At 71.0% G+C, this 54,651-nt stretch carries 63 protein-coding genes and 2 pseudogenes (2 of these 65 running past the window's edge); 12 read left to right on the plus strand and 53 right to left on the minus strand.

Annotated features, from left to right (window positions below):
* Positions 1–625: the 5' portion of an alanine racemase gene (gene alr, locus FHS37_RS07715; RefSeq protein ID WP_184818416.1), read on the minus strand. The gene continues 548 nt to the left of window position 1, outside the view; the window shows 625 of its 1,173 coding nt (coding positions 1–625); the start codon lies at positions 623–625; its stop codon lies beyond the left edge, outside the window.
* A gap of 222 nt (positions 626–847) precedes the next feature.
* Positions 848–2,287, minus strand: coding sequence for an NAD(P)H-hydrate dehydratase (locus FHS37_RS07720; RefSeq protein ID WP_184818419.1), 1,440 nt, complete (start codon positions 2,285–2,287; stop codon positions 848–850).
* Between the two features lie 186 nt (positions 2,288–2,473).
* On the opposite strand from FHS37_RS07720, the gene FHS37_RS07725 reads away from it, so the two are divergent.
* Complete coding sequence (locus FHS37_RS07725; RefSeq protein ID WP_184818421.1) at positions 2,474–3,670, plus strand: hypothetical protein; 1,197 nt, start codon at positions 2,474–2,476, stop codon at positions 3,668–3,670.
* A gap of 70 nt (positions 3,671–3,740) precedes the next feature.
* Here FHS37_RS07725 and FHS37_RS07730 read toward each other — a convergent pair whose 3' ends face one another.
* From FHS37_RS07730 to glmS, 4 genes are all read right to left on the minus strand, one after another.
* On the minus strand, positions 3,741–4,577 hold the full coding sequence (locus FHS37_RS07730) for an RNA polymerase sigma factor SigF (protein WP_184818824.1): 837 nt from the start codon (positions 4,575–4,577) through the stop codon (positions 3,741–3,743).
* Positions 4,578–4,671: 94 nt separating this feature from the next.
* The gene (locus FHS37_RS40455) at positions 4,672–4,794 is read right to left on the minus strand and encodes a hypothetical protein (protein ID WP_268254583.1); all 123 of its coding nucleotides are present in this window, start codon (positions 4,792–4,794) and stop codon (positions 4,672–4,674) included.
* Between the two features lie 5 nt (positions 4,795–4,799).
* A complete protein-coding gene (locus tag FHS37_RS07735) occupies positions 4,800–5,171 on the minus strand; it encodes a holo-ACP synthase (protein ID WP_159535323.1) in 372 nt (123 codons plus the stop codon).
* A 59-nt stretch (positions 5,172–5,230) separates the two neighbouring features.
* Positions 5,231–7,078 carry a glutamine--fructose-6-phosphate transaminase (isomerizing) gene (glmS, locus tag FHS37_RS07740; protein WP_184818422.1) on the minus strand — a complete coding sequence of 616 codons (1,848 nt, stop codon included), beginning with the start codon at positions 7,076–7,078 and terminating at the stop codon, positions 5,231–5,233.
* A gap of 144 nt (positions 7,079–7,222) precedes the next feature.
* Here glmS and FHS37_RS07745 point away from each other — a divergent pair, with 144 nt between their 5' ends.
* Positions 7,223–7,891 carry a formylglycine-generating enzyme family protein gene (locus FHS37_RS07745; protein WP_184818424.1) on the plus strand — a complete coding sequence of 223 codons (669 nt, stop codon included), beginning with the start codon at positions 7,223–7,225 and terminating at the stop codon, positions 7,889–7,891.
* 63 nt (positions 7,892–7,954) lie between these two features.
* Here FHS37_RS07745 and FHS37_RS07750 read toward each other — a convergent pair whose 3' ends face one another.
* Positions 7,955–8,746, minus strand: coding sequence for a hypothetical protein (locus tag FHS37_RS07750; RefSeq protein ID WP_184818426.1), 792 nt, complete (start codon positions 8,744–8,746; stop codon positions 7,955–7,957).
* Positions 8,747–9,175: 429 nt separating this feature from the next.
* On the opposite strand from FHS37_RS07750, the gene coaA reads away from it, so the two are divergent.
* Positions 9,176–10,144 (plus strand): type I pantothenate kinase, encoded by a 969-nt coding sequence (gene coaA / locus FHS37_RS07755; protein ID WP_184818428.1) that lies wholly within the window; start codon positions 9,176–9,178, stop codon positions 10,142–10,144.
* Between the two features lie 42 nt (positions 10,145–10,186).
* A complete protein-coding gene (locus tag FHS37_RS07760) occupies positions 10,187–11,134 on the plus strand; it encodes a DUF389 domain-containing protein (RefSeq protein WP_184818430.1) in 948 nt (315 codons plus the stop codon).
* Positions 11,135–11,177: 43 nt separating this feature from the next.
* Here the strand turns inward: FHS37_RS07760 and glmM are convergent, their stop codons facing one another.
* From glmM to FHS37_RS07780, 4 genes are all read right to left on the minus strand, one after another.
* Positions 11,178–12,536 carry a phosphoglucosamine mutase gene (gene glmM, locus FHS37_RS07765; RefSeq protein ID WP_184818432.1) on the minus strand — a complete coding sequence of 453 codons (1,359 nt, stop codon included), beginning with the start codon at positions 12,534–12,536 and terminating at the stop codon, positions 11,178–11,180.
* Between the two features lie 279 nt (positions 12,537–12,815).
* On the minus strand, positions 12,816–13,328 hold the full coding sequence (gene rpsI / locus FHS37_RS07770) for a 30S ribosomal protein S9 (RefSeq protein ID WP_184818434.1): 513 nt from the start codon (positions 13,326–13,328) through the stop codon (positions 12,816–12,818).
* Positions 13,329–13,370: 42 nt separating this feature from the next.
* Positions 13,371–13,814 carry a 50S ribosomal protein L13 gene (gene rplM, locus FHS37_RS07775; RefSeq protein ID WP_019526965.1) on the minus strand — a complete coding sequence of 148 codons (444 nt, stop codon included), beginning with the start codon at positions 13,812–13,814 and terminating at the stop codon, positions 13,371–13,373.
* Between the two features lie 232 nt (positions 13,815–14,046).
* Complete coding sequence (locus FHS37_RS07780; protein WP_184818436.1) at positions 14,047–15,264, minus strand: glycosyltransferase 87 family protein; 1,218 nt, start codon at positions 15,262–15,264, stop codon at positions 14,047–14,049.
* 74 nt (positions 15,265–15,338) lie between these two features.
* Between FHS37_RS07780 and FHS37_RS07785 the strand changes: the two genes are divergently transcribed.
* Complete coding sequence (locus FHS37_RS07785; protein ID WP_184818438.1) at positions 15,339–16,223, plus strand: hypothetical protein; 885 nt, start codon at positions 15,339–15,341, stop codon at positions 16,221–16,223.
* 11 nt (positions 16,224–16,234) lie between these two features.
* Here FHS37_RS07785 and FHS37_RS07790 read toward each other — a convergent pair whose 3' ends face one another.
* The gene (locus tag FHS37_RS07790; protein WP_184818440.1) at positions 16,235–17,608 is read right to left on the minus strand and encodes a cellulose binding domain-containing protein; all 1,374 of its coding nucleotides are present in this window, start codon (positions 17,606–17,608) and stop codon (positions 16,235–16,237) included.
* A gap of 394 nt (positions 17,609–18,002) precedes the next feature.
* On the opposite strand from FHS37_RS07790, the gene FHS37_RS07795 reads away from it, so the two are divergent.
* Together FHS37_RS07795 and FHS37_RS07800 are read left to right on the plus strand one after the other, a co-directional pair.
* Positions 18,003–19,196, plus strand: a complete 1,194-nt coding sequence (locus FHS37_RS07795) for a glycosyltransferase family 2 protein (protein ID WP_184818442.1) — start codon at positions 18,003–18,005, stop codon at positions 19,194–19,196.
* Between the two features lie 24 nt (positions 19,197–19,220).
* Positions 19,221–19,427 carry a hypothetical protein gene (locus FHS37_RS07800; RefSeq protein ID WP_184818443.1) on the plus strand — a complete coding sequence of 69 codons (207 nt, stop codon included), beginning with the start codon at positions 19,221–19,223 and terminating at the stop codon, positions 19,425–19,427.
* A 92-nt stretch (positions 19,428–19,519) separates the two neighbouring features.
* Here the strand turns inward: FHS37_RS07800 and FHS37_RS07805 are convergent, their stop codons facing one another.
* From FHS37_RS07805 to FHS37_RS07965, 33 genes are all read right to left on the minus strand, one after another.
* Positions 19,520–21,022: a polysaccharide deacetylase family protein gene (locus FHS37_RS07805; protein WP_229889785.1), complete on the minus strand. Its 1,503-nt coding sequence runs from the start codon at positions 21,020–21,022 to the stop codon at positions 19,520–19,522.
* Positions 21,023–21,249: 227 nt separating this feature from the next.
* Entirely contained in the window at positions 21,250–22,107 is an 858-nt protein-coding gene (truA, locus tag FHS37_RS07810; protein ID WP_184818446.1) for a tRNA pseudouridine(38-40) synthase TruA, read from the minus strand.
* 74 nt (positions 22,108–22,181) lie between these two features.
* Positions 22,182–22,718, minus strand: coding sequence for a 50S ribosomal protein L17 (gene rplQ / locus FHS37_RS07815; protein WP_184818447.1), 537 nt, complete (start codon positions 22,716–22,718; stop codon positions 22,182–22,184).
* Positions 22,719–22,916: 198 nt separating this feature from the next.
* Entirely contained in the window at positions 22,917–23,939 is a 1,023-nt protein-coding gene (locus FHS37_RS07820) for a DNA-directed RNA polymerase subunit alpha (protein ID WP_003966937.1), read from the minus strand.
* A 254-nt stretch (positions 23,940–24,193) separates the two neighbouring features.
* Positions 24,194–24,598, minus strand: coding sequence for a 30S ribosomal protein S11 (rpsK, locus tag FHS37_RS07825; protein WP_003956432.1), 405 nt, complete (start codon positions 24,596–24,598; stop codon positions 24,194–24,196).
* A 65-nt stretch (positions 24,599–24,663) separates the two neighbouring features.
* The gene (gene rpsM / locus FHS37_RS07830) at positions 24,664–25,044 is read right to left on the minus strand and encodes a 30S ribosomal protein S13 (RefSeq protein WP_184818448.1); all 381 of its coding nucleotides are present in this window, start codon (positions 25,042–25,044) and stop codon (positions 24,664–24,666) included.
* A 191-nt stretch (positions 25,045–25,235) separates the two neighbouring features.
* Positions 25,236–25,349 carry a 50S ribosomal protein L36 gene (gene rpmJ, locus FHS37_RS07835; protein ID WP_003974245.1) on the minus strand — a complete coding sequence of 38 codons (114 nt, stop codon included), beginning with the start codon at positions 25,347–25,349 and terminating at the stop codon, positions 25,236–25,238.
* Between the two features lie 60 nt (positions 25,350–25,409).
* On the minus strand, positions 25,410–25,631 hold the full coding sequence (infA, locus tag FHS37_RS07840) for a translation initiation factor IF-1 (RefSeq protein WP_003948620.1): 222 nt from the start codon (positions 25,629–25,631) through the stop codon (positions 25,410–25,412).
* A 161-nt stretch (positions 25,632–25,792) separates the two neighbouring features.
* Positions 25,793–26,629 (minus strand): type I methionyl aminopeptidase, encoded by an 837-nt coding sequence (map, locus tag FHS37_RS07845; RefSeq protein WP_184818449.1) that lies wholly within the window; start codon positions 26,627–26,629, stop codon positions 25,793–25,795.
* 123 nt (positions 26,630–26,752) lie between these two features.
* On the minus strand, positions 26,753–27,406 hold the full coding sequence (locus FHS37_RS07850) for an adenylate kinase (RefSeq protein ID WP_184818450.1): 654 nt from the start codon (positions 27,404–27,406) through the stop codon (positions 26,753–26,755).
* Positions 27,406–28,719, minus strand: coding sequence for a preprotein translocase subunit SecY (gene secY, locus FHS37_RS07855; RefSeq protein ID WP_184818451.1), 1,314 nt, complete (start codon positions 28,717–28,719; stop codon positions 27,406–27,408). Before secY ends, FHS37_RS07850 begins: the two co-directional genes overlap by 1 nt.
* Before the next feature lie 239 nt (positions 28,720–28,958).
* Positions 28,959–29,414 (minus strand): 50S ribosomal protein L15, encoded by a 456-nt coding sequence (rplO, locus tag FHS37_RS07860; protein WP_004984514.1) that lies wholly within the window; start codon positions 29,412–29,414, stop codon positions 28,959–28,961.
* A 2-nt stretch (positions 29,415–29,416) separates the two neighbouring features.
* Positions 29,417–29,599: a 50S ribosomal protein L30 gene (rpmD, locus tag FHS37_RS07865; protein ID WP_004984515.1), complete on the minus strand. Its 183-nt coding sequence runs from the start codon at positions 29,597–29,599 to the stop codon at positions 29,417–29,419.
* A 2-nt stretch (positions 29,600–29,601) separates the two neighbouring features.
* Complete coding sequence (gene rpsE / locus FHS37_RS07870) at positions 29,602–30,207, minus strand: 30S ribosomal protein S5 (RefSeq protein ID WP_004984517.1); 606 nt, start codon at positions 30,205–30,207, stop codon at positions 29,602–29,604.
* A gap of 41 nt (positions 30,208–30,248) precedes the next feature.
* A complete protein-coding gene (rplR, locus tag FHS37_RS07875; RefSeq protein WP_184818452.1) occupies positions 30,249–30,632 on the minus strand; it encodes a 50S ribosomal protein L18 in 384 nt (127 codons plus the stop codon).
* Between the two features lie 3 nt (positions 30,633–30,635).
* On the minus strand, positions 30,636–31,175 hold the full coding sequence (rplF, locus tag FHS37_RS07880) for a 50S ribosomal protein L6 (protein WP_184818454.1): 540 nt from the start codon (positions 31,173–31,175) through the stop codon (positions 30,636–30,638).
* A 24-nt stretch (positions 31,176–31,199) separates the two neighbouring features.
* On the minus strand, positions 31,200–31,598 hold the full coding sequence (rpsH, locus tag FHS37_RS07885; protein ID WP_055706474.1) for a 30S ribosomal protein S8: 399 nt from the start codon (positions 31,596–31,598) through the stop codon (positions 31,200–31,202).
* A 212-nt stretch (positions 31,599–31,810) separates the two neighbouring features.
* Complete coding sequence (locus FHS37_RS07890; protein ID WP_003948630.1) at positions 31,811–31,996, minus strand: type Z 30S ribosomal protein S14; 186 nt, start codon at positions 31,994–31,996, stop codon at positions 31,811–31,813.
* Positions 31,997–32,001: 5 nt separating this feature from the next.
* Entirely contained in the window at positions 32,002–32,559 is a 558-nt protein-coding gene (rplE, locus tag FHS37_RS07895; RefSeq protein WP_184818456.1) for a 50S ribosomal protein L5, read from the minus strand.
* Entirely contained in the window at positions 32,559–32,882 is a 324-nt protein-coding gene (gene rplX, locus FHS37_RS07900; RefSeq protein ID WP_004984523.1) for a 50S ribosomal protein L24, read from the minus strand. Before rplX ends, rplE begins: the two co-directional genes overlap by 1 nt.
* A 2-nt stretch (positions 32,883–32,884) precedes the next feature.
* The gene (gene rplN / locus FHS37_RS07905) at positions 32,885–33,253 is read right to left on the minus strand and encodes a 50S ribosomal protein L14 (protein ID WP_003998823.1); all 369 of its coding nucleotides are present in this window, start codon (positions 33,251–33,253) and stop codon (positions 32,885–32,887) included.
* A gap of 100 nt (positions 33,254–33,353) precedes the next feature.
* Positions 33,354–33,641 (minus strand): 30S ribosomal protein S17, encoded by a 288-nt coding sequence (gene rpsQ / locus FHS37_RS07910; protein WP_020941675.1) that lies wholly within the window; start codon positions 33,639–33,641, stop codon positions 33,354–33,356.
* Complete coding sequence (gene rpmC, locus FHS37_RS07915) at positions 33,638–33,862, minus strand: 50S ribosomal protein L29 (protein WP_007494763.1); 225 nt, start codon at positions 33,860–33,862, stop codon at positions 33,638–33,640. Before rpmC ends, rpsQ begins: the two co-directional genes overlap by 4 nt.
* Entirely contained in the window at positions 33,862–34,281 is a 420-nt protein-coding gene (gene rplP / locus FHS37_RS07920; RefSeq protein ID WP_009190136.1) for a 50S ribosomal protein L16, read from the minus strand. Before rplP ends, rpmC begins: the two co-directional genes overlap by 1 nt.
* Before the next feature lie 5 nt (positions 34,282–34,286).
* The gene (gene rpsC, locus FHS37_RS07925) at positions 34,287–35,111 is read right to left on the minus strand and encodes a 30S ribosomal protein S3 (protein ID WP_004984527.1); all 825 of its coding nucleotides are present in this window, start codon (positions 35,109–35,111) and stop codon (positions 34,287–34,289) included.
* Entirely contained in the window at positions 35,111–35,458 is a 348-nt protein-coding gene (gene rplV, locus FHS37_RS07930; protein ID WP_184818458.1) for a 50S ribosomal protein L22, read from the minus strand. The genes rpsC and rplV overlap by 1 nt, the downstream gene beginning before the upstream one ends.
* Positions 35,459–35,503: 45 nt before the next feature.
* Positions 35,504–35,785: a 30S ribosomal protein S19 gene (gene rpsS, locus FHS37_RS07935; RefSeq protein WP_006130777.1), complete on the minus strand. Its 282-nt coding sequence runs from the start codon at positions 35,783–35,785 to the stop codon at positions 35,504–35,506.
* Between the two features lie 12 nt (positions 35,786–35,797).
* Positions 35,798–36,634, minus strand: coding sequence for a 50S ribosomal protein L2 (rplB, locus tag FHS37_RS07940; protein ID WP_167991126.1), 837 nt, complete (start codon positions 36,632–36,634; stop codon positions 35,798–35,800).
* 38 nt (positions 36,635–36,672) lie between these two features.
* A complete protein-coding gene (gene rplW, locus FHS37_RS07945; protein ID WP_184818460.1) occupies positions 36,673–37,092 on the minus strand; it encodes a 50S ribosomal protein L23 in 420 nt (139 codons plus the stop codon).
* Entirely contained in the window at positions 37,092–37,751 is a 660-nt protein-coding gene (gene rplD, locus FHS37_RS07950; RefSeq protein WP_184818462.1) for a 50S ribosomal protein L4, read from the minus strand. Before rplD ends, rplW begins: the two co-directional genes overlap by 1 nt.
* A 4-nt stretch (positions 37,752–37,755) precedes the next feature.
* On the minus strand, positions 37,756–38,400 hold the full coding sequence (gene rplC / locus FHS37_RS07955; protein WP_010036739.1) for a 50S ribosomal protein L3: 645 nt from the start codon (positions 38,398–38,400) through the stop codon (positions 37,756–37,758).
* Between the two features lie 17 nt (positions 38,401–38,417).
* Positions 38,418–38,726: a 30S ribosomal protein S10 gene (rpsJ, locus tag FHS37_RS07960; RefSeq protein ID WP_003948644.1), complete on the minus strand. Its 309-nt coding sequence runs from the start codon at positions 38,724–38,726 to the stop codon at positions 38,418–38,420.
* Positions 38,727–39,333: 607 nt separating this feature from the next.
* Complete coding sequence (locus FHS37_RS07965) at positions 39,334–39,663, minus strand: cupin domain-containing protein (protein ID WP_184818464.1); 330 nt, start codon at positions 39,661–39,663, stop codon at positions 39,334–39,336.
* Between the two features lie 122 nt (positions 39,664–39,785).
* Between FHS37_RS07965 and FHS37_RS07970 the strand changes: the two genes are divergently transcribed.
* Positions 39,786–40,541: a YqjF family protein gene (locus FHS37_RS07970; protein ID WP_184818466.1), complete on the plus strand. Its 756-nt coding sequence runs from the start codon at positions 39,786–39,788 to the stop codon at positions 40,539–40,541.
* Positions 40,542–40,559: 18 nt separating this feature from the next.
* Here the strand turns inward: FHS37_RS07970 and gdhA are convergent, their stop codons facing one another.
* Positions 40,560–41,918 carry an NADP-specific glutamate dehydrogenase gene (gdhA, locus tag FHS37_RS07975; protein WP_184818468.1) on the minus strand — a complete coding sequence of 453 codons (1,359 nt, stop codon included), beginning with the start codon at positions 41,916–41,918 and terminating at the stop codon, positions 40,560–40,562.
* A 515-nt stretch (positions 41,919–42,433) separates the two neighbouring features.
* On the opposite strand from gdhA, the pseudogene FHS37_RS40970 reads away from it, so the two are divergent.
* A pseudogene (locus tag FHS37_RS40970) lies at positions 42,434–42,610 on the plus strand (SAM-dependent methyltransferase); the annotation flags it as partial.
* Between the two features lie 276 nt (positions 42,611–42,886).
* Here the strand turns inward: FHS37_RS40970 and FHS37_RS07985 are convergent.
* The 3 genes and pseudogenes from FHS37_RS07985 to FHS37_RS07995 all read right to left on the minus strand — a co-directional run bounded on the left by FHS37_RS07985 (position 42,887) and on the right by FHS37_RS07995 (position 46,061).
* Entirely contained in the window at positions 42,887–44,062 is a 1,176-nt protein-coding gene (locus FHS37_RS07985; RefSeq protein WP_184818470.1) for an endo-1,4-beta-xylanase, read from the minus strand.
* A gap of 97 nt (positions 44,063–44,159) precedes the next feature.
* A pseudogene (locus FHS37_RS40975) lies at positions 44,160–45,008 on the minus strand (LLM class flavin-dependent oxidoreductase).
* 36 nt (positions 45,009–45,044) lie between these two features.
* On the minus strand, positions 45,045–46,061 hold the full coding sequence (locus FHS37_RS07995; RefSeq protein WP_184818472.1) for an aldo/keto reductase: 1,017 nt from the start codon (positions 46,059–46,061) through the stop codon (positions 45,045–45,047).
* Between the two features lie 154 nt (positions 46,062–46,215).
* On the opposite strand from FHS37_RS07995, the gene FHS37_RS08000 reads away from it, so the two are divergent.
* The 3 genes from FHS37_RS08000 to FHS37_RS08010 all read left to right on the plus strand — a co-directional run bounded on the left by FHS37_RS08000 (position 46,216) and on the right by FHS37_RS08010 (position 49,433).
* Complete coding sequence (locus FHS37_RS08000) at positions 46,216–46,806, plus strand: TetR/AcrR family transcriptional regulator (RefSeq protein ID WP_184818475.1); 591 nt, start codon at positions 46,216–46,218, stop codon at positions 46,804–46,806.
* A gap of 109 nt (positions 46,807–46,915) precedes the next feature.
* Complete coding sequence (locus FHS37_RS08005; RefSeq protein WP_184818477.1) at positions 46,916–47,899, plus strand: LysR family transcriptional regulator; 984 nt, start codon at positions 46,916–46,918, stop codon at positions 47,897–47,899.
* Positions 47,900–48,044: 145 nt separating this feature from the next.
* Positions 48,045–49,433 carry an alpha-lytic protease prodomain-containing protein gene (locus FHS37_RS08010; protein ID WP_184818826.1) on the plus strand — a complete coding sequence of 463 codons (1,389 nt, stop codon included), beginning with the start codon at positions 48,045–48,047 and terminating at the stop codon, positions 49,431–49,433.
* 133 nt (positions 49,434–49,566) lie between these two features.
* Here the strand turns inward: FHS37_RS08010 and FHS37_RS08015 are convergent, their stop codons facing one another.
* The 4 genes in view from FHS37_RS08015 to FHS37_RS40460 are tightly spaced (at most 46 nt apart) and all read right to left on the minus strand, a layout consistent with a single transcriptional unit that may run on beyond the window.
* Positions 49,567–50,127: a YcxB family protein gene (locus tag FHS37_RS08015; RefSeq protein ID WP_184818479.1), complete on the minus strand. Its 561-nt coding sequence runs from the start codon at positions 50,125–50,127 to the stop codon at positions 49,567–49,569.
* Positions 50,127–50,678 carry a YcxB family protein gene (locus FHS37_RS08020; RefSeq protein WP_184818481.1) on the minus strand — a complete coding sequence of 184 codons (552 nt, stop codon included), beginning with the start codon at positions 50,676–50,678 and terminating at the stop codon, positions 50,127–50,129. Before FHS37_RS08020 ends, FHS37_RS08015 begins: the two co-directional genes overlap by 1 nt.
* A 46-nt stretch (positions 50,679–50,724) precedes the next feature.
* Positions 50,725–51,270 carry an SMI1/KNR4 family protein gene (locus FHS37_RS08025; RefSeq protein WP_184818483.1) on the minus strand — a complete coding sequence of 182 codons (546 nt, stop codon included), beginning with the start codon at positions 51,268–51,270 and terminating at the stop codon, positions 50,725–50,727.
* Positions 51,267–54,651, minus strand: the 3' end of a protein-coding gene (locus FHS37_RS40460) for a DNRLRE domain-containing protein (protein WP_184818485.1). It continues 5,678 nt past the right edge of the window; only the last 3,385 of its 9,063 coding nucleotides appear in the window; its start codon lies beyond the right edge, outside the window; its stop codon occupies positions 51,267–51,269. The genes FHS37_RS08025 and FHS37_RS40460 overlap by 4 nt, the downstream gene beginning before the upstream one ends.

The following is a 54,651-nucleotide window of genomic DNA, read 5'->3' on the forward strand; positions in this document are numbered from 1 at the left end:
CCCCCTGCGCCTCGGCGTACGCCACCATCTCCCGGAAGCGGGTGAGCTGGGCGGTGATGGAGGGATGCCCCGGCTCGTCGGCGCAGGCGAAGTGAGACCACAGGCCGGTGACGCGCAGCAGCCCCTCGGCCTCGGCGCGCAGCGCCCCGGCGACCAGTTCGGTCCAGTCGTCGGGCTGGCAGCCGCCGCGCCCGAGCCCGGTGTCGGCCTTGAGCTGCACCCGCGCGGCCCGTCCCGCGAGGCGGGCCGCCTGCCGGACCTCCTCGAGCGCCCACGTGCCGCTGACGGACACGTCGAGATCGGCCTCGATCGCCTCCCGCCACGGTCCGCCGGGCGTCCACAGCCAGCACATGATCCGCACGTCGGCGGGCACCCCGGCGTCGGGCGCGCGCAGCGCGAGCGCCTCCTGCGGAGTGGCCGTGCCCAGCCAGGTCGCCCCGGCCTCGACAGCCGCCCGCGCGCACGCGGCCGCCCCGTGCCCGTACCCGTCGGCCTTGACCACGGCCATGAGGGCGGCGCCGGGCGCCCGCTCCCGCAGGGTGCGCGCATTGGCCCGCACGGCGGCCAGATCGATCTCGGCGCGGGCCCGCAGGCGAGCGGTCCGCTGGGCAGCTGTCTCGTTCATCCCGCCCAGTGTCTCAGAGCGGTACGACGCCCCCGGTCCGCCGGGGGCGTGCCCGACGGCCGCGGCCCGTGCCGTCCCGACGGGACCGGAACCGGGCCCCCGCCCCTCCCTCCGGCCCCGCACCCCGGGGTCCCGCACACGTCCCACCGAGCCCCGCGGACCCACCACCGCCCCGCAAGGAGCCCCTCCCCGCCCCGCACGACGTCCCGTCGGCCCCGCGCCTCACCCCCGCACGACGTCCCGCCAGGCCGCCGCGATCTCCTCCGCCACGTCATGGGCCCCCGCCGGTGCCCCGTCCGCCGCGAAGCGGCCCGCCAGGCCGTGCAGGTACGCCGCCGCGCTCGCCGCGTCCACGGTCGACAGGCCCGCCGCCAGCAGTGACCCCGCGAGACCCGACAGCACGTCCCCGCTCCCCGCCGTGGCCAGCCACGACGTTCCGGTCGGGTTCACCCGCACGGGCCCGCCGCCCGCGTCGGCGACCAGCGTCGTCGAGCCCTTGAGCAGCACGGTCGCCCCGTACCGCGCCGCCAGCTCCCGCACCGCGGACAGCCGGCCGCCCTCGACCTCGCTCCGTTCGACGCCGAGCAGCGCGGCGGCCTCCCCGGCGTGCGGGGTCATCAGGGTCGGCGCCGTGCGCGCCCGTACCGCCGAGGCGTCCGCCAGCCGCAGCCCGTCCGCGTCGATCAGCACCGGTACGTCCGCCGCCAGCACCTCCGCGACGGTCGCCGCGTCGTCCCCGGCCCCCGGCCCGACCACCCAGGACTGCACCCGCCCCGCGTGCTCCGGCCCCCGGTCCGACACCAGCGTCTCGGGGAAGCGGGCGATCACGGCCTGCCCGGCGGGACCGACGTACCGCACGGCCCCCGCACCGCCGCGCAGCGCCCCCGCCACCGCGAGCACCGCGGCCCCCGGATAACGGGCGGACCCGGCCGCGATGCCGACGACGCCCCGCCGGTACTTGTCGCTCTCGGCGGCCGGCACCGGCAGCAGCCGGGCCACGTCCGCGTGCTGCAGCGCCTCCAGCTCGGGTTCGGCCGGCAGCTCCGGCCCGATCCCGATGTCGATCAGCCGCACCGACCCCGCGTGTTCCCGCGCCGGATCGATCAGCAGGCCCGGCTTGTGCGTCCCGAAGGTCACCGTGAGGTCGGCCCGGACCGCCGCCCCCCGCACCTCCCCGGTGTCGGCGTCGACCCCGCTCGGCAGGTCCACGGCGACCACCGCGGCCCGCGCCCGCCCGGCCGCGTCGGCGAGCGCTTCCGCCTCCGGCCGCAGCCCGCCCTTGCCGCCGATCCCGACGATGCCGTCGACGACGAGGTCGGCCCGCTCGATCAGCCCCCCGGCCGCCTCCGCGCCCACCGTCCGGCCGCCCGCCCGGCGCAGCGCCGCGAGCCCCCCGGCATGGGCGCGCTCCGGCGCGAGCAGCACCGCGTTCACCCCCGCGCCGCGCCGGGCCAGCCGGGCACCCGCGTACAGGGCGTCACCGCCGTTGTCCCCACTGCCGACCAGCAGGACGACCCGGCTGCCGTACACCCGCCCGAGCAGGTCCGCGCAGGCCGCGGCGAGCCCGGCGGCGGCGCGTTGCATCAGCGCCCCCTCCGGCAGCCGTGCCATCAGTTCCCGCTCCGCCGTCCTGACCGTCTCCACGCCGTACGCAGTCCGCATGCGTCCGAGTCTCCCGCACACGGCCGCCCGACTCCCGTACCGCCGGGGCCGGTCGCAAGCCGATCGCAAGCTTTCGCGAGTCGGCCGCGGCCATTGACGTCGCTGTCGTGTCCTTGCCAAACTCTCCGCCCCCCACAGGATGAATCGATTCAGTCGAATCGGTTCGACGACAGGAACAGAGGACCCATGGGACGCAGAGCCGCACTCCTCGCCGCAGCCGGCGCCACCGCGCTCCTCACCGCGGCCGGCACCATGACGGCCCCCGCCACCGCGGCCCCGGCGCGGACGGCCCCCGCCACCCAGGCCCCCGCCCAGGCCGCCACCCCGGCCGCCGCCTGCGGTGACGGCTCCTACCAGGCCGAGGCCGTGCGGAGCGGCAGCACCTGGACCGCCCGGCGCGGCGGCAGCACCGTGTACACCGGAACCGACATGCGCGCGGCCGTCCAGGCGGCGATCAACAGCCTGTCCCCCGGCCGCACCAGCAAGGAGCGGGTGGTGGTCCGCGGCTCGGGGACCGTCTCCGCGGGGTCGCGCATCTCGCTGCCCAGCTACACCGTGCTCGACGTCTGCGGCACCATCGACGTCACCGGCAGCGGCTCCGGCGACCAGGCCCCGGTCTACTCCCGCGGCACCCGGGACATCGAGGTCCAGCACCTCAACGTCACCGGCGCCCCGCTGTACGGCATCTTCCTGCGCAACGTGCAGAACGTGGTCCTCGGCCAGATCGACATGCGCCTGTCGCGCGGCCTCGGCGTCCGCATCGACAACCGCGGCGACACCAGTCAGTGGACGCGCAACGTGCGCATCGACGACGTCTACGTCTCCGGCGCGTCCAGCCACGCCGTCGAGACGTACGGCGTCGACGGCCTCACCGTCGGCACGGTGACGGCGCGCGACGTCGGCGAGTCGGGCCTGCTGCTCAACCAGACGATCAACGCCGCGGTCGCCAAGGTCGACGCGGAGGACGCGGGCACCGGCACCGGGTACGCCGCCTTCCGCATGGCCAACCGCAACGGGCGGATCGGCAGTTCCTACCCGACCAACATCCGCGTCGGCGAGGTCGTGGCGCGCGGCGGCGGACGCGGCGTGTTCTGCGTCTCGGAGAGCGGCGGCGCGACGATCGACCGGGTGACGCTCTCGCACACCGGCAACAACGCGATCCTGATCGAGAACTGCTCCAACGTGACCCTCGCCGCCCAGAGCGGCACGGTCACCGGCGGCGGCGAGATCCGCCTGGCGGCGCGCTCGGAGTTCCCGAACAACCGGGACATCACCGTCCAGAACCTCACGGTGACGGACTCGTCGATCCGGGAGAGCCCCTGCGGCGAGAACACGACGTTCCGCAACAACCGCCTGGTGAACAGCAGCCAGTCGGTCTGCTAGCGGGCACGGCACGCGTACGGGGTGCGGCTCGGTGAGCAGCACCCCGTACGCGTGCCGTACGGCCGTCGCCTCAGCTCGTGCTGAGCATCCCCGCCCGCAGCCGCTTCAGCGTGCGGGAGAGCAGGCGCGACACGTGCATCTGGGAGCAGCCGAGCCGCTCGCCGATCTCCGCCTGGGTCAGCTCCTCGACGAACCGCCAGTGGACGATCTTGCGTTCGCGCTCGTCCAGCTCGGCGATCATCGGGGCCAGGGCGTGGAAGTCCTCGACCAGTTCCAGGGCGGCGTCCTCGGTGCCGATGAAGTCCGCCAGCACGCTCTCGCCGTCCGGCTCGCTGCCGATGGCGGCGTCCAGCGAGGCGGAGTTGTAGCCGTTGGCGGCGATCCGCGCCTCGTTGACCTCCTCCTCGGTCAGGCTCATCAGCTGCGCGAGTTCCTTGACCGTGGGCGTGCGGCCCAGCCGGCTGCGCAGTTCCTCGGTGGCGCGGGCGAGCTGCACCCGGGCCTCCTGCAGCCGGCGCGGGACGTGCACGGACCAGGAGGTGTCCCGGAAGAACCGCTTCATCTCGCCGACGATGTAGGGGATCGCGAAGGAGGTGAACTCCACCTCGCGGGACAGCTCGAACCGGTCGATGGCCTTGATCAGACCGATCATGCCGACCTGGACGATGTCCTCCATCTCCTCCGGCCCGCGGCTGCGGAACCGGCCGGCCGCGAAGCGGACCAGGGACATGTTCATCTCGATCAGCGTGTTGCGCGCGTACTGGTACTCGGGCGTGCCCTCCTCCAGTACCGCCAGCTGCCGGAAGAACAGCCTGGACAGCTCACGAGCGTCCTTCGGCGCGACCTGTCCGGGCTCGGCGACCTCCGGCAGTTCGGTCACGGTCTGGGCCCGGTCGGTCCGCGCCATCGTCGACGTCACTGTTCGCCCTCCTGTTAGGTCGGCCCCGTTCGGGGCACCGGCTCCACCCGCTTACCCCGGTCCGCGCGAAACACTCCTCCCGTCACCGACGCCGGTTGCGCGCCAGCCGTACGAGGGCGGAGACCACGGTGAGCACGGCGGCGACGACGAGGAACACCTCGCCCCAGACGGGCAGGTCGACCCCGGTTCCGGGAAAGGACAGCAACGGTCTCACCCCTCCGCGATCACGACCGCCGAGGCCACGCCGGCGTCGTGGCTGAGCGACACGTGCCAGGACCGCACGCCCAGCTCGGCGGCCCGGGCCGCCACCGTCCCCTTCACCCGCAACCGCGGCTGCCCGCTGTCCTCGCACCACACCTCGGCGTCGGTCCAGTACAGCCCGCTGGGCGCGCCGAGCGCCTTGGCCAGGGCCTCCTTGGCGGCGAACCGCGCGGCCAGCGAGGCGACACCGCGGCGCTCCCCGCTGGGCAGCAGCAACTCGCTCTCCAGGAAGAGCCGCTGGGCCAACGCGGGCGTCCGCTCCAACGACGCCGCGAACCGCTCGATCTCGGCCACGTCGATCCCGACTCCGATGATGCTCATGCCGAGCACCCTACGGCGATCCGCACGGGACGGCGTTCACCGCAGGGCCTTCGCCGACCTCACTCCACCGTCACCGACTTCGCCAGGTTGCGCGGCTGGTCCACCTCGTTGCCCCGGGCCGTCGCCAGCTCGCACGCGAACACCTGCAGCGGCACCGTCGCCACCAGCGGCTGGAGCAGCGTCGGGGTGGCCGGGATGCGGATCAGGTGGTCGGCGTACTCGGCGACCGCCTCGTCCCCCTCCTCCGCGATGACGATCGTCCGCGCACCGCGCGCCCGGATCTCCTGGATGTTGGAGACGATCTTGTCGTGGAGGACGGACCGTCCCCGGGGCGACGGGACGACCACGACGACCGGCACGTCGTCCTCGATCAGGGCGATCGGCCCGTGCTTCAGCTCGCCGGCCGCGAAGCCCTCCGCGTGCATGTAGGCGAGCTCCTTCAGCTTCAGGGCCCCCTCCAACGCCACCGGGTAGCCCACGTGCCGTCCGAGGAACAGCACCGTGTCCTTGTCCGCGAGGGAACGGGCCAGCTCCCGCACCGGCTCCATCGTCTCCAGGACGCGCTCCACCGCACCGGGGACCGACGACAGGTCCCGCACCACCGCGCGGATCTCGTCGGCCCACTTGGTGCCCCGCACCTGGCCCAGGTACAGCGCGACCAGGTAGCAGGCGACCAGCTGGGTCAGGAACGCCTTGGTCGACGCGACCGCGACCTCCGGCCCGGCGTGCGTGTACAGCACCGCGTCGGACTCGCGCGGGATCGTCGAGCCGTTGGTGTTGCAGATCGCCAGGACCTTCGCGCCCTGCTCGCGGGCGTGCCGCACCGCCATCAGCGTGTCCATGGTCTCGCCGGACTGGGAGACGGCGATGACGAGGGTCTGCGGGTCGAGGATCGGGTCCCGGTAGCGGAACTCGCTCGCCAGCTCCACCTCGCACGGGATCCGCGTCCAGTGCTCGATGGCGTACTTGGCGATCAGGCCGGCGTGGAAGGCCGTGCCGCAGGCGACGATGACGACCTTGTCGGCCTCGCGCAGGACGCCCGCCGGGATCCTCACCTCGTCCAGCGTCAGCGAGCCCGTCCCGTCGACGCGCCCGAGCAGGGTGTCGGTGACCGCCTTGGGCTGCTCGGCGATCTCCTTGAGCATGAAGGAGGCGTAGCCGCCCTTCTCCGCGGCGGAGGCGTCCCAGTCCACGTGGTACTCGCGGACGTCGGCCGGACTGCCGTCGAAGCCGGTGACCGTCACCGCGTCCCGGCGCAGCTCGACCACCTGGTCCTGCCCCAGCTCGATCGCGGACCGCGTGTGCGCGATGAACGCGGCGACGTCCGAGGCGAGGAAGGCCTCGCCCTCCCCCACGCCCACCACGAGCGGCGAGTTGCGCCGCGCGCCGACGACGACGTCCGGCTCGTCGGCGTGCACGGCGACCAGGGTGAACGCGCCCTCCAGCCGCCGGCACACCAGCCGCATCGCCTCGGCGAGGTCGGCGCAGGAGGAGAACTCCTCGGCGAGCAGATGGGCGACGACCTCGGTGTCCGTCTCGGAGGCGAGGTCGTGGCCGCGCTCGGCCAACTCCTCGCGCAGGGCGGCGAAGTTCTCGATGATGCCGTTGTGGACGACGGCGACCCGGCCCGCGTTGTCGAGGTGCGGGTGGGCGTTGGCGTCCGTCGGGCCGCCGTGGGTGGCCCAACGGGTGTGGCCGATGCCGGTCGCACCGGTCGGCAGCGGCCGTTCGGCCAGCTCCTTCTCCAGGTTGACGAGTTTCCCGGCCCGCTTGGCCGTGGCCAGACCTCCGTCCGCCAGCACGGCGACACCCGCCGAGTCGTATCCCCGGTACTCCAGCCGCTTCAGGCCCGCCGTGACGACGTCCAGCGCCGACTGCGGCCCCACGTATCCCACGATTCCGCACATGCCCGGCAGCCTACGGTCCGTCAGCCGCCGGAAAGGGCCTCCGCCTGCCCGAAATCGGAAATTCCCACCGCCGTACGAACCCCCGGATCCGCTCCGCGGCCCTCGGGTAGGGTTCCGTTCGTGGACGCGGGCCGGGGAGACGAGATGGCCGCCGTCCCCGCGGGGCGGGTGGTCCTGTCGGACCGCCGGACGCGGCGCAGGTGGCCGGTCGACGTCGCGGCGTTCGCGCTGGCGGCGTTCCCGGTCACCCAGGCGCTGTACGCGGAGGTGGCGGGGCGGCGGCCGAGCACCGCGCGCGGTGACCGGTTGCCCGTCGAGGGCGTGTCGTGGTGGGACGCGGTCGCGTTCTGCAACGCCCTGTCCCGGCGGGAGGGGCTGACGCCCGCGTACCGCCTGCGGACCGGTGACGGGACGGCCGAGTGGGACGCCTCCGCCGACGGGTACCGGCTGCCGACCGAGGCGGAGTGGGAGCACGCCTGCCGCGCCGGGACCGAGGGCCCGCGGTACGGCGGACTCGACGAGATCGCCTGGTACCGGGGCAACTCCGACGGCCGCATCCGCCCCGTGGGCGGCAAGCGGCCCAACGCGTGGGGCCTGTACGACATGCTGGGCAACGCGTGGGACTGGTGCTGGGACCTCTACGACCCCGAGGTGTACGGCACCTACCGGGTGCTCCGCGGGGGCGGATGGTCCGACGAGCACTGGAGCTGCCGGGCCTCGGTGCGCCGCCGCAGCCACCCGACGTTCCGCATCGACGACGTCGGCTTCCGCGTCGCGCGCTCCGTGCGGGCCGACCGGACCGACCGGGTGTGACCGGGCCCGCGTCCCTCCACGAGGGGCGCGGGCCCGGGTCGTTCCGGCGTCGGCCGGCCCGGCTCAGCCGAGCTTGGCGAGCTGGGCGTCGGAGATCTTCACCGGGAAGTCGAAGTCCTCACCGGTGACGGCGGAGGCGAGGTTGACGGCGGCGAAGGAGACGACGGTGGCGCCCTTGCGGGCGACGACCACCTTCATGGGCGCCTCCAGGCCCTCCTCGGCGGACAGGAGCGCCGTGACCGCGAGCGCCTCGTCGGCACCGCCGGGCGCCTGGGTCTTCTCGGTCTTCAGGATCTCGAGCTTCTCGCCGCCGGCGGTGAACGTGAAGCCCCCGGCGCACTTGCCGACGGCGGCGTCCACGTCCTTGATGACCTGCTCGGCGCCGCCGTCCTCGTAGGAGGCGAGCGCGATCAGGATCTTCTCCGTGTCGAGACCGGCGAGCAGGGCCTCATCGGGGCTCGCGCCCCCGGCCGGCTTCTCCGGCTCGCCCGTCCAGGACCGCTTCACCGTCGCGGCCGGCGAGCCGGCGGGCACGGCCGACAGCGCGTACGCGAGCGGCTGGCAGGCCTCGTCCTCGGCCTTGACCTGGTCCGCGGCGAGGTCGTCCGCGGCGAGCAGCTTCGTCGCCACCTTGCCGTCCTCGACGTCCGCCTGCGCCAGCGCGGCCTTCTCCAGCTCGGCGGCGGTCAGCGCCTTGGCCGCCGGCGCGGCGGAGGCGGAGGCGGTCGAGTCGGCCTTGCCCTTGCCCTCGTCGCCCTTGCCCTCGTCGCCGGAGCCGCCACAGGCGGTGGCGAGGAGGGCGAGCGCGGCGGCGGAGGCGGCGAGCACGGTACGGCGGACGGCGGTGGGCTTCACTGTGGGTTCTCTTTTCGTTCTGCGGAGGACTCCGCAATGCTGTGCGCGCACTCTATGCACAGCCGCCTCACAAGTGATCACCAGATGATCGGCAGGTGACCACCTGGTATGCGACCGTGACGCCCGTGTGATCTCGCCCGGCGGCGGAACCCCGCCAAGTCAGGCCTGACCGGCCCTTCCCGCCCGCCCCGGAGAGCCGGCGCACCCGGCGCCGGTGAGCGCCGGCTCCCCGCACCGCGCGTGGACGGGTGCGCGGCGGCCGTGCGGCGCGAGCCTCCCGCACGGGGGATCGCCACGTGAACGAAGCCCGGGGTCCGTGCGGGCCCCCGCCCCGGGCCCGACCGGACGGGGTTCTCCACGTGACCCACCCCACCCGCCATTCCGTTCGTACTCCGTTAACAATGGACTGTGATCTCTCCGGTCTCCCCGATGCCCCGGAGCGCCCACCGGCAGCGGCCGGAGGCGACTCCCTACGTCGACCTCACCCGTGCCGAGTGGAGCGCGCTGCGCGACAAGACGCCGCTGCCGCTCACGGCCGACGAGGTGGAGCGGCTGCGCGGTCTCGGCGACGTCATCGACCTCGACGAGGTGCGGGACATCTACCTCCCGCTGTCCCGGCTGCTCAACCTCTACGTCGGCGCCACCGACGGGCTCCGGGGCGCGCTGAACACCTTCCTCGGTGAACAGGGCTCCCAGTCCGGCACCCCCTTCGTCATAGGGGTCGCCGGTTCCGTCGCCGTCGGCAAGTCCACGGTCGCCCGGCTGCTCCGGGCCCTGCTGTCGCGCTGGCCCGAGCACCCGCGCGTGGAGCTGGTCACGACGGACGGCTTCCTGCTCCCGACCAGGGAGCTCCAGGAGCGCGGCCTGATGTCGCGGAAGGGCTTCCCCGAGTCGTACGACCGCCGTGCGCTCACCCGTTTCGTCGCCGACATCAAGGCCGGCAAGGACGAGGTCACCGCCCCCGTCTACTCCCACCTCATCTACGACATCGTCCCCGGCGAGAAGCTCACCGTGCGCCGGCCGGACATCCTGATCGTCGAGGGGCTCAACGTCCTCCAGCCCGCCCTGCCCGGCAAGGACGGCCGCACCCGCGTCGGACTCGCCGACTACTTCGACTTCAGCGTGTACGTCGACGCCCGCACCGAGGACATCGAGCGCTGGTACCTCAACCGCTTCAAGCGGCTGCGCGAGACCGCCTTCCAGGACCCGTCCTCGTACTTCCGCAGGTACACCCAGGTCTCCGAGGAGGAGGCCCTCGACTACGCCCGCACGATGTGGCGCACCATCAACAAGCCCAACCTCGTGGAGAACATCGCCCCCACCCGGGGCCGGGCCACCCTCGTCCTGCGCAAGGGCCCGGACCACACGGTGCAGCGCCTCAGCCTGCGCAAGCTCTGACGCCCGGCCCCGCCCCGCGTCCCCCGCGGCTACGCTGCCGCCATGCTGCACCTGCGCCTGATCACGCCGGCGGACAGGACCGAAGACGTGGTCCGACTGATCGAGGGGACGATCGGCACCACGCATCTGTGCGTGCTGCCGGGCGCCGCACGCGATCCCGCCGGGGACGTCGTGCTGTGCGACGTGGCCCGGGAGGCGGGCGACGACCTGCTCAGCGGGTTGCAGCGGCTGGGGCTCGGGACGTCCGGTTCCATCTCCGTGGAGAACATCGACCTGTCGCTGTCCGAGCGGGCCGACCGGGCGGAGGCGGAGGCACCGGGCGAGAGCGCGGACGCGGTGCTGTGGGAGCACCTGACCGACGCCACCCACGAGGAGTCGACGCTGTCCGTCACCTACCTCGCGTTCATCACGCTCGCCACGATGATCGCGGCCTGCGGTGTGGTGCTGGACAACGCGATCCTCATCGTGGGCGCGATGGCGGTGGGTCCGGAGTTCGGCCCGCTGACCGGCATCTCCACCTCGGTCGTGCAGCGAAGGCCCCGTCTCGCGCTGCGCTCGGCGGTCGCCCTGCTCGTCGGTTTCGCGGTGGCGATGGCGGTGACGGTGGGCTTCAGCTTCTTCATGGACGCGGTCGGGCTGTTCACCGAGGAGCAGCTGGAGGGCGACCGCCCGCAGACCGGGTTCGTCTACGCCCCCGACTGGTTCTCCTTCGTGGTGGCGGTCCTGGCGGGCACGGCCGGCACGCTCTCGCTGACGTCCGCCAAGTCCGGCGCCCTGGTCGGCGTCGCCATCTCGGTGACGACGGTCCCGGCCGCCGCGAACGCCGCCGTGGCACTGAGCTACGGGGACACCGTCCAGACCTGGGGCTCGACCGAGCAGCTCCTGCTCAACCTGCTCGGCATCGTCCTCGCGGGCACCCTCACCCTGCTGGCCCAGAAGCACTTCTGGGCCAGGCAGCACGAGCGGCTGCGCAGGCGGGCGCGGGCCTGAGCCCCGCACTCCCGCGGCGTCCGCCCCCGTCCTCCCGCGGCGCCTATCCCAGCGCCGACTTCACCGCGTCCGCCAACCGCCCCGCCACCGAGCGGGCCTGGTCGATGTCCGCGGCCTCCACCATCACCCGCACCAGCGGTTCCGTGCCCGAGGGGCGGAGCAGTACGCGCCCGGTCTCCCCCAGTTCCCGCTCGGCCTCGGTGACGGCCGCCGTGAGTTCGGTGGAGGTCTTCACCCGGGACTTGTCCACGTCCGGCACGTTGACGAGCACCTGCGGCAGCCGCTCCATCACCGACGCCAGCTCCCGCAGCGGACGCCCGGTCGCGGCGACCCGCGCCGCGAGCAGCAGGCCGGTCAGCGTGCCGTCGCCCGTCGTGGCGTGGTCGAGGACGATGACGTGGCCGGACTGCTCGCCGCCGAGGGCGTAGCCCTTGTCCTTCATCTCCTCCAGCACGTACCGGTCGCCGACCGCGGTCTGCACGAGCCGGATGCCCTCGCGCTCCATGGCGAGCTTGAAGCCGAGGTTGGACATCACGGTCGCGACGACGGTGTCGGAGCGCAGTGCGGAGCGCTCCCGCATCGCCAGCGCGAGCACCGCGAGGATCTGGTCGCCGTCGACCTCCTCACCGGTGTGGTCCACGGCCAGGCACCGGTCGGCGTCGCCGTCGTGCGCGATGCCGAGGTCGGCCCCGTGCTCGACCACGGCGGCCTTCAACCGGTCCAGGTGGGTCGAGCCGCAGCCGTCGTTGATGTTGAGCCCGTCCGGTTCGGCGCCGATGGTGACGACCTCGGCCCCGGCGCGCGTGAACGCCTCCGGTGAGACTTTGGCGGCGGCGCCGTGCGCCTCGTCGAGGACGATCCTCAGACCGTCCAGCCGGTTCGGGAGGACGCCGACGAGGTGGGCGACGTACCGGTCGAGCCCCTCCTCGTAGTCCCGCACGCGGCCGACGCCGGCGCCGGTCGGCCGGTCCCACGGGGCCCCGGTGCGGTGCTCCTCGTACACGGTCTCGATCCGGTCCTCCAGCTCGTCGGCGAGCTTGTGGCCGCCGCGGGCGAAGAACTTGATGCCGTTGTCCGGCATGGCGTTGTGGCTGGCGGAGAGCATCACGCCGAGGTCGGCGCCGAGCGCGCCGGTGAGGTGGGCCACCGCGGGCGTCGGCAGGACGCCGACCCGCAGGACGTCCACGCCCGCGCTCGCCAGGCCCGCCACCACGGCGGCCTCCAGGAACTCCCCGGACGCACGCGGGTCACGCCCGACCACGGCGGTGGGACGATGCCCCGCGAACGTGCCCGCCTCGGCCAGTACGTGCGCGGCGGCGACGGACAGGCCGAGCGCCATCTCCGCCGTCAGGTCCGCGTTGGCGACACCGCGCACGCCGTCCGTGCCGAAGAGTCGTCCCACTTGTCCTCCTGAGGAAACATCAGTGTCGGAAGCCGTGCCGAGGCATTGGACCCGCACGCACGGTCGACGGTTGTGCCGCTGACGAGAGCTTGTGCCGTGTCCGACGGTCGGGATGCGTGTGCGGCTCCGCATCTCCGGGCGGGAATGCCCGCTCCTACGGTCACATTAGCCTTTGAGCGTCTTGTGCCGTTATACGCCCACGGCCATGAATAAACGAACGCCCCGGCGGCACAGTGGCGTGCCGTCGGGGCGTTCGGAGTACGCGCGAGCGCCCTGCGATTAGCGCTTGCTGTACTGCGGAGCCTTGCGGGCCTTCTTCAGACCGGCCTTCTTCCGCTCGACCGCGCGGTCGTCGCGGCGCAGGAAGCCGGCCTTCTTCAGCGGACCGCGGTTGTTGTCGACGTCGGCCTCGTTCAGCGCACGGGCGACACCGAGACGGAGCGCACCGGCCTGACCGGAGACACCGCCACCCGCGATGCGGGCGATGACGTCGTAACGGCCCTCGAGCTCGAGCACCTTGAAGGGCTCGTTGACCTCCTGCTGGTGCACCTTGTTCGGGAAGTAGTCCTCGAGGGTGCGACCGTTGATCTTCCACTTGCCGGTGCCCGGGACGATCCGGACGCGGGCGATGGCGTTCTTGCGGCGGCCCAGGCCGGCGGCCGGCTGCGGCTCGCCGAAGCGGGAGGCCAGGGACTCCGAGGTGTACTCGCCCTCGAGGGGGACCTCGGACTCGGTGGTGTAGCTGTCGATGTCAAGCTCTTCGAGCGGCTGCTCGGCAGTGGTCTCGGCCACGATTCTCCTCAGATTCTCTTCAGTCTTAGGGGGTGGCCGGACTTACTGCGCGACCTGGGTGATCTCGAACGGCACCGGCTGCTGGGCAGCGTGCGGGTGCTGGTCGCCCGAGTAGACCTTCAGCTTCGAGAGCATCTGACGGCCCAGGGTGTTCTTGGGGAGCATGCCCTTGACGGCCTTCTCGATGGCCTTCTCGGGGTTCTTCGCGAGCAGCTCGTCGTAGCGGACGGAGCGCAGACCGCCCGGGTAGCCCGAGTGGCGGTACGCCATCTTCTGGGTCCGCTTGTTGCCGGAGAGGTGCACCTTGTCGGCGTTGATGATGATGACGAAGTCACCGGTGTCGACGTGGGGCGCGTAGATCGGCTTGTGCTTGCCGCGCAGGATGGAGGCCGCGGTGGAGGCCAGACGACCCAGGACGACGTCCTGAGCGTCGATGACGTGCCACTGGCGCGTCACATCGCCGGGCTTGGGGCTGTACGTACGCACGGTTCGTAGCCTTCGCTTCTTCAGTGAATGGTCCTGACAAGGTCACCGAAGACGATCACGACAGCCCTGACCGCACCGCGGTGACGCAAACCGCGTGCTGGTCGCTGGTCATCGGCCCGGTGGACCGGTGTAAGGGCCCCTCACGTGAGAATGAGCAAGCCAATACACATAACGAACATGCAGGATACCCACGCTCGGCCGGACGGGTCAAAACGAGACCGCCGTCGGTGGGCTACGCCGATTCTACGACCGCACGCCGCTCTTCCGCGGCCGGACGCCCCTCTCCCGGCGCCCCGCGTGGGCCGTCCGGGTCACCCGCCCCCCGCACGCGGTGACGCCCGACCGTCACCGCCAGCGCGCACAGCGTGAACGCGTCCCGGAAGGCCCGGCGCCGCCCCGACTCCAGCCACGGCCACGTCACCCCCGGCAGCTGCGGCACCAGGGCGAGCCAGAACCAGGGCCGCCGGGCCACCGACCCGGCGTACGGCAGACCGGCGAGCAGCAGCGGCAGGACGACCAGGAGGTAGTGGTTGTAGGAGGGCCGCGAGACGAGGAACGCCGAGAGCATCAGCCCCGCGGACGTCTCCGCCAGCCGCAGCGGCACCGGCCCCGGCCCGTGCCAGCGCCGGTACGCGCACCCCGTCCCCACCGCGGCCGCGAGCAGCGCGAGCAGTCCGGCCGCCACCCCGGGCACGCCCAGCCGGGGCAGCACCGCCGCCGGCGAGGCCTCGTAGAGCCGGACGAAGGCGTCGTCGCCGCGCAGCAGGAACGGCAGGGTGCGGGTGAAGAAGCCCGCCGGGTCCGGCAGCAGCAGCGCCGCCGCGGCCGAGGCCGCCGACGGCACCACCAGCAGCACGGCCAGCGCCCGCCACCGGCGCGCGAAGAGGAACAGCAGCGCCATCGGCGCGAGCAGCGGCTTCAGCGCCACCGCCACCCCGACGACCGCGCCCGCCGCGACCCACCGGCCCCGGCTCGCCAGCAGCAGGCACAGCGGCAGCGCGAGCGCGGCCGTCACCGTCCAGTTGCCCAGCCGCACCAGCTGCCCGAACGGCGCGAAGCCGGCCGCGAGACCCAGCAGCCCGAGCGCGGCGAGCCTGCTGTGCAGCGGCACGCGGTGCAGCCTCAGGGCACAGGCCCAGCCCAGCGCGAGGGCGGCGGTCACCGCCGGCGGCACCAGCACGTCGAGCACGGGCCGCGGCAGCAGCGCCTGCGGGGCGGCGGCCGGGACGGCGCTCGGCAGATAGAGGAAGTGCGGATCGTCGTACGGCGAGCCACCGGCCAGCCAGGTCCGCGCGGCGTCCACGACGATCGCGTTGTCCATCCCCCCGTCCGAGGTCACGCGCACCGTGTGCACCGTCAATGCCCCCAGCAGCACCACGAGTCCCGCCCACAGGGGCCGGCCCGCGGGACGCACCAACCACCCGGAGATGTCGCTTTTGCCCGTCATCATGGGCGCAACGCTAGGGTCTGCGGGGCTCGTTGGGACGGACCAGCACGCCCCGTGCCCCGTCTAAGATGCGCCCCATGAGTTTTGGGCAGGGGGGACCTCAGCAGCAGTGGGATCCCTGGAAACCGAATTCCCAGCAGCCCTGGAACAGCGGCGGTGCGAGCCAGTCCCCCGACTGGGCCGCGCTCGCCGAGGCCTCCGAGGCCCGCAACAAGCGGCGCCGGCTGCTGCTCATGGGCGGTGCCGCAATCGCCACCGTCGCGATAGGCACGGCCGTCGCGGTGGCCGTCGTCTCGGCGAACGGCGACGAACAGGTCGCGGGCGGCCCGTCCTCCCGGCAGCCCGGGTCCTCCGACGTCCCGAGCGCCACGGGCACGGTGCCGTCGTTCGCCCCGACGAGCGCGCCGCCCCCGCTGGACCCCAGGGACTTCATCGCCAGCGCGAAGAAGGACAAGGCGCCGCTGAGCCCGGACATCCTCTTCCCGGGCACACAGCTGACCATGGGCGAGACGGTGTACAAGAAGGGCCCGACGGCCGACACCCGCAACTGCGCCTCGGCCGCGAAGGCCACCCTCCCCAAGGTCCTCACCGACAACGGCTGCACCCGCCTGATGCGCGTCACCTACACCAAGGACGGCGTGGCGGTGACGGTCGGCGTGGCCGTCTTCGACACCGAGGCCCAGGCGACCAGGGCCAGGCAGCAGGTCGACAAGAAGAGCATCGTCAAGTCGTTGGCGGGCGGCGGCGTCAAGGAGTTCTGCGACGGCGCGGTCTGCCGCTCGACCACCAACTCCTACGGTCGCTACGCCTACTTCACCCTGGCCGGCTTCACCGACGGCAAGGACGTGACGACGAAGGACGCGGCCGTCTTCACCACGGGCGACGACCTCCAGGAGTTCACGCTCCGGCAGATCCACCGCAGGGGCAAGGCCCAGGCCTCGGCGGCGGCCCAGGCGGGCTGACCGCCGTCCCGTCAGTCGCTCCCCGGGAGCGTGTTCACGTACCTCGTGCCCGCGGCGGCGAGGTCGGCCGCGGCCTTCGCCGCGTCGTCCGGGGAGACGACCTGGCCGGCCCCAAGGTACACCCAGTCGACCTTCATCGCCCAGGAACGCTCCCCCTTGAAGGGGAGGTCGATGAACCAGTTGCTGAAGTTGATGCTCATCGACTCGCGCGGGAGGTACGCCTTCCCGCTGGTGAACAGCACTTCACCGTCCACCGAGTAGGTGACCTTGCCGTCGGCCGCGGTCATGGCCAGGGTGTGCCAGCCGCCGAGCTTCAGCTGGTGGGGCCGGGTGACCCGGTCGCCCAGGTTGCTGCTGCGCCAGCTGGTGGTGTCGAGAATCGGGCCGTAGCGGCCCCAGCCGCCGTTCGGCATGTACTCGAAGTCGAGTTCGCTGTACTTCTTCGACTGGTGGTCCGGCGAGATGGCGAAGACGGACTGCGAGACGTGATCACCGTCCTGGCCGTTCACCGGTTCGTCGCTGAAGTGCACGCGGGCGACGAGGGTGCCTTCGCGGAACACCGGACGCGCGGTGTGGAACTCGGACTGCACCGTTCCCTTCGCGGTGCCGTCGGTACGGGCCTCCAGCCGCAGCGCCTGCCCGCCGTCCTCGTTCTCGCCGGCGGGAAACGTGACCCCCTTCGCCGACCACGAGTCCTCGACGCCCGGGCCGCCCGCGCCGCTGCGCACCTCCCAGCCGTTGGCGGTGAGCGCCGGATCCCCGGGGCCCGTGTAGGCGAAGTCGTCGAAGAGGACTCCGGCGGGCGGCCGCGCCGCTTCGGCGGGGGCCCCCGCGTTCGTCCGTCCCCCGGACCCCGTGGTCTCGCCGTGGGGCCCCTCGCCCCACACCTGGTCCCCGCCCAGATAGGCCGTGACCCGCTCGGACTCCTGGTAGGACGTCTTCGCCGCGTCGAACGAGTAGTCGTCCGACTGGTCCAGCTTCTCGTGGTCGACGCGGTACAGCTGGAGCCCGATCGCCTCGGTCGTCCCGCCGGGCTTCAGGGTGCGGGCCTCCCCGGCGAAGCCGATCTCCAGGTAGTGATCGGCTTTGGGGCCGGACTTCTGCGCGGCGGCCGTGCGCAGGGTGACCGTGGAGCAGTCGAGGGACGTCTGCACGCAGTTGGCCGCGAACCGGGCACCGTCGTCGGCGGTGTAGTGGTACCGGACGGTGACGTCGGCGAGGTCCACCGTCTTGCCGGACGTGTTGATGACTTCCAGCCAGGGCTTGGCGGCGTCCGTCACCGCCGGGCCTTCGGTGCGGTAGCGGACGGTCAGGGCCGTGGATTCCCCGTCCGACGGCCACCACCGGTAGGCGGCCGCACCGGCGGCGGCCAGGAGGACCACCACAGAGGCGATGACAAGGAAGCTTCGTCCCCTATCAGATGATTTCCTGCGACGGGTCACGAAATACCCCAGAGTCCACGGCCGGCTGTCGAGCGAATCTTAGGCACATGTTCACCGGACTCTCACGGCCGACCCCACCGCGTCGCGCACGTGACCTTATTCACTTCGACATTGCACAACCCCTGACGCGATTGCCTGAATTGAATGGATTCACGTGCCAATAACAGGCAGCCGGGAACTGGCACACTGTCCAACTTGCGCCGAATACCCCTGCTCATGACTACCTGTTCAAACTTCCAGGGGTCAGAGACGGTTGCTGTATCTTCACAAGCGCCTTCGCACTGCCCACACGGAGTGGGTCTGTTGCCTCAAGAGAAAACAGGGTGGGGGGATCGCCTTGTCCGTCATCGACACGGACCACGACTGGGCTGAAAGGCAGTCGGCGGCTCGCAGTCGTCACCGAAGAGGTCGTGGTGGGGGCGTCCACGCGGTCTCCACCGCGGCCACCCTGGTCTACGAGACCGTCGTCCTGGTTCCCGCGCGGAACGAGGAGGTCGGGGTCTTCACCTCGCTCGAGTCCCTGTCCCAGCAGTCCCGTCGACCCGACCTGATCGTCGTGGTGGTCAACAACTCCACCGACCGCACCGAGGACTACGCGCTCCAGTTCGCCGAGGACCCGAGCACGCCGCCGACCGTCGTGCTGAACTTCCCGGACAACCCCCACAAGAAGGCCGGCGCCCTCAACTACGGCCTGGACTGGCTCAGGCAGTCCGTCGGCGGCCGTCTCAACGGCCGTGTGGGCCACATCCTCGTCATGGACGCCGACACCGAACTGCACTCCCGGTTCATCGAGCGCGCCCGCAACGTCATCTCGTCCGACCCCGAGATCGGCGGTGTCAGCGCGGCCTGCCTCGGCCGCACCGACCTGTGGCGGAACCCCTGGCAGCGGTTCCTGCTCGGCATGCAGATCATCGAGTACGGCCGGGCGGCCAACTCGCGCTTCCGCAGGGACGTCCACACCATGTCGGGCGCCGGCTCCTTCTACCGCGCCGAGGCCCTGCAGGGCCTGATCGACTGGCGCGGCGAGGTGTTCTGGGAGGACCACCGCAACCTCGTCGAGGACTACGAGACCACGCTGGCGCTCAAGGAGTCCGGCTGGAAGGTCACGGCCAACCAGCTGTGCATCGCGTACACCGACCTCATGCCCACCCTGCGCGAGCTGATCCAGCAGCGCGAGCGGTGGAGCCGGGGCACCGTGGACGCACTGCGCCGCCGCGGCTGGACCAAGTTCACCTGGCACTCCATCATCACCATGATCCTGGGCCTGTTCGGCTTCGCGTACATCTTCGTCTGGGGCGCCCGCCAGCTCATCGCCGCGGCCCAGTACAGCCTGGACACGCACCCGCTGCTGTGGGCCCTGCTCGCCTTCTGGATCGTCTATCCCGCGCTGCGGGTGCGAAACCTGGGCTGGAAGGCGATGCTCGTCGAGGCCCTGCTCATCCCCGAGCTGGTCTACACCGTCGTACGGGCCTACTGGCTCGTGTCCTCCATTCTGAAGTCCTACGTGACTCGTGTGTCCGCCTGGAAGTAACAGACAGACAGGCGCAGGAGAAAGATGAACACCCTCAGAGGCCTCGGAGCCTGCGCGGTTCTCGCGGGCATCGCCTACACCGTCACGAAGGTCACCCAGGTCGATATCGTCGTCCTCGGCTTCACGTGCCTGGCCGTCACCGTCACCTTGGTGAGCTGGATGCTCTCCATCAAGCGGCGCCGCCATGACCGCCGGGCGGCCGGCAGCGGAAGGCGTGCGCGCCGCACCTGACCGCACGCCGCACACGCTCGAAGGCCGGGGGCGCCGCACAGGATCCTGTGCGGCGCCCCCGGCCTCGTCCTGCGGACGGCCCGGGGTCGCTGTCAGGCGTAGTACGCCATCGCCTCCTGCACCGTCAGCACCTCGATGCCCCGCTTGTCGATCTCGCGCATCAGGCGGGCGAGGCCCTTGGTGCTCAGTTCCGTGTTCTCCGTGGGAACACCCTCGACGATCCGGTGCAGACACAGGATGAGCCAGTCGCCGCTGCGCGCGCAGCGGTCCAGCGCGCCACCCGCCCCGATCACGTCGGCGAGCGTCTCACCGCTCGTCTCCTCTCCGTCGTTGATCCCGGTCAGCGCCTTGAGCCGGTACGGCATCGCCGGAGCGAAGCTCTCGGACGTCTCGGAGATGATGGAACGCGCGGTGGTGAAGTGCCGGGCGGCCAGCAGGTCGACGGGCACACCGTCACGGGTCTTCCCGAACGCCCCGTGCGGATAGGCGAAGTGCTCGCTGGTGAAGCCGTGCGCGACCAGCCACTCGCGCAGCTTGCGGAAGTCGTCGTCGACCTCCTCCGCGGCGAGTTTCGGGTAGCTCGCGTCATGTGCCTTGAGCGAGTAGGCGTGTCCGGCCATCTCCCAGCCGGACGAGTCCTGCAGGGAACGCATCTGTCCGATGCTCATGAAAGGCTCGGTGCCTATCGCGTCGGCGATGTTGTAGAGCGTTCCGGGCATTCCGTACCGGTCCATGACCGGACGGGCGAAATCGTGCACCGACTTGTGCGAGTCGTCGAAGGTGATCGAGACGACGCCCTTGGGGAAGACGTCCGTGGTGTCCGCCACCACCTCGACGGCCTGGAGGTGGTACGTGACCGGCCCCTTCCCGTCGTCGTACACGGCGAACGACATGTCGGTGAAGCCGGACCGGACCGACGGCTCACCGCGCGACGACAGCTTGTTCTCGCCGGACGCGCCGGTGACGTCCGCCCACTGCAGGTGGACGGTGACCCAGTCCCCCGACTGCACGTAGTTGGTGCCCTCGGCCGCGTGGTAGTGGAAGGTCCAGCTGAAGTAGTTCGCCAGTTCCCGGCTGCCCAGGTAGAACTCCATCCGCTTCAGATGGGCCACGTCCTCCACCCGGAAGACGAGACGGAGCATCTTCCCCTTGAGGTCCATCGAGTCCATGCCGGTACGGCGCACGAAGGACTGGACGCCGTCGCCGCGCGTGGTGACCCGCAACGAGCGGTCGCCCCGGGTGAAGACCTCGGTGTCGGAGTCGGAGGACGCGGTGCCCTCACCACCGGCCGACCACTCGTGCCCTTGCTGGAACTGCTCGCTCCAGGTCGCCCGCCGGTACCGCGGGCGGCGCCCGGTCGGGGCGTACGTCGGCGGGGTCAGGTTCTCGAGACGCCTGCCCCCGCCGAGATCGAGGGCTCCGGTGCCGCTCTCGTCCGACGCGGGCAGGATCAGGTCCCTGCCCGCCACGCCCGCGGCCACGCCGCCGGCCGTCAGCAGACCTCCGAGCCCCACCAGGCCGAGGACCGAACGCCGACCCACCTTCGCCCTGGAATCCCGTTCGGCGGACGCCGAGTGCTTTCTGGCTCTGCTCAAAGTGGCTCCCCGGCTCGCAGCGGATCCGGCCGCGCGCGACAGCATCGGACGGCCGCTCCCCATGGGCGCGTCCGGTGTGCAAGACAGGTGTCAGAACAGAAGTCGTGGCGGCCCGACGGCCTCGTCGTCCCCCATACACCCCACCGGCGGAAATTCCAGCGGATGATGCGGACGAGGCGTCGTCGCACAGCAGTCTAGCGGGGCACGCCCGCCCCGCACCGCGCCGTTCAGCAGCAACCGCTTCCTGGCAGCACCCTCTTGTTCCGCGCCTCGAGGCTGCGCGCCGCCAGCATCCCGTCCGCGGGGTAGCCGACTTCCTCGAGGGTCAGTCCGTGCGGCCGCACCACGTGGACGGCGGAATCCCGCACCCCCGCCGCGAGCACCTTCCCCGGCCACTCGGTTCCCCGGTGCCCGTCCCCCACGAACAGCAGCGCCCCGATCAACGAGCGCACCATGTTGTGGCAGAACGCATCGGCCCGGACCGTCGCCGTGATGATCCCGTCCCCGCCCCGCACCAGGCTCAGCTCCTGGAGGGTCCGGATGGTGGTGGCCCCCTCCCGCTTCTTGCAGTAGGCGGCGAAGTCGTGCTCCCCCAGCAGCCCCCGGGCCGCCTCGTTCATCGCGTCGACGTCGAGCGGCCAGTCGTGCCACAGCACGTGGCCGCGCAGCAGCGGGTCCACCCCGCCCGGGTTGTCGGTGACGCGGTAGGCGTAGCGCCGCCAGATCGCCGAGAACCGGGCGTTGAAACCGGCCGGCGCCTCCCGCAGGGCCCACACCCGCACGTCCTTCGGCAGCCGCCCGGCGAGCCGCTTCAGCAGCTTCCCCTTGTGCTCCGCCCACACCCCGGCGGGCAGGTCCACGTGCGCCACCTGGCCCCGGGCGTGCACCCCGGCGTCGGTGCGTCCGGCCACGGTCAGCTCGTACGTCGTCGTCCCGGACCGGGTCACGGTCCGCAGCGCGTCCTCGATCTCCCCCTGCACGGTCCGCCGGCCCCCGGCCTGCTTGGCCCAGCCGTGGAAGTCGGCGCCGTCGTAGGACAGGTCGAGACGGATGCGTACGAACCCGGGCTGTACTTCGTCACTCACGTACAGATCCTCTCAGGAACGCGGAAGCGGGCCCGCCCCGCAAAGGGCGGACCCGCTCAACGCGAAGCAGTGCCTCAGGCGTCCTTGGCGCTGTCCTCAGCCGCTTCCGCGGAGGACTCGGCCGGGGCCTCGGCGGCCTCGTCCTTGGTCTCCTCGGCCTTGGCCTCGGCGGACTCGTCCTTCTTGAGGGCGTCTTCCTTGACCGCGCGCTTGGTCGCGGCCTCGGCCTCGCCGACCGCCGACTGCTGCACCGTCAGCGCCTCGACCAGCTCGATGACGGCCATGGGCGCGTTGTCGCCACGGCGGTTACCGATCTTGGTGATGCGGGTGTAGCCACCCGGACGGTTCTCGTACCGCGGGCCGATCTCGGTGAAGAGCGTGTGGACGACGCCCTTGTCCGTGATGACCTGGAGCACCTGGCGGCGGTTGTGAAGGTCGCCCTTCTTCGCCTTGGTGATCAGGCGCTCGGCGTACGGGCGCAGGCGGCGGGCCTTCGCCTCGGTGGTGGTGATGCGGCCGTGCTCGAAGAGCGACTTCGCGAGGTTCGCGAGCATCAGCTTCTCGTGCGCGGCGCTGCCGCCCAGACGGGCACCCTTGGTGGGCTTCGGCATGATTCTTCTCCTGTGTGTCTGCCCCGGCCGTATCAGGTACCGGGGTCAGTATCCGAGCGGGCGGTCGCCCGTCGGAGATCCAGGCCCCCGAAGGGGCCTGGAAAGGGCGCGGGGCGGCATCGACACGTGGCTCCCGTCGCGTGGGCGCGACCAGCCACAACCGGCCCGCAGACGCAGTACGGCCTCCCCGCGGAGCGCTCAGTACTGCTCGGTCTCGACGAACCCGGCGTCCGCGTCGTCGTCGGCGCCGAAGGCGTCCGCGGCGGCGGTCGGGTCGAATCCGGGCGGGCTGTCCTTGAGGGCCAGGCCCATGCCGGCCAGCTTCGCCTTGACCTCGTCGATCGACTTCGCACCGAAGTTGCGGATGTCGAGGAGGTCGGCCTCCGAGCGGGCGACGAGCTCACCCACGGAGTGGATGCCCTCGCGCTTGAGGCAGTTGTAGGAGCGGACCGTGAGCTCCAGCTCCTCGATCGGCAGCGCCAGGTCGGCGGCGAGGGCGGCGTCCGTCGGGGACGGGCCCATGTCGATGCCCTCGGCGTCGATGTTGAGCTCGCGGGCCAGACCGAACAGCTCGACCAGGGTCTTGCCGGCCGACGCCATGGCGTCGCGCGGACGCATGGCCTGCTTGGTCTCGACGTCGACGATCAGCTTGTCGAAGTCGGTGCGCTGCTCGACACGGGTCGCCTCGACCTTGTAGGTGACCTTGAGGACCGGCGAGTAGATCGAGTCGACCGGGATCCGGCCGATCTCCTGGCCGACCTGCTTGTTCTGCACGGCGGAGACGTAGCCGCGACCGCGCTCGACGGTCAGCTCCATCTCCAGCTTGCCCTTGCCGTTGAGCGTGGCGAGGACGAGGTCGGGGTTGTGCACCTCGACACCGGCCGGGGGCGCGATGTCGGCGGCGGTGACCAGACCCGGGCCCTGCTTGCGCAGGTACATCACGACCGGCTCGTCGTGCTCCGAGGAGACGACCAGCTGCTTGATGTTGAGGATCAGGTCGGTGACGTCCTCCTTGACGCCCGGCACGGTGGTGAACTCGTGCAGGACGCCGTCGATGCGGATGCTGGTGACGGCGGCACCGGGGATCGACGACAGGAGGGTGCGGCGGAGGGAGTTGCCGAGGGTGTAGCCGAAGCCCGGCTCCAGCGGCTCGATCACGAACCGGGAGCGGAACTCGTCGACGACCTCTTCGGTCAACGAGGGACGCTGAGCGATCAGCATGTGTGGATCAGATCCTTCTTTCGTGGACGCCCGCTATTTGACGTCCGACGGAAACCGCACCCGAGGAAAAGTGCGGGTACTGCAAGGGTACGGGCGGTACGGCCCTTACGAGCCGTACCGCCCGGAACCCGAAGCCGAACGAAGCGGCCGTGCGTCAGACGCGGCGGCGCTTCGGCGGACGGCAGCCGTGCTGCGACATCGCGGGGGGCGACCCCCGCACCCCCAGCAGGGAGCCGTCCGGCCGAGCCGGTGCCTCAGACGCGACGGCGCTTCGGCGGACGGCAGCCGTTGTGCGGGGTCGGGGTGACGTCCTGGATGGAGCCGACCTCGAGGCCCGTGGCCTGCAGGGAGCGGATCGCGGTCTCACGACCGGAACCCGGGCCCTTGACGAACACGTCGACCTTGCGCATGCCGTGCTCCTGGGCGCGGCGGGCGGCCGACTCGGCGGCCATCTGCGCGGCGAACGGCGTGGACTTCCGGGAGCCCTTGAAGCCGACGTGGCCGGCGGAGGCCCAGGAGATCACGTTGCCGGACGGGTCCGTGATCGAGACGATCGTGTTGTTGAACGTGCTCTTGATGTGCGCGTGGCCGTGAGCGACGTTCTTCTTTTCCTTGCGGCGCACCTTCTTGGCAGCGCCCTGACGTCCCTTGGGGGGCATCTCTTAACTCCTACGGGAGGTGGTCGGTCCTACAGCGAAGACCGTGGACAGGCGTCCGCTGCGGACTACTTCTTGCCCGGCTTCTTCTTGCCGGCGATGGCGCGACGCGGGCCCTTGCGGGTACGCGCGTTGGTGCTGGTGCGCTGACCACGGACGGGCAGACCGCGACGGTGACGCAGACCCTGGTAGGTGCCGATCTCGACCTTGCGGCGGATGTCGGCCTGGATCTCGCGACGGAGGTCACCCTCGGTCTTGATGTTGTTGTCGACGTACTCGCGGATCGCGACGAGCTGCTCCTCGGAGAGGTCGCGAACGCGGGTGTTCGGGTCGATGCCGGTGGCGGCCAGCGTCTGCTGGGAAAGGGTCCGGCCGATGCCGAACACGTAGGTGAGGGCGATCTCCACGCGCTTGTCGCGCGGGATGTCAACACCGGAAACGCGTGCCATTCAATGGCTCCAGTTGATTGTCGGAGGTCTTCCACAGGACCGGCTCCCAGCCGCCGTACCAGGTACGAACTGGGTCCCCGGCCTCCGAGCCGGGGGTGTCGAGCCGTGCGGCTCGGGCCCTGCGTATGAACGTGTGTTGCTCGCGTCGCGCGAAGCCCTGCGGAAGTCGCAGAGGGTCGGTCGTGCTGCGGTCAGCCCTGGCGCTGCTTGTGGCGCGGGTTGTCGCAGATGACCATGACCCGGCCGTGACGGCGGATCACCCTGCACTTGTCGCAGATCTTCTTGACGCTCGGCTTGACCTTCATGGGATGTGAGGTTCTCCGGGTCAGTGCCACCACCCCGGCGAGCCGGGGCGCGGGCAAGATCTACTTGTAGCGGTAAACGATCCGGCCACGCGTCAGGTCGTACGGAGACAGCTCCACCACGACCCGGTCGTCAGGGAGGATGCGGATGTAGTGCATGCGCATCTTGCCGCTGATGTGTGCCAGGACCTGGTGGCCGTTCTGGAGCTCGACCTTGAACATGGCGTTCGGCAGAGACTCGACGACAGTGCCCTCGATCTCGATGGCACCTTGCTTCTTGGCCACGCTTCGCCCTTCGAATCGACTACCTTGATCGACTCCGGCGCGCACCCTCTCGAGGCTTCGAGGCGCATGCGGACATGCGGGTGCACAAGAGCCGACGAGTCAGTCTACGTCAGCGCACCCGGAAACACGAAACGGAGAAGTCTGCCCCACGGGCGAGATCCTTAACCGAGCGGGTCGGGCGCCGCCGTGATGCCGTACTCCGCCAGCTTCGCCCTGCCGCCGTCGGGGGCCGTCAGGACCAGCGGTCCCTGCTCCGTGAGGGCGACGGAGTGCTCCCAGTGGGAGGACCAGGTGCCGTCGGTGGTGACGACCGTCCAGTCGTCCTCGAGGACCTCGGTCCTCGGGGTGCCCAGGGAGACCATCGGCTCGATGGCGAGGCAGAAGCCCGGGACCAGCTTGGGGCCCTTGCCGCGGCGTCGGTCGACGTAGTTCAGCAGGTGCGGGTCCATGTGCATCTCGGTGCCGATGCCGTGGCCGCCGTAGTCCTCGATGATCCCGTACCGGCCGCCGCCCGGCTTCGGCTGGCGGCGGATGTACGTCTCGATCGCGCGGGAGACGTCGACGAGCCGGTTGCCCTGCTTCATGGCCGCGATGCCGGCCCACATCGACTCCTCGGTCACCCGGGACAGCTCGACCAGCTCCGGGGAGTGACCGGACCCCACGAACGCGGTGTAGGCGGCGTCGCCGTGCCAGCCGTCGACGATCGCGCCGCAGTCGACGGAGATGACGTCCCCGTCCTTGAGGACGACGTCGTCGGAGGGGATGCCGTGGACGACGACCTCGTTCACCGAGGTGCAGATCGTCGCGGGGAAGCCGCCGTAGCCGAGGAAGTTCGGCTTGGCGTCGTGCTCCGCGAGCACCTTGCGGGCGACCTGGTCCAGGTCCTTGGTGGTGGCCCCGGGCACGGCGGCCTCGCGGGTGGCCGCGTGGATGGCGGCGACGACCAGCCCCGCCTCACGCATCTTGGCGATCTGCTCGGGGGTCTTGATCTGCACCATGGGGGCGACGGCCTTTCTGGACCGGGAAGGGACGGACACCATCAACGATACGGGGACGGGCTCCCGCACCGGCACACGCGTCGGCCGCGGTCCCCGCAGGGGACCGCGGCCGATCGGACGCCGCTACTTGTCGCGCTTGAGCGCCTCCAGCGCGCGCCCGGTGACCTCGTCGACCGGACCCGTCGCCGCGATCGTCACCACGAGGCCCTGGGCCTTGTAGTAGTCGATGATCGGCTCGGTCTGCGTGTGGTAGACCTCCAGGCGCGTCCGGACGGTCTCCTCGGAGTCGTCGTCGCGCTGGTACAGCTCGCCGCCGCAGACGTCGCAGACGCCCTCCTGCTTCGACGGGCTGTACGTCACGTGGAAGACGTGGCTGGAGTCCTTGCGGCAGATGCGCCGGCCGGCGATCCGCTTGACGACCTCGTCCTCGGGGGCCTCCAGGTCGAGGACCGCGTCCAGCTCGATGTCCTCGGTGGTGAGCAGCTCGTCCAGTGCCTCGGCCTGGGAGACGTTGCGCGGGAAGCCGTCCAGCAGGAAGCCGCCCTCGGCGTCGGGCTGCTCCATGCGGTCCTTGGCCATGGCGATGGTGACCTCGTCCGGTACGAGGTTGCCGGCGTCCATGTAGGACTTCGCGAGCTTGCCCAGCTCCGTCTGCTGGCTGATGTTGGCGCGGAACAGGTCACCCGTGGAGATGTGCGGGATGCGCAGCTTCTCGGCAAGGCGGGTGGCCTGCGTGCCCTTTCCGGCACCCGGCGGCCCGACGAGGACGATTCGCATCAGCGGAGGAACCCTTCGTAATTGCGCTGCTGGAGCTGGCTCTCGATCTGCTTCACGGTCTCGAGACCGACACCCACGATGATCAGGATGCTGGTCCCGCCGAACGGGAAGTTCTGGTTCGCCCCGAAACCAGCCAACGCCATTGTCGGCACGAGAGAGATCAGGCCCAGATACAGCGAGCCCGGCCAGGTGATCCGGTTGAGTACGTAGCTGAGGTACTCAGCGGTCGGTCGGCCAGCCCGGATGCCCGGGATGAAGCCACCATACTTCTTCATGTTGTCCGCGACTTCCTCGGGGTTGAACGTGATGGCCACGTAGAAGAACGCGAAGAACACGATCAGCAGGAAGTACAGGACGATGTGCGGCGTGGCGCCGGTGTCCGCCAGATTCTTCTGGATCCAGACCGCCCAGCCCGCGTCGGAGTTGGAGAACTGGACGATCAGGGCGGGGATGTAGAGCAGCGACGAGGCGAAGATGACGGGGATCACGCCCGCCTGGTTCACCTTGAGCGGGATGTAGGTCGAGGTACCGCCGTAGGAACGGCGGCCGATCATGCGCTTGGCGTACTGCACCGGGATCCGGCGCTGGGCCTGCTCGACGAAGACGACCAGGGCGACCATGACGAACCCGACGAGCATGACGGTGCCGAACTCGATCCAGCCGTCCGCCAGGGTGCCCTCCTGCTTGATGGCCCACAGGGCGGAGGGGAAGGTCGCGGCGATCGAGATGAACATCAGGATCGACATGCCGTTGCCGATGCCGCGGTCGGTGATGAGCTCGCCGAGCCACATCACGACGGCCGTGCCGGCGGTCATCACGATGACCATCGTGACGGTCACGAAGATCGACTGGTCCGGGACGATCTGGTTGGCGACCGGGCAGCCCTGGAAGAGGGCGCCGCTGCGGGCGGTGGCCACCAGGCCGGTGCCCTGGAGGATGGCGAGCGCGACCGTCAGGTAACGGGTGTACTGCGTGATCTTCGCCGTGCCGGCCTGACCCTCCTTCTTCAGGGCCTCCAGACGCGGGATCACCACGGTCAGCAGCTGCAGGATGATGCTCGCCGTGATGTACGGCATGATGCCCAGCGCGAAGATCGTGATCTGAAGCAGCGCGCCGCCGCTGAACATGTTGACGAGCCCGAACAGGCCCTGGTTCGCCTCGGCGTTGTCGATGCACGCCTGGACATTGCGGTAGTCGACACCCGGGATCGGGATGTTCGTGCCGATCCGATACACGACGATGATGCCGAGCGTGAAGAGCAGCTTCTTGCGCAGGTCGGGCGTCTTGAACGCCCGGGCGAACGCGGTGAGCACGGTGCCTCCTGCGACCCCCGCGCCAGTGCGTCAAGGGTGACGGTCTGAGATTCCGATAAAGGACGAATACGTAACGGTCAACTGCCGCCCGGAGTGCCCGTGTGGGGCGCCCGAGGTCAGTGGGCAGCCAGGCCACCTTACCGGCGAGACTGCCGCCCTAGGAACGACCAACCGGGGATGCCCCATTTGTGGGGCATCCCCGGTCGGGATCGCTCAAGTCATCAAGACGCCTGAAGGGCTCAGACGAGCTCGGTGACGGTACCGCCGGCGGCGGTGATCTTCTCCTTGGCGGAGCCGGAGACGGCGTCGACCGTCACCTGCAGCGCCACGGAGATCTCGCCCTGGCCGAGGACCTTGACGAGGCTGTTCTTGCGAACGGCACCCTTGGCCACGAGGCCCTCGACGGTGACCTCGCCACCCTCGGGGTACAGCGCGGCCAGCTTGTCGAGGTTCACGACCTGGTACTCGGTCTTGAACGGGTTCTTGAAGCCCTTCAGCTTCGGGAGACGCATGTGCAGCGGCATCTGGCCGCCCTCGAAGCTCTCCGGAACCTGGTAGCGGGCCTTGGTGCCCTTGGTACCACGACCGGCCGTCTTACCCTTCGACGCCTCACCACGACCGACACGGGTCTTGGCGGTCTTGGCGCCCGGGGCGGGACGGAGGTTGTGGATCTTGAGCGGGTTCTGCTCCGCCATGATCAGTCGACCTCCTCGACCGTCACGAGGTGGCGGACGGTGTGCACCATGCCGCGGAACTCGGGGCGGTCCTCCTTGACGACCACGTCGTTGACCTTCTTCAGGCCAAGCGAACGCAGGGTGTCACGGTGGTTCTGCTTGCTGCCGATGTAGGACTTGACCTGCGTGATCTTCAGCTGCGCCATGATCACACACCCGCCCCGGCACGCGCACGCAGCAGGGCCGCGGGAGCGACGTCCTCGAGCGGCAGACCGCGGCGGGCCGCGATCTCCTCGGGACGCTGCAGGCCCTTCAGGGCCTCCACGGTCGCGTGCACGATGTTGATCGCGTTGTCGGAGCCGAGCGACTTCGACAGCACGTCGTGGATACCGGCGCACTCGAGCACGGCACGCACCGGACCACCGGCGATCACACCGGTACCCGGCGACGCCGGCTTGAGCAGCACGACGCCGGCAGCCTTCTCACCCTGGATCGGGTGCGGGATGGTGCCCTGGATCCGGGGGACCTTGAAGAAGTGCTTCTTGGCCTCCTCGACGCCCTTGGCGATGGCGGCCGGCACCTCCTTGGCCTTGCCGTATCCGACACCCACGGTGCCGTCACCGTCGCCCACCACGACCAGCGCGGTGAAGCTGAAGCGACGACCACCCTTCACAACCTTGGCGACGCGGTTGATCGCGACGACGCGCTCGACGTACGCGGTCTTCTCGGCGGCAGCTGCGCCGCCGTCACGGCCCTTCCGGTCCCGCCGCTCGCCGCCACCGGCACCGCCACCGCGGCGCTGGGGTCCAGCCATTGGAATTACCTCTCTCTGTTTCCGCTAGCTACGGAACCGGCTCAGAACTTCAAACCGGCTTCGCGGGCGGCGTCCGCCAGAGCGGCGATGCGCCCGGCGTACTGGTTGCCACCACGGTCGAACACGACGGCCTCGACACCGGCGGCCTTGGCGCGCTCGGCGACCAGGGCGCCGACCTGCTTGGCCTGCGCGGACTTGTCGCCCTCGCCACTCCGGATCGACGCGTCCAGGGTGGACGCCGACGCCAGGGTGTGACCCTTCAGGTCGTCGATCACCTGCGCCACGATGTGGCGGTTGGAACGAGTCACGACCAGGCGAGGACGCTCGGCGGTGCCGGCGACCTTCTTGCGGATCCGGATGTGACGACGCTTGATAGCAGCACGCTTGTAGGCGTCGCCCTTGAGGATCTTCTGCCCGTATGCCATGGCTTACTTACCCGCCTTTCCGACCTTGCGGCGGATGACTTCGCCCTCGTACTTGACGCCCTTGGCCTTGTACGGGTCGGGCTTGCGCAGCTTGCGGATGTTGGCCGCAACCTCGCCGACCTTCTGCTTGTCGATGCCCTCGACCGAGAAACGGGTCGGGGACTCCACCTTGAAGGTGATGCCCTCGGGGGCCTCGACCGTGATCGGGTGGCTGTAGCCGAGGGAGAACTCCAGGTTCGAACCCTTGGCGACAACGCGGTAACCGACACCGCTGATCTCGAGCTTCTTCACGTAACCCTGGGTCACGCCGGTGATCATGTTCGCCACCAGCGTGCGGGACAGGCCGTGCAGGGCCTTGTTCTGACGCTCGTCGTTGGGGCGGGTGACGTTCAGAACGCCGTCCTCACCCTTGGCGATGTCGATCGGCGCCACGACGGTGTGGGTCAGCGTGCCCTTGGGGCCCTTGACCGAGACCGTACGGCCGTCGATGGTGACGTCCACGCCGGCGGGAACCGCGATGGGGAGCTTGCCGATGCGCGACATAGCTGTTTCCTCCGTTCCCTTCTGCTACCAGACGTAGGCGAGGACTTCCCCACCCACGCCCTTCTTGCCGGCCTGCTTGTCGGTGAGGAGCCCGTGCGACGTGGAGATGATCGCCACGCCGAGGCCGCCCAGCACCTTCGGCAGGTTGGTGGACTTCGCGTACACCCGGAGACCGGGCTTGGAGATCCGCTTGATGCCCGCGATGGAGCGCTCACGGTTCGGGCCGAACTTCAGCTCGAGGACGAGGTTCTTGCCGACCTCGGCGTCCTCGACGCGCCAGCCCGTGATGAAGCCCTCCTGCTGGAGGATCTCCGCGATGTGCGACTTGATCTTGGAGTGCGGCATCGACACCGAGTCGTGGTACGCCGAGTTCGCGTTCCGCAGACGCGTAAGCATGTCTGCGATCGGATCAGTCATGGTCATGAATTGGCCTTCGGCCTCTCTCGCCGGGGTTTCCTGGTGCGCCATCCCTCTCCCCGATCCGAGACGGGACGGGTGCGGCGCGGTGGACCTACGGCGTAGTAAGTCGTACGGGCGCGGCAGACGCCCAACCACGCAAGCCTAAGGCATGCGGGCTGGGCCTCCTGCCGGCCCAGTTGCTTACCGAGAGCCTTGGGAATCCCTGATTACCGGGATTACCAGGAGCTCTTGGTCACGCCCGGCAGCTCGCCACGGTGAGCCATCTCACGAAGGCACACGCGGCACAGGCCGAACTTGCGGTACACGGAGTGCGGACGGCCGCAGCGCTGGCAGCGGGTGTAGCCACGCACACCGAACTTGGGCTTGCGAGCAGCCTTCGCGATGAGAGCCTTCTTCGCCATCTCGCTCACGCCTCCTTGAACGGGAAGCCGAGGTGACGGAGAAGGGCGCGGCCCTCTTCGTCGTTGGTCGCCGTGGTGACCACGGTGATGTCCATACCCCGGACACGGTCGATCTTGTCCTGGTCGATCTCGTGGAACATGACCTGCTCCGTGAGACCGAAGGTGTAGTTGCCACGGCCGTCGAACTGCTTGGGGGACAGGCCGCGGAAGTCGCGGATGCGCGGCAGCGCGAGCGACAGGGTGCGGTCCAGGAACTCCCACATGCGGTCGCCACGGAGCGTGACGTGGGCACCGATCGGCTGGCCCTCGCGCAGCTTGAACTGCGCGATGGACTTGCGGGCCTTGGTGACGGCCGGCTTCTGACCGGTGATCGTGGTGAGGTCGCGGATGGCGCCCTCGATCAGCTTGGAGTCGCGGGCGGCGTCGCCCACACCCATGTTGACCACGATCTTGACGAGGCCGGGGACCTGCATGACGTTCTCGTACTTGAACTCGTCACGCAGCTTGCCCGCGATCTCCTCGCGGTACTTCGTCTTCAGACGCGGAGCAGTGGTGGTAGCCATCAGATGTCCTCACCCGTCCGCTTGGCAACGCGGATCTTGTTGCCTTCGTCGTCGAAGCGGTAACCGACGCGGGTCACGACCTTCTTGCCGTCCTTCTCCACGACCAGCTGGACGTTGGAGACGTGGATCGGCGCCTCGGTGGTGACGATGCCGCCGGCCTGCGAACCGCGAGCGGTCGGCCCGGCCTTGGTGTGCTTCTTGACCCGGTTGACACCCTCGACCAGGACGCGCTCCTCGCGCGGGTAAGCGGCAATGACCTTGCCCTGCTTGCCCTTGTCCTTGCCGGTGATGACCTGGACCAGGTCGCCCTTCTTGATCTTCATGCTCACAGCACCTCCGGCGCGAGGGAGATGATCTTCATGAACTTCTTCTCGCGCAGCTCACGGCCCACCGGGCCGAAGATACGGGTGCCACGAGGGTCGCCGTCGTTCTTCAGAATGACGGCGGCGTTCTCGTCGAAGCGGATGTACGAGCCGTCCGGACGGCGGCGCTCCTTGACGGTGCGAACGATGACCGCCTTGACGACGTCACCCTTCTTCACGTTGCCACCGGGGATCGCGTCCTTGACGGTGGCGACGATGACGTCACCGATGCCCGCGTAGCGGCGACCGGAGCCACCGAGCACACGGATGCAAAGGATCTCCTTCGCACCAGTGTTGTCGGCGACACGCAGTCGCGACTCCTGCTGGATCACGTCTATCTCCTGTTTGTCTGCCGGTTCCCCGGGGGCCGTTCAGGCGAACGGCCCCCGGAGCCTGGCGGAACTGTCCTGCGAGGGATGCCCCGCAGGAGAATTACTTGGCCTTCTCGAGGATCTCGACGACGCGCCAGCGCTTCGTCGCGGACAGCGGCCGGGTCTCCATGAGGAGGACGCGGTCGCCGACGCCCGCGGCGTTCTGCTCGTCGTGCGCCTTGAGCTTGTTGGTACGGCGGATGACCTTGCCGTACAGCGCGTGCTTGACGCGGTCCTCGACGGCGACGACGACGGTCTTGTCCATCTTGTCGCTGACGACCAGACCCTCACGGGTCTTGCGGAATCCGCGCGCCTCGGTGTTCTGCTCAGTCACGTTGTTCTCGCTCATGCGTTCTCCACCGTTTCGATGCCCAGCTCGCGCTCGCGCATCAGGGTGTAGATCCGCGCGATGTCCTTACGGACGGCCTTCAGCCGGCCGTGGTTCTCGAGCTGACCGGTCGCCGCCTGGAAGCGGAGGTTGAACAGCTCTTCCTTGGCCTCGCGGAGCTTCGCCAGAAGCTCCTCGTTGCCCAGCTCGCGCAGCTCGGACGCCTTGGTACCGGCCGACATCACGCTTCACCTGCCTCGCGCTTGACGATCCGGCACTTCATCGGCAGCTTGTGGGCCGCACGGGTCAGCGCCTCACGGGCGATCTTCTCGTTGGGGTACGACAGCTCGAACATCACGCGTCCGGGCTTGACGTTGGCGATCCACCACTCCGGAGAACCCTTACCGGAACCCATGCGGGTCTCGGCCGGCTTCTTCGTGAGCGGACGGTCCGGGTAGATGTTGATCCAGACCTTGCCGCCACGCTTGATGTGACGGGTCATCGCGATACGAGCCGCCTCGATCTGGCGGTTCGTCACGTAGGCCGGGGTCAGCGCCTGGATGCCGTACTCGCCGAACGCAACCTGCGTGCCACCCTTGGACATGCCGTTGCGCTTGGGGTGGTGCTGCTTGCGGTGCTTGACCCTACGGGGGATCAGCATGGTGGTCAGGCCTCCGTTCCGGTGCTCTCAGCCGGAGCGGCGGCGGGCGCGTCGGCCTTGGGGGCCTCGGCAGCCGGAGCCTGCTGCTGCGGCTTGCGACCGCGCCGCTCGCCACCGCGGCCACCACGGGCCGGGCGGTCGGCGCCACCGCGGGCCGGGCGGTTGCCCGCACGGGCGGCGGCGTTCTCGGCGCGGACCTCGGCGATGTTCTTGACGTCGCCCTTGTAGATCCAGACCTTCACGCCGATGCGGCCGAAGGTCGTCTTGGCCTCGAAGAAGCCGTAGTCCACGTTCGCGCGGAGCGTGTGCAGGGGCACGCGGCCCTCGCGGTAGAACTCCGAGCGGGACATCTCGGCGCCGCCGAGACGGCCACCGCACTGGATCTTGATGCCCTTGGCGCCCGCCTTCATCGCCGACTGCATGCTCTTGCGCATGGCGCGACGGAAGGAGACGCGGGAGGAGAGCTGCTCGGCGACGGCCTGGGCCACGAGCTGAGCGTCCGTCTCGGGGTTCTTGACCTCGAGGATGTTCAGCTGGACCTGCTTGCCGGTGAGCTTCTCGAGGTCGCCGCGGATGCGGTCGGCCTCGGCGCCGCGGCGGCCGATGACGATGCCCGGACGCGCGGTGTGGATGTCCACGCGGACGCGGTCACGGGTGCGCTCGATCTCGACCTTGGAGATGCCGGCGCGCTCCATGCCGGACGTCATCATCCGACGGATGGCGACGTCTTCCTTGACGTAGTCCTTGTACAGCTTGTCGGCGTACCAACGCGACTTGAAGTCGGTCGTGACACCGAGCCGGAACCCGTGCGGGTTTACCTTCTGGCCCATTACCGGGTTCCTTCCTTGCTGCTGACGACCACGGTGATGTGGCTGGTCCGCTTGCGGATCCGGTAGGCACGGCCCTGGGCGCGCGGACGGAACCGCTTCAGGGTCGGGCCCTCGTCGACGTAGGCCTCGGAGATGTAGAGGCTGTCGACGTCGGTGTGGTCGTAGTTGTGCGCGGCGTTGGCGATGGCGCTGTCCAGCACCTTGCCGACCGGCACGCTCGCGGCCTGCGGGGCGAAACGCAGGACCGCCTGAGCCTCCGTGGCGTTCATGCCACGGATGAGGTCCACCACACGGCGGGCCTTCATGGGCGTGACGCGGATGTACCGCGCCTGGGCCCTGGCTTCCATGGTTGTCCCTTCAGTGTTTGTCATTGGTCGTTTGCACCCCGCCTACTAGCGGCGCTTCGACTTCCGGTCTTCCTTGACGTGGCCCCGGAAGGTGCGGGTCGGCGAGAACTCGCCGAGCTTGTGGCCGACCATGGACTCGGTGACAAACACCGGGATGTGGGTCTTGCCGTTGTGCACCGCGATCGTGTGGCCGAGCATCGCCGGGACGATCATCGAGCGGCGGGACCAGGTCTTGATGACGTTCTTGGTGCCGGCTTCGTTCTGGGCGTCCACCTTCTTCATCAGGTGGTCGTCGACGAAGGGCCCCTTCTTCAAGCTACGAGGCATCTCAACCCGTCCTTAGCGCTTCTTGTTCGTCTTGCGGCGGCGGACGATGTACTTGTTCGACGCCTTCTTGGGCGAACGAGTACGGCCTTCCTTCTTGCCCCACGGGGACACGGGGTGACGACCACCGGAGGTCCGGCCCTCACCACCACCGTGCGGGTGGTCCACCGGGTTCATGACCACACCACGGACGGTCGGGCGAACGCCCAGCCACCGCTTGCGGCCCGCCTTGCCCCAGTTGATGTTGCTCTGCTCGGCGTTGCCGACCTCGCCGACGGTGGCGCGGCAGCGGACGTCGACCAGGCGGATCTCACCGGACGGCATGCGCAGGTGGGCCATGGAGCCCTCCTTCGCGAGCAGCTGCACCGAGGCGCCGGCGGAGCGGGCGAACTTGGCGCCGCCGCCGGGACGCAGCTCGATGGCGTGCAGCGTCGTACCGACCGGGATGTTGCGCAGGGCGAGGTTGTTGCCCGGCTTGATGTCGGCCCCGGGACCGTTCTCGACGCGGTCGCCCTGGTTCAGGCCACGCGGCGCGAGGATGTAGCGCTTCTCGCCGTCCGCGTAGTGCAGGAGCGCGATGCGCGCGGTGCGGTTGGGGTCGTACTCGATGTGCGCGACCTTCGCCGGCACGCCGTCCTTGTCGTGACGACGGAAGTCGATCACGCGGTAGGCGCGCTTGTGGCCACCACCCTGGTGGCGCACGGTCACACGACCGGAATTGTTACGGCCGCCCTTGCTGTGCAGGGGACGGACCAGCGACTTCTCCGGCGTGGACCGCGTGACCTCGACGAAGTCGGCGACGCTGGAGCCACGACGGCCCGGAGTCGTCGGCTTGTACTTGCGGATACCCATTTCTCAGTCCTCGTCCGATATCGAACGATCCTGACCGCTTACGCGGTCGGACCGCCGAAGATGTCGATACGGTCGCCCTCGGCGAGGGTCACGATCGCGCGCTTGGTGGCGGCACGCTGGCCGAAGCCGGTGCGGGTCCGCTTGCGCTTGCCGATGCGGTTGATCGTGTTGACCCCGGTGACCTTGACCTCGAAGACCGCCTGGACGGCCTCCTTGATCTGGGTCTTGTTGGCACGCGGGTCGACGAGGAACGTGTACTTGTTCTCGTCGATGAGCGCGTAGCTCTTCTCGGACACGACCGGCTTGAGCAGCACGTCACGGGGGTCCGTGTACGCCTTGCTCGCCGGGGTGACGACGGTGTTCTTGCCCTCGCTGGCGTGGCGGCGGGCCTTCTTCAGGCGCGCCTCCTTCGCCTTCTTGGCCGCCTTGGAGGCGATGGAGGGGTGACGGGCAGCCATCAGGCCTCGCTCCCTTCGTTGTCGTTGGCCTTGTTCGGGCCGGCGACGAAGGACTCGAAAGCGGCCTTGGTGAAGACCACGTCGTCCGAGACGAGAACGTCGTACGTGTTCAGCTGGCCCGGCTCCAGGATGTGGACCTGGGGCAGGTTGCGGGCGGACAGCCACGCGGCCTCATCGGCGCGGTCGACGACCAGGAGCAGGTTCTTGCGCTCGCTGATCTTGCCGAACAGGCTCTTGGCGGCCTTCGTGGACGGCGTCTCACCCTCGACCACGCCGGTGACGACGTGGATGCGGTTGTGGCGCGCCCGGTCGGTGAGGGCGTGACGCAGGGCGGCAGCCTTCATCTTCTTGGGGGTGCGCTGCGAGTAGTCGCGCGGCACGGGACCGTGCACGACGCCACCACCGGCGAACTGCGGCGCGCGGGTCGAACCCTGACGGGCGCGACCGGTGCCCTTCTGGCGGTACGGCTTCTTGCCGCCACCACGGACCTCGCCGCGGGTCTTGGTCTTGTGGGTGCCCTGGCGGGCAGCGGCCAGCTGCGCGACGACGACCTGGTGGATCAGCGGGACGCTGACCTTCTCAACGCCGAAGATCTCCGCGGGGAGCTCGACGGAACCGGCCTTGTCGCCCGCCGGCGAAAGGATGTCAACAGTGCTCATTACCTCAGGCCCCCTTGGCCGCGGTGCGGACCAGGACGAGGCCGCCGTTCGGACCGGGAACCGCGCCCTTGATGAGCAGCAGACCCTTCTCCGCGTCAACGGCGTGGACGGTCAGGTTCTGGGTGGTGACCCGCTCGTTGCCCATGCGACCCGCCATGCGGAGGCCCTTGAACACGCGGCCCGGGGTGGCGCAGCCACCGATGGAACCGGGGGAGCGGTGCTTGCGCTGGGTGCCGTGTCCGGCGCCGAGGCCACGGAAGTTGTGGCGCTTCATGACACCGGCGAAGCCCTTGCCCTTGCTCTTGCCGGTCACGTCGACCTTCACGCCGGCCTCGAACACCTCGGCGGTGATCTCCTGGCCCAGCGTGTACTCGGAGGCGTCCGCGGTGCGGATCTCGACGAGGTGGCGACGGGGGGTGACGTCGGCCTTGGCGAAGTGGCCCTTGAGGGGCTTGTTCACCTTGCGCGGGTCGATCTCGCCGAAGGCGATCTGGACGGACTCGTAGCCGTCGACATCGTTCGTGCGGACCTGGGTGACGACGTTGGGGCCGGCCTTGACGACGGTGACCGGGACGACGCGGTTGTTCGCGTCCCACACCTGCGTCATGCCGAGCTTCTCGCCCAGGATGCCCTTGATCTGCTTAGCCATCTCTCAGATCACCGGCCTCAGAGCTTGATCTCGATGTCGACACCGGCCGGGAGGTCGAGTCGCATCAGAGAGTCAACGGTCTTGGGGGTGGGGTCGAGGATGTCGATCAGGCGCTTGTGCGTGCGCATCTCGAAGTGCTCGCGCGAGTCCTTGTACTTGTGCGGCGACTTGATGACGCAGTACACGTTCTTCTCAGTGGGCAGCGGCACCGGGCCCGCGACCGACGCACCAGTGCGGGTCACCGTCTCGACGATCTTCTTCGCCGAGGAGTCGATGACCTCGTGGTCGTAGGCCTTGAGCCGGATGCGGATCTTCTGTCCCGCCATGGCTACTTCGTAGTCCTGTCTCTCATTACGCTCTGGAACCCGGCGTTCCCACCTTCTCCTCCGACCCACGCGGTCGGGCGTGTCGCGCTCCCGCTGACATGGATGTCCCTTGTCCGAACATCCCCGCGGGATTGACACGGCCCTACCAGAACCGCGGACCGGGGGCGAAAGGCCCACCGGGCGCCTGGCCGGCGCCGCGCCCACGCTTCCCGGAAGATTCCCGTACGTCCGCCCCTGATCAGGGACGACGAGTACTGTGGGACTCGCTTCCGGTCCTCCCGGCGGGAGGCGCGCAGCATCAACACTCGACCGAGCAACTCGGACAGTCTGCCACAGAGGGCGGGGGGCTGGCCAATCGGGCCGAAGAGATTACCCCGAAGGCGGACGGGATCAAACGCGGCACCGCACGGTGCTCACGGGGAGGCCGCCGGCCGGACCCGGGTGGTGAGCCGGCGCAGTGCTCCGTCGGGCGTCGGAGCCGGCAGCCCGACGCCGTCCGTGCCGGCGCACACCGCCCCGTCCTCCGCCACGGCCGGGTACCGGTTCCCCCTGTCACGCGTGCCGAGGGGTCGGGGCCGGCACCCGCCTGCTCGGACTGGCGGCTGCCTCAGCCCTCCCCGGCGACCGTAGGGAGCGCCGACGCGTCCTCCGGTGCCTCCAGGGCGTGGCGGGCCGGGGGGACGGTGACGAGGTCGCCGGTGCGTCCCTCCCGGGAGGCGTCGCCGCTGGTGAGGCGGACGCGGCCGCGCAGGACCAGCAGGGTGGCCCCGCCGGGGCGGTCGTGTTCGGCGAGGCTCGTGCCGACGGTCAGGGCGAGGAGGGTCCGGCACAGGGTGCGTTCGTGACCGCCGTGGACGGTGGCGGCGCTGCGGCCGTCGGAGGCGGCGGCGCGTTCCAGGTGTCCGCGGGTGAGGGCGTCGGGGGAGAGCTCCTGCACGGCACCGGGCCTTCCCGAGGGCGCCCTGCGGCCACCAGGGCCATGCGGGACACATCGTGGGGGCCTGCCGCGTCCGGGCCCGCAGCCGTACCGCCGCCCGTGTCCTCCGCGATACTGGCGCGGTGCCCCCGACACCGCAGCCCGTGACGCCCGACCCGCCGGCGGCGATCGCGCGCCCGCTGCTCACCCAGTCCTGGCTCGACCTGACGTTCGTCCACTGGGCGGTGGACCCGGCCGACGCGGCGGGGCTGCTGCCGCCGGGCACCGTGCCCGACACGCTGGGCGGGGTCACGTACGTCGGGCTCGTCGCGTTCCGGATGCACCGGGTGGGGTGGCTCCGCCTGCCGGGCGTGCCCTATCTCGGCACCTTCCCCGAGACCAACGTCCGGCTCTACTCGGTGGACGCGCACGGGCGGCGCGGGGTCGTCTTCCTGTCCCTGGACGCGTCCCGGCTGATCCCGGTGGTGGTCGGCCGCCTGGGGTTCCGGATGCCGTACCTCTGGTCCCGCATGAGCGTCCGGCACGACGGTGACACCGTCACGTACACCGCTTCCCGGCGCTGGCCCGGACCGCGCGGCGCCGGTGGTCGTCTCACCGTGCGCAGGGGCGAGCCGATCGAGGAGCCGACCGAGCTGGAGCACTTCCTCACCGCGCGCTGGGGCATGCACGGCGCCTTCTTCGGGCGGTCGGTGTACCTGCCCAACGCCCATCCGCGCTGGCCCCTGCACCGGGCCGAGCTGGTCGCGTGCGAGGAGGACCTGGTGACGGCGGCGGGGCTGCCGGGGCCGGCCGGGGAGCCGGTGAGCGTGCTGTACTCACCGGGCGTCCCCGCCCGCTTCGGACGCCCGGCACGCCCGGCCGGCATCCTCACGCCGTGACGACGCGACGCGGATGCGTCAGATGACGCCCTGCGCCAGCATCGCGTCCGCCACCCGCTCGAAACCGGCGATGTTCGCGCCGGTCACGTAGTCGCCGGGGGCGCCGTAGCGCTCGGCGGTCTCGGCGCAGGTGGTGTGGATGTCGGTCATGATGCGGGCCAGTTCGAGCTCGACCTGGTCGGCCTTCCACGACGTGCGCGACGCGTTCTGCGTCATCTCCAGCGCGCTGACCGCGACACCGCCCGCGTTGGCCGCCTTGCCGGGGCCGAAGGCGACGCCGGCCTGCTGGAGCAGGTCGACGGCCTCGGGCGTCGTGGGCATGTTCGCGCCCTCGGACACCGCCTTCACGCCGTTGCGGATCAGGATGGCGGCGTCGTCGGCGTTCAGCTCGTTCTGGGTCGCCGACGGCAGGGCGACGTCGGCCGGGACCTCCCAGACGCACCCGCCGGGCACGAACCGGGCGGAGGCGCCCCGGCGCTCGGCGTAGTCGCTCACCCGGCCGCGCTCGACCTCCTTGACCTGGCGCAGCAGCTCCAGGTCGATGCCCTTCTCGTCGACGACGTAGCCGCTGGAGTCGGAGCAGGTCACCGGGTTGGCGCCGAGGGCGGCCAGCTTCTGGATGGTGTAGATCGCGACGTTGCCGGAGCCGGAGACGACCGCCGTCTGCCCCTCCAGGTCCTCGCCGCGGGCGCGCAGCATCGCCTCGGCGAACAGCACGTTGCCGTATCCGGTCGCCTCCGGACGGATCAGCGAGCCGCCCCAGCCGGCGCTCTTGCCGGTCAGCACGCCGCCCTCCCAGCGGTTGGTGATCCGCCGGTACTGGCCGAACAGGTAACCGATCTCGCGGGCGCCGACGCCGATGTCACCGGCCGGGATGTCGGTGTACTCGCCGATGTGCCGGTACAGCTCGGTCATGAAGGACTGGCAGAAGCGCATGACCTCCGCGTCGCTGCGTCCCTGCGGGTCGAAGTCGCTGCCGCCCTTGCCGCCGCCGATGCCGAGGCCGGTCAGCGCGTTCTTGAAGATCTGCTCGAAACCGAGGAACTTGATGATCCCGAGGTTCACGGAGGGGTGGAAGCGCAGACCGCCCTTGTACGGGCCGAGGGCGCTGTTGAATTCGATCCGGAAGCCGCGGTTGACGTGGACCCGACCGGCGTCGTCCTGCCACGGCACCCGGAAGATGATCTGCCGCTCCGGCTCGACGAGCCGCTCGACGAGCCCGGGCTCGGCGTACTCGGGCCGGGCCGCGATCACCGGGGCGAGCGTCTCCAGCACCTCGCGTGCGGCCTGGTGGAACTCGGGCTCCGCCGGATTGCGGCGCTCGACCTCGGCGCGGAGCCGGTCGAGCGAGGTCTTGGGGTCGGGTCGTGAGGTCACGGGGTCCCTTTCTGGCGCGGCTGACACCGGGTACGAGCTGATGGTCAGGCGGTACGAGCCGGTGATGGGCGCTCGGCGCCATTGCCGCGCGCAGGACAGCGGCCGCGGGGAGTGGTTGCCCGAGGCGGCCGACTTTCCAGTGTTACCTCTGTGTAAACCGGAACGGCAAGAAGCCCGCACGATTGTCCGCTATCTGAGACCCATTGTACGGAAGGCGGGACGGCGTGTCGGGTTGGACCGCTCCCCGCCACACCTGCCCGTACCGCCCCTCGGGCTTCCGTGGAGGCGCGCCGCCGTACGGAGCCGCCGGGCGCGGAGAGCCGCGACGGGCCCGGCCCGTGTGGCGGTCGTCGCCTTCGACCGCGCGCCGCCTCCTCGGTCGCGCCGGCGCCGGGCCCCGCGACGTCACCGCGTGATCCTGTGCCGACGGGCGTCCGGCGCACCGCGCCGACCGGGGCCCGGCTATCGTGGTGATCACAACCGAGAAGGGTCAACTCCCGCTCGGTACAGGGGAAATCACGGCGGAGAAGCGGAACACCGGCACGGACGCCCCCGTACCGATCGACACCGGCGAGCCGCATCCCGCGCGGAGGTACGACTGGTTCCCCGGCGGCAAGGACGACCACCCGGTGGACGAGGAGCCGGGCAGGCGGTTCGTGGCCCTCGCGCCGGTCATCCCGGTCATGGCGCGATGGACCTGCGCGGCCGGGACCGGTTCGCCCGCTTCTTCGCGGGCCTGGAGCGGGTCGTCCCCGGCGTCGTGGCCGCCGAGGAGCGGCATCCGGAGCTCGGCGAGCCGGTCCCCGGCCAGGAGGGGGCGCACAGCGGCGCCTACGTGGCGGTGACCCGCAAGGCGTGGCTCCCCTCGGGGACCGGGCGGTGGACCGCCCCCGGACCGGCCGTGTGCTGCCGGTCCGGGGGCGGTCCACCGGTGCGGGGCGCGGGTCGGTGGCGCCCGGCGGGCGTCCTCAGCCCTTCCGGCCCTTCCCGTGGTCCTTCTTCCCGCAGTCCTCCTCCCGGGCCTCCTTCAGGGTGTCCCGCAGGGCGTAGAAGGCGGGCTTGCGGACGTAGTCCTCGGTCATGACGTTCGCGAAGCCCTCGCCCTCGAAGAACACCGGCACCCACGAGTACTTGTCGGTGAAGCCCCAGATGGTGAACGAGTTGCAGCCGTCGACGGCCAGGCACGCCTCGAGCGTCCGCTGGTAGTAGTCGGCCTGCTTCTGCTCCTGCGCCTCGGTGGGCACACCGCTCTCCGGCAGGTCCATGCGGACGTCCAGCTCGGTGACGGCCGTCTCCAGGCCGAGCGCGTCGAACCGGCGCAGGTTGTCCTCCAGGTCGCCCGGGAAGCCGTAGCGCGTGCTCAGGTGTCCCTGCACGGAGAAGCCGTCCACGGGCACGCCCTCTTCGAGCAGGTCCTGGACGAGGGCGTAGTAGGCGTCGCTCTTGGCGTTGACGCCCTCGACGTTGTAGTCGTTGAAGAACAGCTTCGCCTTCGGGTCCGCCTTGTGGGCCCAGCGGAAGGCGTCGGCGACGATGCCCGGCCCCAGTTCGCGGATCCAGATGTTGTCCTGGGTGCGCAGGTTGCCCTGGTCGTCGAAGATCTCGTTGGCGACGTCCCACTGCTGGATCCTGCCGGCGTAGCGGCCGACGACGGTGGTGATGTGCTCGCGCAGGATGGCGCGCAGTTCCGCCTTGGAGAAGTCGCCCTCCTCCAGCCACGCCGGGTTCTGGCTGTGCCACAGCAGGGTGTGGCCGCGCACGACCTGCTTGTTGCGCTCGGCGAACTCGACGATGGCGTCGGCCTGCCCGAAGTCGTAGCGGTCCCGCTCGGGATGGATGTAGTCCCACTTCATCTGGTTCTCGGGGGAGACCGAGCTGAACTGGCGCGCCAGGACCTTCCGGTACTCCCTGTCGTGCGTGAAGGGGTCCGGGTAGTCCTGCTCCAGGTGATGGCCGCCGCCCGCCACGGCGGTACCCACGACGAAGCCCTCGGGGGCGGCCGCACGCAGCCGGTCGAACTTGGCGTGGGGGTGTGGCGCGGCCTTCCGGCCGGCCGACGGGTCGGCGGTCGCCGTGCCCGCCATGAGCGGCAGGGTCAGGGCGGCGGTGGCGACGGCCACGGTGGCGAAGCGAATGGATCTCATGCGGGGAGTCTCATTCCGATCGTCGTTCTCGAATGTTTCGAAGCATGTCCCGAAACATTAGGGATGGCCGGACGCTAAGGTCTGGCCGAGCGGCGCGTCAATACCCGTGCGGAGGTCCGCCTGCCGACGGGCCGACGAGTTCGCCGGCGACCCACCGCGCGACGTCGGCGGGGTGGGTCGCCGGCAGCCCGAGGACGACGTGCCGGAAGCCGGCGTCGACCGCCTCGCCGATCGCCTCCCGCGTGGTGCCGGGCGGTCCCAGGAGACGGGCAGGTGGACCGAGCGGGTGACCGAGGCGGGGCCGCGGCCGGTCCCGGCGCAGCGGCGGTCCGGCGGGGCACCGCGGCGGACGGCGTCGTCGATGTCGCCGCCGGGGATGTCCCACGGGTCCGCGTGCTCGGCGGGTGGGGGTGCCGGACGGGTGCGGGGCTGCCGAACGCTCCGGTGAGGTGGTGGCGGGCGCCGTGGAAGTCGAACGGTTCCGTCTCGGTCCACAGCCGCCGGATCACCGTGCGGGCCTCGGCGAGGCTCTCCACGGCCTGCACGGGGGTCGAGGAAGGGCAGCCCGTGGGCCGGGTACCCGCGCCGGGCCTGCGGCGGGTCCGGTCGCGGGCCGACGCCGATGCCGGAGTCGAGCCGTCCGCCGAAGACGACGTCGACGGTCGTGGCGATCCCGGCCAGCGGCGCGGGCGGCCGGAACCGGCCGCTGGTCACCATCACGCCCGGCCGCAGCCGCCGGGTCCGGGCGCGAGGGCCGAGAGCAGTGTCCAGCCCTCGTAGGCCGGTCCGTCGGGGTCGCCGAAGACGGGCATCAGGTGGCCGAACAGTCACGCGCGCCCGATCTCCGGGATCGCGTCCGCCCCGCGCCGGACGCGCAGGACGTCGTGGTGGTCGGCCTGCGAGGGGCGGTCACGATCCCGAAACCGGGCCGGGGCGGGTGCGGCATGCGCCGGTGCTCCTTCCGGTGCCGGCGGCACGTCCGTCAGCGGCGCCGCAGTGACGGGTCGAGCAGCGCGGGCGGGGTGTCGTGCTTCTCGTGCGCGGCCAGGTCGGTGCCGGGGGCGACGATCGCGTCGATCGCGTCGAGCACGTCGGCGGGGAGCACGGTGTCCGCGGCAGCGAGTTGCGCCTTCAGGTGCTCCGGCGTGCGGGGGCCGATGAGCGCGCTGGTCACGGCGGGGTGCGCGGTCACGAATCCGAGCGCCAGCTGGATCATGGTCAGGCCGGCCCCGTCGGCGACCCCGGCCAGCCGTTCGACGGCGTCGAGCCGGGCCCGGTTGGCCGGGAGGGCGAGGTCGAAGCGCTCCGGCATCAGCGTCGAGCGGTTGGTGGCGATCTCCCGCCCCTCGCGGACCGCGCCCGACAGCCAGCCCGAGGCCAGCGGACTCCACACCAGCACACCGAGCCCGTACTCCTCGGCCACGGGCAGGACGTGGGCCTCGATCCCGCGCTGCAGGATCGAATAGCTGGGCTGTTCCGTGACGTAACGGCCCAGGTGGTGCTCGCGGGCGGCCCACTGCGCCTGCACGATGCGGTGGGCGGGGAAGGTGGAGGAGCCGAAGTAGCGGATCTTCCCGGCGCGCTGGAGGTCGGTCAGGGCCGACAGTGTCTCCTCGTCGCTCGCGGCCGGGTCCCACCGGTGGATCTGGTAGAGGTCGACGTGGTCGACGCCGAGCCGGCGCAGGCTGTCGTCCAGCGCGGTGACCAGCCAACGGCGCGAACCGCCCCGACGGTTGCGCTCCCCCATCGGCATGGCCGCCTTCGTGGCCAGCACGAGGTCGTCGCGGCGGCCGGCGACGGCCTTGCCGACCATCTCCTCCGACTCCCCCTCGCCGTACCAGTCGGCGGTGTCGATGAGGTTGACGCCGGCCTCCAGGGCCGCGTCGACGAGGGCCGTGGCCTCGTCCTGGGTGGTGTTGCCGATCTTGCCGAAGTTCATCGCGCCGAGCGCGAGGGTGCTGACCTGTACGCCGGTCCGGCCCAGGGTGCGGTACTGCACGACCGTGTCTCCTCATGGCAGAGAGAACCCGAAACGGAACATCGTTCCGGTACGTTCGGACGATACGGAACACTGTTCCGTTTTGGCAAGCGCGGGTGTGCGCGGGCATGCGTGAGACCATGCGGGGGCGCGCGAGAGGTGGAGGAACGACGCGGTGGACCAGAGCGACCAGGGCGACGGGCCCGCGGCCCCGTCACGGCGGAAGGACGCCCGGCGCAACAAGGAGGCGCTGCTCGACGCGGCCGCCGCGGTCTTCGTCGAGTCGGGCGTGGACGCCCCGGTGCGCGAGATCGCGGCCCGGGCCGGCGTCGGGCTGGGCACCCTCTACCGCCACTTCCCGACGCGGGCGGACCTCATCATCGCCGTCTACCGGCACCAGGTGGACGCCTGCGCCGAGGCCGGCCCGGCCCTGCTGGCGACCAGTGCGACCCCGCACGCCGCACTGGGACTGTGGATCGACCGGTTCGTCGACTTCCTGGTCACCAAGCACGGCCTCGCCGCCGTGCTGCGGTCCGACAGCGCCGGCTTCGACGCGCTGCACGCCTACTTCCTCGACCGGCTCGCGCCCGTCTGCACCCAGCTGCTCGAAGCCGCGGCCGCCGCCGGCGAGATCCGCGCCGACATCGACGCCCTCACCCTCATGCGCGGCGTCGGGAACCTCTGCATCGGCGCGGACAGCGACCCCCGCTACGACGCACGCCGACTGGCCGGCCTCCTCGTCGCCGGACTGCGCCGACCGCACTGACCGCACCGACCACCGGCCGGGCAGCCGGGACGGCGGTCGCCCCGGCCCTCCCCCACCAGGTCCGTACCAACCCCTTGCCCCCGCCCCCTCCACACCGCAAGCTCCCCTCATGGAGCTGGAGTTGCGGCATCTGAAGACGATCAGGGCGATCGCGGACGCGGGCAGCCTCACCCGGGCGGCGACCGACCTGGGGCTCGCGCAGCCCGCGCTGAGCGCACAGCTCAAGCGGATCGAACGCGCCCTGGGCGGCGAGCTGTTCGAACGCGGCCGGCACGGCGTACGGGTCACCGCGCTCGGCGAACTCGTCCTGGAACGCACCCGTATCGTGCTGCCCGCGGTGACCGAACTGCAGCAGGAGGCGGCGCGGTTCGCCCGCACCCCGCGCGCGACCGCCTGCTTCCGGCTGGGCGGCACCCACGGCCCGTTACTGGGCGCCCTGGTGGACCGGCTGGCGGACGCGGCGCCCGACGCCCGGATGACGACGTGCACCTCCTGGTCCGAGCGGGAGCTGGCCGGCCTGCTGGCGGAGGGAAGGCTGGACTTCGCGCTCGCCGGCACCTGCGGGTCCGCTCCCCCGCCGGGCGCCGAGGGCCTGGTCTGGCGGGAGGTCGCGGTCGACCCGGTGTTCGTCATGCTGCCGGAGGACCACCCGCTCGCCCACCGCGCGGAACTGGACCTGGCCGAACTGGCCGGCGAGGAGTGGGCCTGTGTGCCCGGCGACGGCTGCTTCGGCGACTGCTTCACCGCGGCCTGCGCCCGCGCCGGGTTCACCCCGCGCCGCATGTACGAGACGGACACCGCGTCCCTGGTCCACCTGGTGCAGGTGGGCCGGGCGGTCGGGATGTGCCGGGCGACCTTCCCGACCACACCCGGGATCATCACCCGGCCGCTCACCGGCACACCGCTGACCTGGCGGCACCTGCTGGGCTGGCACGCGGTGACCCAGCGGGCGGAGACCGCCGCGACCGTCCTGTCCCAGGCCCGGATGGCCCACGCGGGCGTGGCGGCGGGCAGCGCCAGCTACACCGAGTGGCTCGCCGCGCACCGCGCCCCGGTGGACGGCCCGAGCACGCTCCCCGAAGCGGTGCCCTGAGCCGGGTCCGGACCGGCCCCGAACCGGCCCGACGGGTTCCATAACGCCGGGGAGAGGGCCGGCCGACGTCTTACGGCGGCCGGTCGGCCCTTCCTACGGTTTCGGCACCTCCCCACCGAAACCGAGGAGACCCCGCATGTCCCCCATGCTCCAGCGACACACCAGAGCCAGAGCCGCGGGTGCCGCACTCGCGGCGACGGCCGCCCTGCTCGTGGCCGGGCTCAGCGGCTCCGCGAGCGCCGGGACGGCCGCCACCGCGGCGAACGCCGCGGACCCCGCCGCTCCCTCGGCCGCCGAGACGCTGCGCACCGACGCCGCCCCGCCCGCCCTGCTCAGGGCCATGCAACGCGACCTCGGCCTGAACCGGGGACAGGCCGAGCGGCGACTGGCCAACGAGGCGGAGGCCGGAGCCACGGCGGGCCGCCTGCGGGCCGCGCTCGGCGACGACTTCGCGGGCGCCTGGGTGCGCGGCGCCGAGTCCGGCACGCTGACCGTGGCGACGACGGACGCCGACGACGTACCGGCCATCGAGGCGCAGGGCGCCGAGGCCACCGTCGTGCGCCGCTCCCTGGCCGACCTGGACGCCGCCAAGGCCCGCCTGGACCGGGCGGCGGAGCGGAGGGGCAGCACGGACGCGCCGGTCTGGTACGTCGACGTCCGCACGAACACGGTCGTCGTGCAGGCGGTACGGACGTCCGCGGCCCGCGCCCTGCTCGACGCGGCCGGCGTCGGCGCCGGACTCGCCCGGATCGAGAGGACGACCGAGAAGCCCCGCGCGCTGTACGACCTGCGCGGCGGCGAGGCGTACTACATCAACAACAGCGGCCGCTGCTCGATCGGCTTCCCCGTCACCAGGGGCACGCAGGAGGGCTTCGCCACGGCGGGCCACTGCGGCCGGACGGGTGACAGCACGAGCGGCCACAACCGCGTCGCGCAGGGCACCTTCCAGGGCTCGGTCTTCCCCGGCCGCGACATGGCGTGGGTGGCCACCGACCCCAACTGGCGGGCGACGCCGTACGTCAAGGGCGCCGGCGGCCAGAACGTCCAGGTCACCGGCTCCACGCAGGCCACGGTCGGCGCCTCCGTGTGCCGCTCCGGCTCCACCACCGGCTGGCACTGCGGCACCGTCCAGCGGCTGAACACCAGCGTGACCTACCCCGAGGGCACCATCACCGGCGTGACCCAGACCTCCGTGTGCGCCGAGCCGGGTGACTCCGGCGGCTCGTACATCTCCGGCAGCCAGGCCCAGGGCGTCACCTCGGGCGGTTCGGGCAACTGCAGCACCGGCGGCACGACGTTCTTCCAGCCGATCAACCCGCTGCTGCAGAACTACGGCCTCACCCTGAAGACGAGCGGCGACGGCGGCGAGGAGCCGCCCGAGGAGGAGCCGGGCGGCACCTGGGCGGCCGGCACCGTCTACCAGCCGGGCGACACGGTGACCTACGGCGGCGCCGCCTACCGCTGCCTCCAGGGCCACCAGGCCCAGACCGGCTGGGAGCCCCCGAACGTCCCGGCGCTGTGGCAGCGGGTGTGAACCGTGCCTGACACCCCGTGGGGGTGACGGGGACGGGCCCGGGTGCGCGGGGGAAGAGCGGCGCCCGGGCCCGGCCGTCGTCCCGGTCCCATGACCGAGGCCCCGCGCCGGCCGACCACCGGGCGCGGGGCGTTCATCCGCCGACGGCCGGTGAGCACGTCCCCCGCACCCGACGGTCGGCGAGCTCCCTCAGCCGCTCGACCCCACCGGCCGACCGCACCCCGCGCTTGGGCAGCACGCACATGCCGGCCACCGTGTCGTCGACCGACAGCACGAACAGGTTCTCGGTCTCCTGGCAGCGTGTGAAGGCCCCCCACCGGAGGGTGCCCGAGGAGACGGCCGTGCGGCTGTGGACACCGACGTCGTCCACGCGCACGGCGTACCGCCCGTGGGCCTGCGCCCACCGGTCCAGCGCGGACACGCGGCGACGCAGCCGCGACGCGTCGTGGAGGGACCCCAGCAGCACCCCGAACGGCACCGGCGCCAGGAACGCGAGCGCGCGCAGCGGCCACGGCAGGGCGACGGCGGCGGCCAGGAGCAGGGTCGCCCCGAGGAGGACGGGGACCCGCCGGATCGTACGGGGATCCGTCCGGCCCGACCGCGCACACAGTGCCTCGGCCAGCTCCGCCCGGGTCGCCCGGAACTCCAGCTCGACCGACCGGGCCGAGGCGTCCGGTCCCGCGTCGGCGGCCATCAGCGACGGCTCTCCCGGGCCGTGGGCAGGTGCGCGTCCAGCAGGGCGCGCAGCGGCCCGGACCGGTCCGTTCCGTCCGTGCTCCGCTTGGGCACGCAGACCAGGCACGCGGCCTGCTCGTCGGCACCGACCAGCACGAACAGCCGACGTGTCTCGACGTACCGCGACAGGGCGGGCCAACCGGTCCTGCTGAGGGTGTGAGCGGTCTCGACGCACACCCCGGACTCGTCGACGGTGATCCGCCGCTCCCCCCGGGCCCCGTGGATCCGCTGCTGGGCCCGGGCCGCCGCCCGGGGTGCCAGGACCAGCGCGATCAGCAGCACCAGCGCGGCACCGCCCAGGCCGAACGGGTCGAGGGAACCGCCTTCCGGCGTGACCCGGAACGACAGGGCCGCGAGGACGAGCGCCACCACGATCACGGACCACTGCCTCCGCCGCATCGCCGGCGACACCTTCGCGTGCCCCCGCAGGGCCTCCAGCCACTCGTCGGCCGTCGTCGCGTGCCGTACCTCGACACGCCGCTCACCGACGTGCTCGGCAGCCGTCGTCACGGCGCTCCCGCCCCTCTTCTCCACGGTCCCTCCGGCGTCGACACCACTAGGAGGTACGGCCGTCAGCCAGCCACACCGTGGTGTCGCCACCGAGGAACGGGTCCGGCAGCCCCCACGGCGGGATGTCACCCGAGATGAGTCCCGCCAGGAGGGAGACCAGGCCGTTCTCGTGCTCCCACCAGTCGTCGTTCCTGGTGCTCACCACAACGGGCCACGCATCCGGGTCCGAGTCCCCCGTGCGCCAGTAGAACATGTCTCCCGAACTGCTCTCCGCGCAGTGCAGCAGCCCTCCGGGACGGGGGTAGGGGACGTATCCGTGCGCCATGTCGGCGTCGACCAGGTCCTCCAGCACGTCCAGCGCGTCCAGCTTGCTCGCCGCGGACTCCGCCTCGTGCCCGGGCCAGGGAGTGCCGACGAGCAGGAAGCCCCCGACGGAAAACGTCGGGTACGCCTCGCTCAGCTCCTTGTAGTCACTCGGCAGGTCGGTACCCAGCACACGTGCCATCTCCGACCAGTCGATCTCCCTCGCCCGTCCGGGGCGCTGTTCGCGCAGTTCCGGAAGAGCGCGTTCCAGCTCATCGACGCGGCTCAACACGAGTGACCCTTCCTCTGCTGGTTGGAAACGGGAGTGTTGAAGAGCACTCCCTTCTTCGTCACGGCCGTCATGTGAATGGCATCCGGTTTCAGTGCCGAGTTGTCGGGATAACTCAGCTGACCGGAGTAGAGAACCGGGTTGCCCGCCCTCAACTGCTTGACTATGCGGGACTCGCACCGCCGCATGCCGCTGGTGTTCATCTGCCGGTAGCCGGTGAACAGGTTCTCCGAACGCCACTCACCACCGTACTGGTCCGCGATGATGTGGGTCCGGTTGTAGGTGTAGAGGCCATTGGCATCCTGGGGGTTGGGGTTCGGGAAGCCGGCGACGTAGGGGTTCCCGTCGTCGTCCCGTCCCTGGTTCGGCTTCTTCAGGTCCTGCGGGCAGATCAGCGCGGTCGCGCCCTGCGGGCGGCCGTTGACCAGCGGCTGGTAGAAGAACCGATCCGACTTCGGCCGTGCGCAGAGGTTCTCGGAGGAGGTACCGCTGCCGCCTCCGGCCGAAGGGTCCGGCTGCGGAGAGGGCGAGAGGCCGGGGGCCGGCTGGTCCTCCCCGTTGGGGAAGAACTTGAAGTGGCCGCGGAGCTGCTCCGGGGTGAGCTTCAGGTCCTTCTGGGCACGCTGGTACATGTCGTCGACGTACTCCCGGTGCCCGGAGTCGCTGTCCGTGTCCGAGGTGGGGCGAGGTACGGCCCTGCTGAGGGCCTCCTTGATGAGCTCGCGCCACGGCGGCGGAGGCGGCGGGGGCGGGGGCCCCCACGGCTTGTTCGGGCCGACTCGGGGCAGATCCGCGCGCGGCTGCCACGGGTCGTTGCCGCCGCGTCCCGGGTCCTTGCCCCTGCCCTTGCCCGGGTTGCCGTTGCCGCCCCGGCAGCCGCTGCGGCAGCCGCTCGACGTGTCGGTCCTCGGGGCCGACGCCGCCAGCGACGCGGCGTAGGCGGCGAGTGCGGCGGCCGCCGACTTCCCCGACTGCGACAGCGAGTTGCCCCAGCCGGAGCTGTACCCGCCGGAGGAGGACGAACTGCCGCCCCAGCTCCAGCCCCAGTCCCAGGAGGAGCTGTCCCAGTTGTCGATCGCGACCTTGGTCGCGGCGCCCACCGCCACGGAGACGATGACGATCCCCGTGACCTCCATGACGCAGGCGTCCCAGAAGCAGTGCCCGCTCGGGTCCGTGTTGACCAGCGGGCTGCCGCCCGCGTAGCCGTACCGGTTGGCCCGGACCGACGGGACCGGATCCAGGGTCCAGGAGTCCCGGGAGGAGAAGCCGCCCGTCTCCGGGTCGTACCAGCGGGCGTGCATGTTGACCTGGCCGGTGGCCGGGTCGGTGTACTCGCCCTGGTAGCCCAGCGGCCCGGTGCTGCCCGAGGCCGCCGTCACCTTGCCGAAGGGCGAGTAGCCCGTCGAGCCGGCCACGGTGCCCGCGTCCGCCGTGAAGGCGCCGATGACGTCACCGTGCACGTCCGACAGCAGCGCGGTCGCGTTCGTGCCGTCCGCGTGTGCCGAGGACAGGGCCTCGCCCGACGGGTCACGGAAGACCGGGCCGGCTGCCGTGGCGACCGGGTTGTTGGACCGGTCCGCGTACGTCAGCGTCGCGTCGCCCTGCCGCACCAGGCGGCCCAGTGCGTCGTACCCGTACGCCGTGCCGTCCGCCGACACCATCCGGCCGTGCGCGTCGGAGGCGAACGCGTGGCTTCCGCCCGCGTCGCTGCTGCCGGTGCGGTTGCCCCGCGCCGCGTAGGTGTACGTCACGTCCCCGGCCGCCAGCAGGCGGTTGCGTGCGTCGTACGTGGCCGTGACGCCACCTGCGGACGTGCGGTTGCCCGCCGCGTCCCAGGTGTAGTCGGTGACCGTGCCGTCGGCGCCCGTCCAGCTGGTCAGGCGGCCCGTCCAGTCGTAGCCGTAGGACTGGGTGCCCGCGCCCGCGGTGCCGGTCGTCGTCTTCTCGACCAGGCGGGAGGCCTCGTCGTAGCCGTAGGCGACCGACGCCGTCGTCGTGCCGCCCGGTGCCTTCAGGGCGTCCGAGGTCGGACGGTCCAGGGCGTCGTAGCCCAGCGCGCGGGTCGCGCCGGTGCCGCCGTACGCCACCGACGTCAGGCGGGAGGCCTCGTCGTAGCCGTAGGTCAGCGTCGCCTTCGTCAGCGGGTCGGCCGCCGACTTCAGGCGGCCGGAGTCGTCGTAGCCGAAGGCGGCCCGGCCCGCCGCGTCCGTGCGGGCGGTGAGGCGGCCCTCCGCGTCGTAGGCGAAGGACGCCGTGCCGGACGGGCCGTCGGACGACAGCAGGTTGCCTCGGTCGTCGTAGGTGTAGGTGTTCGTGCCGCCCGGCGCGCTCGCCGAGGTGAGGCGGCCCGCCGCGTCGTAGCCGAAGACGTCCGGCGCGGTCGCGGCCTCGGCGCCCGAACCGGTCGCCCGGAGCAGACGGCCCAGCGCGTCGAAGGTGCGCTCGACCGTCACGCCGCCCGGCTGGAACTCCTTCACCGGGAGCCCGGCCGCGTCGTACACCGTGGTCCAGGTGCGGTCCGCCGCGTCCGGGTGGGCCTGGGTCGAGGGCTCCACCACCGACTCCGGGGCGCCACGGCTGGTGAAGCCGTACCAGGTGGTGTTGCCCCTGCCGTCGGTCAGGCGCGTGCGGTTGCCCGCCGCGTCGTAGCCGTACGTCGTCGTGATCGACGTGTCCGCGTCGACCGGCTCGACCAGCTTGGTCAGGCGGCCCAGCGCGTCGAACGTCTGCCGGACCGTGTGGCCGAGCGCGTCCGTGACGGCGACCGGGTTGCCGTCCGCGTCGTAGGAGGAGGACGTGGTGCGCAGGACCGTGCCGGCGCCGTTCTCGTCCCGGACCCCGGTGGCGCGGCCCGCCAGGTCGTAGGCGGTGTGCGTGGTGCGGCCCTGCGGGGTCGTCACCGTCGTGGGCAGGCCCGTGGGGCCGTAGGCGTGGGTGGTGACGCCGCCGGCGGTGTCCGTGACGGTGAGCGGGTCGCCCGCCGCGTTGTACGTGCCGGAGGTGGTCAGGCCCGTCGGGCTCTTCGTCGCGCGCAGGTTGCCCGCGTCGTCGTAGGTGTACGTCGTGGTGAACGCGCCCTGAGCGGGACGGCGTTCGAGGACCGTCGAGGTCACCTGGCGGCCGAGGTCGTCGTACGTGGCCTCGGTGCGGGTCCCGGTCGGACCGGTGGCGGACAGCTGCTCGCCCAGCAGGTCGTAGGTGAACGTCGACACCGGGGCGGCGGCGCCGTCCCCGGGAGCCGGAAGCGTCGCCTTCGACAGGTTGCCGAACTGGTCGTAGGTGTAGGACGTGGTCCGGCCCAGGGCGTCGGTCTCGCTCGCCAGGTTGCCTGCCGCGTCGTAGGCACGGGTGAGCTTGCCGGGCAGCGGGTCCGTGGCGCCG

Source organism: Streptomyces griseomycini, from assembly GCF_014203535.1.
Taxonomy (GTDB): domain Bacteria; phylum Actinomycetota; class Actinomycetes; order Streptomycetales; family Streptomycetaceae; genus Streptomyces; species Streptomyces griseomycini.

Bases quoted from the DNA above. Each gene is read 5' to 3' on its own strand.
- rplD (WP_184818462.1), bottom strand. From the start codon at position 37,751: ATGAGCACTGTTGACATCCTTTCGCCGGCGGGCGACAAGGCCGGTTCC.
- rpsS (WP_006130777.1), bottom strand. From the start codon at position 35,785: ATGCCTCGTAGCTTGAAGAAGGGGCCCTTCGTCGACGACCACCTGATG.
- FHS37_RS07890 (WP_003948630.1), bottom strand. From the start codon at position 31,996: ATGGCGAAGAAGGCTCTCATCGCGAAGGCTGCTCGCAAGCCCAAGTTC.
- rpsE (WP_004984517.1), bottom strand. From the start codon at position 30,207: ATGGCTGGACCCCAGCGCCGCGGTGGCGGTGCCGGTGGCGGCGAGCGG.
- FHS37_RS07760 (WP_184818430.1), top strand. From the start codon at position 10,187: ATGCTGCACCTGCGCCTGATCACGCCGGCGGACAGGACCGAAGACGTG.
- rplV (WP_184818458.1), bottom strand. From the start codon at position 35,458: ATGGAAGCCAGGGCCCAGGCGCGGTACATCCGCGTCACGCCCATGAAG.
- rpmC (WP_007494763.1), bottom strand. From the start codon at position 33,862: ATGTCGGCCGGTACCAAGGCGTCCGAGCTGCGCGAGCTGGGCAACGAG.
- FHS37_RS07785 (WP_184818438.1), top strand. From the start codon at position 15,339: ATGAGTTTTGGGCAGGGGGGACCTCAGCAGCAGTGGGATCCCTGGAAA.
- rpsQ (WP_020941675.1), bottom strand. From the start codon at position 33,641: ATGAGCGAGAACAACGTGACTGAGCAGAACACCGAGGCGCGCGGATTC.
- rplX (WP_004984523.1), bottom strand. From the start codon at position 32,882: ATGAAGATCAAGAAGGGCGACCTGGTCCAGGTCATCACCGGCAAGGAC.
- FHS37_RS07730 (WP_184818824.1), bottom strand. From the start codon at position 4,577: ATGGCGCGGACCGACCGGGCCCAGACCGTGACCGAACTGCCGGAGGTC.
- coaA (WP_184818428.1), top strand. From the start codon at position 9,176: ATGCCCCGGAGCGCCCACCGGCAGCGGCCGGAGGCGACTCCCTACGTC.
- FHS37_RS07985 (WP_184818470.1), bottom strand. From the start codon at position 44,062: ATGAGATCCATTCGCTTCGCCACCGTGGCCGTCGCCACCGCCGCCCTG.
- rplP (WP_009190136.1), bottom strand. From the start codon at position 34,281: ATGCTGATCCCCCGTAGGGTCAAGCACCGCAAGCAGCACCACCCCAAG.
- FHS37_RS07745 (WP_184818424.1), top strand. From the start codon at position 7,223: ATGGCCGCCGTCCCCGCGGGGCGGGTGGTCCTGTCGGACCGCCGGACG.
- FHS37_RS07850 (WP_184818450.1), bottom strand. From the start codon at position 27,406: ATGCGAATCGTCCTCGTCGGGCCGCCGGGTGCCGGAAAGGGCACGCAG.
- rpsJ (WP_003948644.1), bottom strand. From the start codon at position 38,726: ATGGCGGGACAGAAGATCCGCATCCGGCTCAAGGCCTACGACCACGAG.
- FHS37_RS08015 (WP_184818479.1), bottom strand. From the start codon at position 50,127: ATGGCCGCCGACGCGGGACCGGACGCCTCGGCCCGGTCGGTCGAGCTG.
- FHS37_RS07725 (WP_184818421.1), top strand. From the start codon at position 2,474: ATGGGACGCAGAGCCGCACTCCTCGCCGCAGCCGGCGCCACCGCGCTC.
- FHS37_RS07735 (WP_159535323.1), bottom strand. From the start codon at position 5,171: ATGAGCATCATCGGAGTCGGGATCGACGTGGCCGAGATCGAGCGGTTC.
- FHS37_RS07820 (WP_003966937.1), bottom strand. From the start codon at position 23,939: ATGCTGATCGCTCAGCGTCCCTCGTTGACCGAAGAGGTCGTCGACGAG.
- FHS37_RS07720 (WP_184818419.1), bottom strand. From the start codon at position 2,287: ATGCGGACTGCGTACGGCGTGGAGACGGTCAGGACGGCGGAGCGGGAA.
- rplR (WP_184818452.1), bottom strand. From the start codon at position 30,632: ATGGCATACGGGCAGAAGATCCTCAAGGGCGACGCCTACAAGCGTGCT.
- rpsH (WP_055706474.1), bottom strand. From the start codon at position 31,598: ATGACCATGACTGATCCGATCGCAGACATGCTTACGCGTCTGCGGAAC.
- rplW (WP_184818460.1), bottom strand. From the start codon at position 37,092: ATGGCTGCCCGTCACCCCTCCATCGCCTCCAAGGCGGCCAAGAAGGCG.
- rplO (WP_004984514.1), bottom strand. From the start codon at position 29,414: ATGGCGGAGCAGAACCCGCTCAAGATCCACAACCTCCGTCCCGCCCCG.
- rplB (WP_167991126.1), bottom strand. From the start codon at position 36,634: ATGGGTATCCGCAAGTACAAGCCGACGACTCCGGGCCGTCGTGGCTCC.
- rpsK (WP_003956432.1), bottom strand. From the start codon at position 24,598: ATGCCCCCCAAGGGACGTCAGGGCGCTGCCAAGAAGGTGCGCCGCAAG.
- rplE (WP_184818456.1), bottom strand. From the start codon at position 32,559: ATGGCTACCACCACTGCTCCGCGTCTGAAGACGAAGTACCGCGAGGAG.
- rplF (WP_184818454.1), bottom strand. From the start codon at position 31,175: ATGTCGCGCATCGGCAAGCTCCCCATCGCGGTTCCCGCCGGCGTGGAC.
- rpmJ (WP_003974245.1), bottom strand. From the start codon at position 25,349: ATGAAGGTCAAGCCGAGCGTCAAGAAGATCTGCGACAAGTGCAGGGTG.
- FHS37_RS08005 (WP_184818477.1), top strand. From the start codon at position 46,916: ATGGAGCTGGAGTTGCGGCATCTGAAGACGATCAGGGCGATCGCGGAC.
- FHS37_RS08010 (WP_184818826.1), top strand. From the start codon at position 48,045: ATGCTCCAGCGACACACCAGAGCCAGAGCCGCGGGTGCCGCACTCGCG.
- rpmD (WP_004984515.1), bottom strand. From the start codon at position 29,599: ATGGCGCAGCTGAAGATCACGCAGGTCAAGTCCTACATCGGCAGCAAG.
- rpsM (WP_184818448.1), bottom strand. From the start codon at position 25,044: ATGGCACGCGTTTCCGGTGTTGACATCCCGCGCGACAAGCGCGTGGAG.
- map (WP_184818449.1), bottom strand. From the start codon at position 26,629: ATGGTGCAGATCAAGACCCCCGAGCAGATCGCCAAGATGCGTGAGGCG.
- FHS37_RS07800 (WP_184818443.1), top strand. From the start codon at position 19,221: ATGAACACCCTCAGAGGCCTCGGAGCCTGCGCGGTTCTCGCGGGCATC.
- FHS37_RS07780 (WP_184818436.1), bottom strand. From the start codon at position 15,264: ATGATGACGGGCAAAAGCGACATCTCCGGGTGGTTGGTGCGTCCCGCG.
- rplQ (WP_184818447.1), bottom strand. From the start codon at position 22,718: ATGCCGAAGCCCACCAAGGGTGCCCGTCTGGGCGGCAGCGCCGCGCAC.
- glmS (WP_184818422.1), bottom strand. From the start codon at position 7,078: ATGTGCGGAATCGTGGGATACGTGGGGCCGCAGTCGGCGCTGGACGTC.
- rpsC (WP_004984527.1), bottom strand. From the start codon at position 35,111: ATGGGCCAGAAGGTAAACCCGCACGGGTTCCGGCTCGGTGTCACGACC.
- rplC (WP_010036739.1), bottom strand. From the start codon at position 38,400: ATGGCTAAGCAGATCAAGGGCATCCTGGGCGAGAAGCTCGGCATGACG.